This is a genomic window from Prosthecobacter sp. GW821-HT29F12 (assembly GCF_058803405.1).
In genome coordinates this window covers 7,395,495-7,452,314 of the sequence record NZ_CM179517.1, presented here as the reverse complement: position 1 = coordinate 7,452,314, position 56,820 = coordinate 7,395,495, and the positions used below count along the sequence as shown (strand labels likewise).

Below are 56,820 nucleotides of genomic sequence, written 5' to 3'. Positions count from 1 at the left end.
GTCGAGTTTGACCTTGTCTTTGTTGATGAGTTCAACCTTCTCGATCGTGGCGCTGGCGTCGATGTGATCGGCGGTGGGATTGAAGGAGATGCTGGCGGCCTTGAACTCGGGCTGATGCGCGACCTCGGCGAGCACGGACTCCAGCACGCGCAGCACCTGCGCCTCCTGGCGCGCGGAGGTGGATGCCTTGGCAATCTCCTCAATCGCGCGCGTCATGCTGACGGCCACGAGCGAGAACAATGCGAGGGCGAGAATGATTTCGAACAAGGCGAAACCATGCGCAGATGAGGATGTGCGAGTGTGTTTCATCCTTTGACCTGAACGGATTTGCGTTTTGCACAGGCAGTGAGCGGATCGAAGCCGATCTCGATCTGTCCTGCCGGGCCGCTGATGCGCACTTCGATGGGCTCGCAGATACCGCTGGGACTGAACTCCCAGGCTTCGCCGCGTTTCGGCTTGCGGAAGGCGACTTCGCCATAGCGACGCACCTGCAGCATGCCGCTGAACTCATCGCTCGTGCCAAACGCACCGGCGGAAAGCTCCATGCGTACTGTCTGCTGGCTGTTGAGCGCCTGCAGCATGTTTTGCCGGGCGGTGGTTTCGATCATGGCCGCCGCACGCCGCAGTTTGTCTTCGGCGCGCACGCCGGAGATGCTGACAGTGGCGATGCCAATGATCAGCAGTGTGATCGACATCGCGACGATGATCTCCAGCAGGGTGAAGCCCGCTGCGCGGGAATGACGAATGCCACGCTGAGCTTTCAGCGCGGCAGGCGTCGAATTCGTGATGTTTCTGAAATTCGTCATTCCGGTTTATTCGTTCGTCACTTTCACTGGTCCCAGCTGCCGATGTCGTCAGCGTTGTCGGCAACTCCATCCGGACCTGCCGAATAGACATCGAAGCCGGTCTTGTCTTTCACGCCGGGGCGGCGGTAGTGGTAGGCGTTGCCCCAGGGGTCGATGGGCAGCTTCTTGAGCTTGGGGCTCCAGCTTTGCGGAGCGGGGCGGCTGGTGGGTTTTTCAACCAGAGAGGAGAGTCCTTGCTCCGTGGTGGGCAGGAACATGTTGTCCACTTCATAGGCACGCAGAGCCGAGGTGATGCTGCTGATGTTGCCCTTTGCGGTGGTTTTTTTGCCGCCCTCAAGCACACCGCCAAAATTGACGATGGCCGCGCCCACAAGGAGCGCCACGATGGCGAGCACGAGGATCATCTCGACGAGGGTGAAGCCGGACGTCGGGAGGCGTGGTTGGGTTTGGGTGTGTTTCATGTGTGTGTGGATGGGGCCGGGCGGCTACTTGTTGATGCTTGAAATGGTCTGGAAGATGGTGGTCATCATGAGGTAGGCCATGAGGCCGACCATGCCGGCCATGAGGCAGACGATGAGGGGCTGGATGAGCGCAGCGAGCGTGTCGATCTTCTTGCTGAGCTCGCGGTCAAAGCGCTCGGCTGCGCGTTCGAGTGCAGCAGGCATGTCGCCTGTTTGCTCGCCGACGTTCACCATGTCGATGAGCAGCGGGGGGAACTGAGCGCTGCGGTCCAGCGCACGGGAAAGAGCGACGCCTTCGCCGACATTGCGCATGACGCTTTCGAAGCCCTGCTGCAGGTAAGGATTGTCGATGGCCTGATGGGTGAGCTGCATGGCCTGTACCATGGTGAGCCCGTTTCCAAGCAAGTTGGCCATCGTCTCCAGGAACTGCACGTAAAAGCGTGCGCGGAAGATGCCGCCGAAGAGTGGGAGACGAAGTTTGAAGTGCGCCCAGGGAATGGCGGACTCGGGACGAGAGACCCATGCCTTGCCGAGAATGTACGCGGCGATGCCGCCGAGGATGACCATCCACCAGGTGGCCTTGAAGGTGTCGCTGATCTTCAGGATGATCTGCGCGGCGAATGGCAGCGAGCCGCCGGTCGAATCGAGCATCTCTGTGAGTTTCGGAATGAGATAGACGACGAACAGCAGGGTGACGGCAACAGCAGCGACGATGAGAAATGCCGGATAGAGCAGCGCGGAGAGCACCTTGGACTTCAGCGCCTGCAGGGAGCGCATGTACTGCGCCTGACGCTTTAGAATGGTGCTCAGCGAACCGCTGGCTTCACCCGCCGAGACGAGCGCGCAGAAGAGCTTGCCGAAGCTGGGACTGGTAGCCGCAATGGCCTTCGAGAACGCCATGCCATCGCGCACCTTGCTGCGCAGCACTGTGGCGAGTGTTTTGATGCCGGAGAGTTCGCGACGGCGCTCCATGGTCGCGAGCGCCGGCTCAAGCTGGATACCAGCACCGACGAGGTCGGAGAGTTCTTCGATGAAGAGAACCACCTGCGGAAGCTTGAGCTTGATGGGACCACCCGGGATGGCTTCGGCGGCTGCTGCACTTTGTTTGGCCTTGGCGGCAGAGCCTGCGGATGTCTTGGCGTCACCTGCGGCTTCGAGCTTGATGGGCTGAATTTTCTTTTTCCCGAGCAATGCAAACGCTTCACTGCGATCCGACGCAGACAGCTCACCGGTGATGACACCGGAAGGACCGTTGGCGCTGTAAACGAAGGTGGGCATGGGTTAGGCGGCTAAACGAGTGGAAGGCATGGAGGTCGTCTGCGGCGCGTGATTGCGATCGCTGGCGGCGGTGACGCTGAGGACTTCCTCGATGGTGGTTTCCCCACTGAGTACTTTCTGGAAACCATAGCCGCGCATGGGGATGTAACCATCCTTGAGGGCCTGCTTGTGAAACTCGGCGGGATGCGCACGGCTGTTGATGAGGTGCTGCAGCGCATGGGTGACGAGGCAGACCTCATAAATGGACAGACGTCCTTGGAAGCCGCTGCCACGGCAGGCCTCACAACCCACGGCACGCATGATTTTGCCGGACAGATGGGACGGAAAGCCGATGGACTTGAGGTAGCTCTCCTCCACCTCGGTGGGTGTTTTGCACACGGGGCAGAGTTTGCGCACGAGTCGCTGAGCGAAGAAGGCACGTACGGCGCTGGAGACGAGGAAGGGCTCCACGCCCATGTCGATGAGACGTGTGATGCCGCCGATGGCGTCATTCGTGTGAAGGGTGCTGAAAACCAAATGACCGGTGAGAGCGGCGCGCACGGCGATCTCCGTAGTTTCGAGGTCGCGCATTTCCCCGATCATCACCACGTTCGGATCGCCACGCAGAATGCTGCGCAGTCCTGCACCAAAAGTGAGGCCGATCTCCGGCTTCACCGCGATCTGCACGATGCCGGGCATCTTGTATTCCACGGGGTCTTCAATGGTGACGATGCGGCGATGGGTCTGATTGAGATCAGTGAGGAAGGCGTACAGCGTGGTAGATTTACCACTGCCGGTAGGACCGGTGATGAGAATGATGCCGTTGGGCAGTTTCAGCAGTTCATCGACTACGGGACGGATGTTGTCGGTCAGACCGAGGCGATTCACCGTGACCTGCTGCTGCGCGAGAAGGCGCAGGCTGATGCTTTCGCCTTCGACCGAAGGGATGGTGGCCACGCGCACGTCGATGCCGAGGCCGTCGAGTTCGAGATTGATGCGGCCATCTTGTGGGAGACGCTTCTCGGCGATGTCGAGACGGGCCATGATCTTGAGGCGGGCGATCACGGAGGCCTGCAACGACTTGATGTTCTCCGGCACGGGCAGTTCTTCGAGACGTCCGTCAATGCGGTAGCGAATGCGGAGGCGATCCTGCTGAGGCTCCACGTGAATATCCGTGGCGCGTTGTTCAAGGCCACGGCGGATGATTTGATTCACGAAGCGAACCACCGAGGCCTCTTCGTCCTCAGGTTCATCGAGCACGGTGACTTCATCCTTCAAATCTTCCGCGCCCCAGTCAGCACGACCACGCAGGATCTTTTCAAACGTGTCCGCACCCAGACCATAGAGCTTTTGCAGGCCTTCAACAATGCGGGTGCGCTGCCCCACATGCCAGACGACCGGCATCGAAAGACTCGCGGCCACACGCTGATGAGCCACAAGACTGAGGGGATCAAACGTGGCAATATGCAGCGTTCGCTCTGTCTCCGAACCGTCATCGTTTTTCGTTTCTTCAGTGAAAACGGGCAGCAACCGATGACGCAGAGCGATCTCCGCCGGCAGCATGCGGCGCATTCCTTGCTCTGTGGGCTGATCTTCATCCTTCGGCTCCCACCACGGCAGGCTGAGAGTCTTGGCCAGGGCCGTCAGGAAATCACGCTCGCGCACGCCTTCGCAATCCAGTACGGCATCCACAAAGGAGGTCTGATTGAAGCACGCCTCTTCCACCGCCTGCCGCACAGCAGGAAGATCGGCACAACCCGAGTCTTTGAGGATCTGATCGATGAGTGGAAGCATGAGGACGGAGCGCCTAAATTCGGCCTTATAATACCGTATAATTATGGTTTTTCATAGAAATGGCAAGTTTTTAATACTTCTAAACCATTTAGGGAGCCGAAAATTTCAGGTCTCAATCCATCGGCATGGGCTTCCAATGGACGCTATTTCCCACTCAAGCCGTCTATTTGGCAGCGGTTATCTGAGCCACCATCGCGTCCAAAGACCCGTTTTTGATCGCGATCAGGCCCTTGGGGTCGATGAGATAAAGGGTGGGAAAGTTGCGCAGGTTGTAGAGGGTGGTGTTGGGGCCGCTGCTGGTGTTGTCCAGCACGTTGCGGAAGCTGACCTGGTAATCGGCGAGTGCTTTTTTGGCCTCGGTCTCGATGTCGGTGTTCACACCGATCACGACGGCATTCTTGTCTTTGAGCTGCGCGGCGGCCTGGTTCATCAGCGGCAGAGTACCGTGGCAGGCATGGCACCAGCCGCCCCAGAAGATGACGATGACGTATTTGCCACGGTAGTCGCTGAGCTTGAAGCTCACGCCATCGGCGTCTTTGCCCTCGATTTCCGGCGCTTCACACCCGACCTGAAGGCTGGTCATCTCAAAGAACATTTTGGCGACAGAATCTGAGAGCTTGAAGCCCTGGATGGTGACGTCCTCATAATCGGCGTAGAGCTGCTGAAAACACTCAAGCGCCTTGCTCTTTGAAGCGGCAGCGGAGTCACGATCGGCAGAGGCGTCGAAGTTTTTAAAGTGGATGGCCCCCAGAGCATAGAGCGCGGCAGCTTTTTCGTCCCGATGCGTGTTCTTTTCGATCACAGCCTTCAGCACCGGCTCGGCTGGCAGGCCGTGGTATTCAAGCTGCTTCACCGCTTCGGCGATGCCCGCGCGATCCGCAAAGGTGGTGCCGAGCATCTTCAGCGCTTCCTGCCCTTCGGGAAAACCCGCCGCGCCCGTCACGAGCCAGTTCACCCCTTTCACCACGTCCGGCTGATCCAGGTTTGCCTGCACCAGTTTCAGCATCTTGGTGGCATAAGGTCCGGCACTGGGGATGCTGGCGCGAAACTTGTTCTTCTCCTCCTCGGTGGTAGCGGCGATGAGCTTCTGCGTATTGGCACGCACCGAGTTTTCGTACTCATCAATGATCGAACGGATCTCCGTGGCAAGCGGTGCAGATGGAGTCTGGGCCAGGATGGATGCAACGGATAGAAGCAGAAGGACGATGGATCTCATGGTGAATCAGCAAAGATGATGGCGTGAGCGGAACCCAAGCAGCGAAAGACCTGCGACAAGGCACAGCAGCAGGCTGCCCGGCTCAGGAACAACGGCGAAGGACTCGTAGACATTGTCATACACCAGCACGGGCACACCGTAGTTGTCTGTATGCTCAGTGAGCGTAAAAGTCTTGGCAGCAAGGCCGGTGTCGGGAGCTTCCACGCGATAGACAACACCATTGGTCAGGCCGGTAAGCGCGATATTGAAACCGCCGGCGCTGTTGCTGAATCCGCTCGCCACGAGGATCCCGGTGGTGTCGTTGTAAACATTAATCGCTTCACCAGCCAGCCCTTCTCCGGGCGTGTAAAAGGCGTCGGCCAGAATGGTGTCCTGATAAACCGAACCAGTCAGAATGGCATCTGAAAAGTAAGTCGTGCCATCATAACGAAACTGCGAGGCCAGATGCTCGGTGATGACGTACGGCCCGATGGCGGTGACATTGCTGCCCGGAATCGAGATGTCTTGGAAACCGATGCCGATTTCCTTCATGCTGGTATTGAGCAGGAGATCGCGGTGTCCGGTCGGGTTCTGAATGCCGTTGCCATAACCGGCCGTTGCGCCATTGCCATCTCCCCAGTCGACCACGAATGCGGCATGCGAATGAAAGGGGGACTGCGCCGAGGCAAAAAGATTCTCGCCGGCATTCAACCAGTTGGCGCTGTAGCCGCCGTTGATAATGCGCTGGTCGAGACTGTTCGTGTCCAGCGTGTGCGACTGCTGATCGGCAGTCACCATCAGGTTGGAATAGCTGGTGGCCGAGACATTCAAAGCGCTGCTCCATGCCAGCGGTGGAGCCGCAGTGAGACTGGAAAACTGCGTGGCCAGATCTGAGGCGCTGGTGCCAAAGAAATTCAGTGCGTAGGCGATGCTGGGATCGTTGGACTTGGTGGGAGCCCACACACCTGGAGAGGAAAAATTAACCAGCTTGGCCAGCTCCCCTTGGGGATCACTGCGGAATCGATTGGTTAGTTCGAGCATGTACTGCTGCTCTGCCGTAGGATCTGCGCCCTCTGCCATTCCCGGCAGAAGAATGGCCGCACACAGCAGACCTGCGCACCAACTTCGCCCAAAGTGGTGTGTCGTTTTGCGCAAAACTGACGCGGATTGATTCACTTCTCTTAACTTATGGTAATTATATTAAACTGCCAAGCCTGTTTCGTGTCGATCCACAGAATCATCGCTTTGTGGCGCAAAGTTTTACTTGCGTCATTCACTTTGGCGCGCAAAGTGATTCACATGAGCACGACCGAAGCCGCCTTGGAGAACCTCCGCATCATTCGTTCCCTGATGGAAAAGGCGCACATCTACCGCGCCGTCTCTGCTCCCGCGGCACTCACTGGCGGTGTGCTGGCGCTCATCGCCTCCGGGTGGCCGGTGTGGCACGTCGTGAAAATGCAAGGCGATGCCGTGATGTGTGACCTGTGCTTCCTGGAGACCTGGCTCATCATTCTGGCCATCGCCTCCGCCTTGAATGTCTTCCTGCTCGCCAAAGAGGCCAAGCGCCGCAACCAGCCCTTCGTCTCCGCCGGCATGCGCATGGCGCTGCGCGCCTTCGTTCCGCCGTTGCTTGTTGGCGGCAGTGTGGGCATTGGTTTGATCGTGTTCCTGCACAATCTCACCCTCGCCGCCCTCATCTGGGCGCTTTGCTACGGTCTGGCCCTTCTCAGCACCGCCAGCTTTTCGCCACGTTCTTTGGTTCGTCTTGGGTGGGCCTTCGTGATCACGGGTCTGCTGACGTTCTTCGGCTGGGCCGCTTGCAGCGATGTGCGCCTGCTCTCCAGCGATCTTGGCCCCGCTTCTCTCGTCATGGGCCTCACCTTCGGACTGCTGCATGTCGTTTATGCCCTGGCCGTGTTCCTCAGCGCTCAACCTGCGGAGGTGCAGCCGTAATGATCGACTTCGATCAAATCGACAAGCTCATTCACGAAAAGGGCCGCCTTTCCATCATGACGCTGCTCTCCACACGCGGAGAATGGGCCTTTCAGGATCTCAAGGCAGAACTCAGCATGAGCGACGGCAACCTCATCTCCCACCTCCGCACCCTCGGCACGGCCGGGTACATCAAGGAAACGCGCGACGAATCCGGCACTCGCCCACGCACCAGCTACGAACTCACCCCAGCCGGACGCACGGCCTTCAAGGACTACGTCGAAGTGCTCGGCGAAATCGTCAAAGCCGCTCAGCAGACCTGACTCGCCGTTTTTTGCCCATTCACTTTGCCACACAAAGCTAACACCATCATGAACCTCATCCTCGCTCAACATCACGGCATGTGCTTCGGCGTCCGCGACGCCCTGCGCACCACGCACGCAGCCGCCCAGCGCGCGCCGCTCACCATCCTCGGTCAGCTCGTTCACAATCCATTGGTTGATCGCCATCTCGCCACCCTTGGTGCACAGCGGGGTGAGCTTGATGATTTAACCAGCGCCAGCACGCAGCAGGTCGCCATCACCGCTCATGGTGCTTCAGACCGGCATCGACAGGCCTGGCAAAGCGTCGGACACACCGTCATCGACACCACCTGCCCTCTTGTGAAGAAGGCGCATCAAGCTCTCGCCATGCTGGTGAACGAAGGATACCAGCCCATCGTCATCGGCCAGAGTCAACACGTTGAGGTGCGTGGACTCATCGGCGATTTCCCTTCCGCCGTTGTTCTTCTTGAAGAAGCGGACCTTCATCGTGTGCCAGCTCATTCACGACTCGGCATCGTTTCACAAACGACGCAGCCGGTCGAACTCGCCCTGCGTCTGGTGGATGCGATCAAGCGGCGGCATTGCAGCTCTGAAGTGCGATTCATCGACACGATCTGCCATCCCACCAAGCAGCGTCAGACAGCCATGGATGATCTGCTGAGCGACTGCGATCACATCGTCGTCATTGGAGGTCGCAACAGCAACAACACGCGCCAGCTCGTGCAGAAAGCCGCCGCACACGGCGTGCCAGCTATCCAGATCGAAGGCCCCGGAGAACTCGATCCAGCCTGGTTTGGCAAAGCCCTCAATGTGGGTGTCACCGCAGGCACCTCCACCCTCGATGAAACGGTGGATGCCGTCATGCAACGCCTCCGCCAGATCGCCGCCGAAATGCGCAGCAACCCTGTCCATGAATTCCTCCGCTCCATGCTCCACGCCGCTTAACCCACCCACCAACCCTCCTTATGAACACCCAACATTGGATCAGCCACTTCGAAGCCAACACCAGACTCAATCATGAGCTGCAATTGCCGGACACCGCATGCGATCTGCCCGAACAAGTGCGCAGCGCCCTTGCTCGTTCCCTCGCCATTTTCCAACTGGGCGAAAGCGGTGGAGGCACGCGTTTGCGCCGCTACACCCGCAGCATCGCAGCGCTGGAAAATCTGCAGGGCTATCAGCGCGCCGTTGACCTCTTCGTTGCCGAAGAGCAGAGCCACGCCGCGCTGCTGGCACGCACCGTCAAACATCTGCGCGGCGCCTTGCTGCAAAAGCAATGGACCAATTCGATCTTCCGCTGGATGCGCGATCTGGTGAACCTCGAGTTCAATATCCAGGTGCTCCTCACGGCGGAACTCATTGCCGAAGTTTATTTCGGCCTGCTCTCTCTGCGCTGCAGCGATCCCGTCGTGCAAACGGTCGCAAAAAAGCTCCTGCGCGATGAGATGGGTCATCTCTCCTTCCAGCGTGACTTCCTGTTCGAGCGCCTCAAGACACTCACCCCTGCCACTCAGCGTCTCTGGCGCTGGCAGTTCCAGGCCATCCATTTCGCGACCGCCTGCGTCGTCTCATGGGATCACCGCGACTGCCTGCGCAGTTTGAACGTCACTCCCGCCGACTTCCGCTCCCGCGCCCTGCGCTGCTGGCAGAGCTTCCAGTCACGACTGGAACGCCGATTGCATGAGCACGAAGTTCAAGCCCGCCACGAAGAAGGATCCACACCCGGATACAGCCGCTCCAGCAGGGCCACCATGCAGTCTCCGGTGAGCTGACGGGACTGGCGTGAAAGCGCCGCGGGCTGAGTGTCTTTTTGCACGCCACATTTCCACAGATGATCCAGTGCATCGGAGTGCAGATCGGTCACTTCATCCACGACCTCCTGCCAGTGCTGCGGCTGCGCACTTTCCTTCCATTCGCCACGACCACGGCCAAAATGGCAGATGGCCAGGTAGGTGAGAAAGGCCAGTTTGACCTGCTCACGAAAATGCTCGCGTGACCAGCGAAGGCGCTGGTCGCTGCCACGCACGAGATTGTAGCTGCGGATCAAAGCATAAGCACCAATGCCGGAGGCAAGACCGCCCAGCAGCGCGCCACCACCAAAGGTCATGCCGCCCAGTTTGAGATCGGCAATAAGTCCCCCCATGGCACCACCGGCGAAACTGCCCAGCACGCCCCAGATGTTTTCAGACACGGCCTGGGGCAGATGAAAATGCTCGCGAGCGATCTCGTTGAGCTCATGGCCAGCCTGACCTTTCAGACCATGGGCTTCGATCAAATTGTTGGTCGTCTGCTCGGTGCGGTCCGCCAGCTGCGTGGCCAGTTTTTGGCGCGCTTCGTTGTACTCGCGGTTCAGGTCATCGCGCTGCCATCCCACGCGTTCCAGCAGCGTTTCAGAGCGCACATCCACGCCGTCAAACAGCGCGGCGGTGAGCTGCTCTGAGATCAGACGCACCGAGGCTTGAAACACCTCCACATTGCGTTGTGCCCAGGCGCGTTTGATCTGCAAAAAGGTGGGAATCTTGGAGCCCTGCATCAGCGGTGCCAGCGAGTCCATGAGGATGTCCTCCTGCACCCAGCAGCGGGCAAAGGCATCCAGCGTCAGCACTTCGCGCACGATCTCAAACTGCCTCAAATGTGTCCGCCAGGATTCCAGCTCGGCGGCTTCCATGGATGAGCTTCCCGGAAGTCCGGTCTGATTCAGCAGCACGACCACGGGTTTTTCCACCCAGCTGAGAATTTCCATTTCAGGCCCGATGTAGGCGGCAGCCTCGGGCGGTTCGGCGGCATTGACGAGGTACAGCACCACGTCCGCTTCATCGCGCACGTTTTTCAGCGCCTGCTGGCTGCACCACAGGGGCCGGTCGGTGATGCGGTCCCAGGTCTGCGAGAGAAACCAGAGCACGGGGCTGCGCTCACGCTGGAGACGCTTCAACAGCCGCGCACTGTCGCCAAAGCCCGGGGTGTCCCACAGCCGCAGCATGAAGCCGCCCGTTTCGAGCAGCGTGTGCGATTCATTGAAAAGGGTGACATGCGGCGCATCCTTCACCTCTCCCACATCACGGCGCAGCAGCGTGCGGGCGAGGGTCGTCTTGCCAGCATTCGTGTGCGAAATGAGGCTCAGCGTGACGATGTCCGAGGCATCACGCACATTCAGTTCCGCCGACTGTCGGTCAGAGGAGCTGGCAGTTTTGGTTCTGGAAAAAAGAGCGGGCACTAGAGACGAAAACTTCATGAACATTACGATACCGGAGGCTTTGCGCGTGCGGATTCTTTGCGTACAGCCACAATCACTTCAGAGGCCAGGCCTTCGACCATCTGCGACCATAATTGCTCACGCCCGGCGATTTTTTCTGGTGACCAGCGTCCCGCAAGACTCGTGCCGTCCAGCAGCACGACGAGCTCCGGCTCGGCATGTTTGGTGAGCAGGCGCTGGCGCACATCGGAGACGAGGCGTCGCTGAACCTCGGCCTCAGGCGTGGTGGCCATGTTGAAGAGGATCACCAAATTGGCGCACACGGGCTGCCAGGCTGCGGCAAATTCGTCCTCCTCCCCGGCCGGGATGCGCACATACTCCGCGCGCGCCATGCCGCCAAAACGCTCCCTGATGCCACGGTCCCAGACCTCGCGGTGATGAGCGGTGGGTTCGATGGCATGCACGAGCACCTGGATGCGCTCACTGCCGCCTTCCACCGCACGCAGCAAGGTGCGCAGGTAGCCGCCCCAGTTCAAGGCACGGGCCGGTTGCGCGACAACCCGGCAGCAGCGCGCCGTACCTAGGCCAGCCAGCAGGAGGCGCGGCACCACGATCAGCACCAGCAGAGTGCCTGCGTACAAATGAATCCATGTCAGCGCAGGGGCCGGTTTCGCCACCTTGCCCAAAGTGCGATGCATGCCGGCGATCTGATCCAGCGGCACGGGAATTCGCAGCACCTTTGAGGCGGGTTTGAACAAGGTCTCAAAAAAGGCCGCAGCCTCGTCGCTCTCTGCCAGCAGGGTACTTTCCCAGACGGCACGATATTCGTGCGACCAGCCACGGGCATACAGGGCTACCGCGCCACCGATGGCCAGCAGTGCAGCCGCCACGTGCAGCCACATCCGCAGCCGCATCTGCAAGCGCCGCCAGGCCAGCGGCCAGGCGAGCTCTTCATACCGCGACCGCACGGTTTCAGCCACTCCGCTTTCGACCTCCTTGGTCGCTTTGCCCATGCGCGAGATGCCATGAGCGAGAAATTCCGCCACCCAGCCACCCCGGCCAGCCACTGCGGAGGTCGGCATCAGTTCGCACAACAAACCGAGGACAATCACCACCGCATTCCAGGCCAGCAGACCCACCAGCGGCAGTGCCAGCAGATTGAATTCGCCCGCCTGCCCCAGATCGGTAAACCAATAGCCAGTCACCAGCGCCAGGCCCCAGCCCGCCAGCGCCCAGGACCAGCGCCCTTGGGGCACACGCAGCAGGTCGAGCACATGAATCAGGTCGCCGCGCCAGCCCACGGCCTCGCGCTCCAGCCACTCGGCCCGTTTGTCCAGAAACGACTCGGAACGCTCCTCCAGCACATCTCCTGTGATCTCCTCGGAGGCCAGTCCGGCTCGCGTGTGGGCCGTGGCCTCACGGCGACGCTCCGCATTGACGAGAACGCCATCGGCATCGCCTTCTTCGAGTGCGCGCCATTTCAGGACGCGCTGCCAGTCAGTCCAATCCATGCAGGGGGTGTTTTTAGGACACTAAACGCAGCTTCGGCGGGATTCCAACCGCACAGTACAAATCATCCCTTCGATTCCACCTCCAGCCGGCCTGCCACCATTCGCAGATGCAAGGTTCCCAGAGCCGCCGCTTCACTGCTGGAGTGGGTGACGTGCAAAACAGTGAGCGAATGCTCCTGCTGTACGCGCTGCAGCAAGGTCACAGCCTCCGCACGCATGCTTTCATCGAGCGCGGACAGCGGTTCGTCGAGCAGCAGCAGTTTGGGCTGGGCCGCCAGAGCACGAGCGAGGGCGACGCGCTGCTTTTCGCCGCCGGAAAGCAGGTCTGGCAGGCGATCTAGCAGGTGAGCAATGCCAAACTGCTCCGCGAGGCGGTTCACGCGTTGGTTGAGTTCCTCAGGAGCCATGCCGCGCAGTTTCGGGGCGAAGCCGATCTGCTCGCGCACGCGCAGGCCCGGGAACAGCGCCAGATCCTGTGGCACGTAGCCGATGCCGCGTTCGCGGGGTTCCAGATCGGTCACGTCCACGCCATCCAGAAGCACGCGGCCGGAGGTCGGCTGGCGCAGGCCGCAGAGGATTTCCAGCAGGGTGGTTTTGCCGCAGCCGGTCGATCCCATCAGCACGGCGTAGGTGTTGGCCGGGATGGCCACTGTCACGCCCTCCAAGATCGTGCGGCCAGAGACCTTCCAGGTGAGTTGTTCGAGCTGGATCATACTTTTTCCCCCGTGGCACGCACCGCCACCAGCACCAGAACGGCCAGCAGCACCATGAACAAGCTGACCGCCACGGCGGCTTCGAGATTTCCCACACTGAGCTCCAGCCAGACCGTCGTCGGCAGCACCTCCGTCTTCATGCGCGTGGCACCGGCAAAGACGAGAATCGGCCCGAATTCCCCCAGACTACGCGCCCACGCGATGCAAAACGCCGCCACCATGCCACGCCGCGCCGCCGGCAGCGCCACATGCCACAGTGCCTGAAATCGGGTGCAGCCAAGCGTGAGCGCCACGTCTTCAGGCCGCGCTGAGAGGTGCTGGAATGTGCCGCGCATCGTACGGATCGCGAAGGCAGCGGCCACGACGAATTGTGCCAGCACCACGCCGCTGACTTGATAGGTGAAGGGAATCGCCATCTCGATCACCTTGCCGACCTTGGTTTGGAAAAAGATCAGCAGGCACAGACCGACAACCAAGGGAGGCAGGATGATGGGAATATCGAGCGCCGCATCCAGCCAGGATTTGCCGCGAAACTCCAGACGCGTCATCAAATACCCCACCGGCACCGCCAGCAGCAGCGCAAAGCCTGCCGCGAGCGAGCAGGTCACAAGACTCAAAAAAGTCGCATGCCGGATCTCAGGAGAGCGCAGCACCTGCAGCCATGAATCCGGCGTGCTGTACGTCGCCGTGGCTCCGAGCAGCAACGCCCAGAAGAGGAGATACCCCGCTGTGATCAACGCCAGAACCAGCCAGCAAAGATTGGAACGGTTCAGGCGCATGACAGGTCACCAGTCCACATCCTGCCCGATCTTCTCGTCGAGCCACTTGCGCAGCTTGTCGAGGCCTTCGCCGGTTTCGGCGGAAACGGGGTGGATTTTGATGCGTTTGAAGCGCTCTTTGAAGTGAACGAGGTTTTCGGCGCTCTCGGGCAGGTCGATCTTGTTGGCGATGATGCACCAGGGGCGTTTGGCCAGCTCTGGGGAGTAGAGGGAGACTTCTTTGCGCACGATTTCCAGATCGGAGACGGGATCGCGGCCTTCGGTGCCTGCAGTGTCGACGACGAAAAGAAGGACCCGGCAGCGCATGATGTGGCGCAGGAAATCATGGCCGAGGCCGATATTTTCGTGCGCGCCTTCGATCAATCCAGGGATGTCTGCGAGACTGCCACGGCGGTTTGGACCAAACTCGATCACGCCGACCATGGGTTTCAGCGTGGTGAAGGGATAGTTGGCAATCTTTGGCTTGGCGGCGCTCAGCTTGGAGAGCAGCGTGGATTTGCCTGCGTTCGGGGCGCCGACGAATCCGGCGTCTGCGATGGAGCGGAGTTCGAAGTGGAAGTCACCTTCCTCACCGGGGGTGCCGGGGGTGAATTCACGCGGAGCCTGGTGCGTGGAGGTCTTGAAATGCACGTTCCCCTTCCCGCCTTTGCCGCCTTTGCAGAGCACGTAGGTGGAATTGGTCTCGGTCAGGTCGGCCACGGGTTCGTAACGCGTGACGAGTTCATGGGTTTCGTTGTCGTATTCCTGAGTGACGCGGCTGACGAGGGTGCCCGGCGGCACTTTGTACACCACATCCTTGCCACTGCGGCCGGAGCACTGCGTGGCACCGCCCTTGGCGCCGTCCTCGGCGATGAGCTTGCTGTTGAAAACGTAATTGCGCAGGCTGTCCGTGCTGGGATCCACCAGCAGGATGAGGCTGCCCCCGTTCCCGCCGTCGCCGCCATCGGGACCGCCTTTGGGACGGAATTTTCCGCGATGAAAATGAGCGCTGCCATCGCCGCCTTTTCCGGCGCGCGCATGAACTTTGATTTGATCGACAAACATGTGACGGTCCAGTTAACCGGGGATGGGCACGGGAGCAAGGGTTAGCTTCATGTCCCTGCTACTGTGCGGCGGCTTCCCGCTCCCCGCCTGCCACCTTGGCTGGAACGGGGTAGAAAAGCTGCATGGCGCGGCGGATTTGAGGGCTTTTCAGGCTGGCCGCATAGATGGCGTCCGGGATTTGGCGGTTTTTGGCAAACAAATGGTAGGCGCTGAGTGCCTCAAAGCCGGCATTGAGCGATCCTTCCATCGGCAGGTAGCTGCGGCCATCGACATTGAGATTCTCGACCATGCCCCAAGGCGGGAAGTAGCTGGCCTTCTCCATGCGTTCGAGCAGGTCAAACGTCTCCTGTGCCTGCGGATTCAGGGTGGCAGACATCAGGATGTAGTGCGGATGGATGAGCTTTTGATCCGGCAGATCGACACCGCCCACGTAGTAGCCGTTCCCCGCCTCATTTTCGCCGGCAGAGAGACCGTAGATGCCGTTGCGTGCGGCATGGGACTGCGGCCAACGTTTCGGAATGTAGGCGCGCTGTGCGCCCAACATGGCGCGGCGTACACTGAGCCAGCGAACACCATCATGCGCATCGGGCACGTCACTGTCGAAATCCGGATGGAGCAAACTTTGCAGCTCGGTGATGAAACCCGTGCCCTGCCAGGCCTTGCCCGGAGTGCGCATGGGCGGCGGGCGGTGATCGGGATTGGCGATGCCTTCCATGAGCATCACCAGGGTGGTTTCTCCCCCCCAGTCCTGCCAGCCATGCGGCAGGAGGGTGATGCCGTCGTCTGCAAGGCCGTGCGAGAGGTGGCCGTCTGGCAGGTGCAGCAGATCGTAGTCGATCTCTTTGATCTGCAGGATCAGGTCTTCGGCCACGGCCGGGACGTCCAGCATGATCGCCGCCTGCAGCATGGACTGGGCATAGATCGCCGTGTCCACCGTGCTGTATTCAGTACCCGGATGGATGCAGTAGGCGTTCTCCCGCCCATGCCGGTGCACAAAGTGGGGCAGCAGGCCCCGGCCGGTCTTGAGTTTCTTCACTGCTTCATGCGTGCGTGTGAGCACCCAGCGTGCGTAATCTGCCGTGACAATGCCCAGCGACTCCTGCGCTGCAGCCGCCGAAGCCAGGACATACATGCCCGTGGCGGAGACGGACTCAAACGCCCCCTCTTCAATGTGAGCGCGGTCACGCACGAAACCGGTCCCGATGGAATAACTGCGGGCGATCTTCGCGTAGGAGGCGAGAAAAGCATAAGCATCCCAGGGAATCTGGGGCTGCTCGATGCCGAGGAACAAGCCGGACACTTTGACTTCTGAACCAGGTTCAGCCGTCCATATGATGGTTTTCCCATCGCGCACCGCTTCAGGTGCCACCGGATAAACAAACATGCGGTATTGCGGCTCGTTGAGCTCGATCACCTGCGTCCAGCGCTGTTCGTCGGCGGGAGATTTGATCTCGAGCTTGATCCTGCCGCGCCCGGATGCCCTGAGCATGACCGCCGTGACTCGCGGCTGGTATCTGGCGGTGACCGGCTCGGGATAGGCATGCGTAAAATCCATCACACGGCTCGCATTGCGCGCCTGCCCGGCGAGGCTGTGCCACATGCCCGCCCATGCATCAGGCTGCTGGCCGAGATGCACCACGACTTCATCGGTGAGCCATTCGATCTCATGCTCCGCCGGCCCATGGAAACCGAAGTCCGTGCCGATATGGGTGTAGGCCGTGAATGAATTCAGCCGCTTGGTGCCGGCAAGCACCTGCTGCCCTTCATCACGGTGAATGAAATACTCCTGCACCGGCTGCCACACGAGACGTGTGGCAGGCTGCGCCATCACCTGCGTGCCGAGCATCACAGCGACGGCTCCGACGGTTGAAAGGAGACGCATGAAGCATCTACGTTAGTGGCAAACACAAAGTTTTACCACCTTTGCAGCATTCAAATTAATTCCTGCCCAACCTTTTGGCCGGGTAGAATCAGCGCTCGTCAATCGGCAGGACCTTCTGGCCATATGGCTTGCCGACATACTGGCTGAGGGGGCGGAAGAGGCGGTTTTCGCTCCATTGTTCCAGCACGTGGGCGGTCCAGCCGCTCATACGGGCGATGGCGAAGATCGGGGTGAAGAGGTCGGTCGGAATGCCGAGGCTGTAGTACACCGTGGCGCTGTAGAAATCGACGTTCGCATTGAGGCCCTTCTGCTCGCGCATGATCTGGGCGATGCGCTCGGACATCTGGATCCACTTCGACTCACCGAGCTGGCTGGTGAGCTGGATAGCCATCTCACGCAGATGCGGAGCGCGGGGGTCGAGAACCTTGTAAACGCGATGGCCGATGCCCATGATCTTCTTCTTCTGGGCCAGTGCGTCGGCAACCCAGGCGTCCACCTTGTCAGGGGTGCCAATCTCTTCGAGCATGTGGATCACGCCTTCATTGGCACCACCGTGCAGGGGTCCTTTGAGAGCACCGATGGCAGCGCTGATGGCGGAGAACATGTCGCTCAGCGTCGAGGCCACGACGCGGGCGGTGAAGGTGGAGGCATTGAAACCGTGCTCGGCATGCAGGATGTAGGCGATGTCGAGGGTCTTTTCGGCTTCCTTGCTCGGCACTTCCCCGTTCATCAGGTAGAGGAAGTGGGCGGCTTCACTGAGGTCCTTGCGCACAGGCGGCAGTTCCAGCCCCTGGCGTGCACGGTGGTAATAGGCGGCAATCACGCCAATCTGCGAGGTGAGGCGGATGGCGTTGGCCATGTTTTCGCTGACTTCGAGGTCATAACGGCTCAAGTCATAGCAGCCGAGCATCGAAACGGCCGTGCGCATGATGTCGATGGGCTTGGCGGTTTTTGGAGCCGCCTTGAGGAAGTCGATGACACCCTGCGGGAGCTCACGCTCGGCACGCAGCGCCGTGGTCAGCTTGTTGAGTTCGGTGCGGTTCGGGAGCTTGTTGTAGTACAGCAGGTAGACGACCTCTTCGTAGCTGACCTTGACCAGTTCATTGATGTCGTACCCGCAGTAGAACAAGATGCCCTCCGCTCCATTCACCTCCCCAAGACGGGTTTCGGCAGCAACGATTCCTTCAAGACCTTTGGATACAACAGACATGGGATGGGCGTGGGGTTTAGGTTTTGGTAGCAGATAGCGTGCTCAAACTACGGCTCAACCAAAGACTCGTTAACAGAAAAAGAAATCTTCTGCTGGGGGATGCCCGGCATCCCCTGAGGACAGGAGGCGGTTTTGTTTGTGAAACGCCTTTCGCTGGCCTAGCTCCCTCGATGGCCGCCCCTTATCGCCTCCTTTTTGTCTGCCTGGGCAACATCTGCCGCTCACCTGCGGCAGAGGGCGTCATGCGTGCTTTGATTGAATCTAAAGGATATGCTGATCGCGTCTCGATCCGTTCCGCCGGTACGGCCGGCTGGCATGCGGGCAAACTGCCCGATCAAAGAATGCGCACCGCAGCACAAAATCGGGGATATGATCTCAGCAGCCGTGCCCGGCAGGTCACGGAAAACGATTTGAGCGAGTACGACCTCGTCCTCGTCATGGACCGGCAAAACCTGCGCGACGTGCAGTCTTTTGACCGCACATCCCAGTTCAGTTCCAAAATCCGCCTTTTCTGCGAATTCTGCACCGACCATCAGGAAAGCGAAGTGCCGGATCCCTACTACGGCGGTGAGCAGGGCTTTGAACTCGTGCTGGATCTGCTCGAAGACGGCTGCCGAGGCGTGCTGGCGCACATCAGTTCAGCCCTCGCGTAAAATCGCCTCCGCCACACGCATGCCATCCGCAGCGGCGGAGATGATGCCACCGGCATAGCCCGCGCCTTCACCTGCTGGGTAAAAATGCTTCACGCCGGTGCATTGCAGCGACTGTGCATCTCGCGGGATGCGGGCGGGTGAGGAACTGCGAGTTTCCACGCCCGTGAGCACCGCTTCGTCCAGAGCAAAGCCGGGCAGGTTTTTGTCGATGCGCGGAATCGCCTCCTGAATCGTCTCAATCGTGTATTCGGGCAGCACCTCGCACAAATTGGACCACACCACGCCCGGTTCATAGGAAGGCAGGACCTTGCCGGGGCCGGTCGAGGCGCGTCCTGCGAGGAAATCGCCGAGCAGCTGCGCAGGGGCATGATAGTTGCCCCCGCCAAGCACAAAGGCGCGGCGCTCCAGATTGCGCTGAAATTCGATGCCGCTCAGTACATCGCCTGCCGGCATGTCTTCGGGCCGCACGTCCACCATGAAGCCGCTGTTGGCATTCGATTCTTCGCGGGCGTAGCTGCTCATACCGTTGGTCACGACCATTCCCGGCTCCGAGGTGGCCGCCACGACGAGTCCGCCGGGACACATGCAGAAACTGTAGGCCGCACGGCCCGTGCCGCAGTGAGCCACGAACTTGTAGGGCGCCGAACCCAGCCGTTTATCCCCGGCCCATTTGCCGTAGAGACTGCGGTCGATCAATTTCTGCGGATGCTCAATGCGCACTCCGATGGAGAACGGCTTGGCCTCAAATGGCACGCCATGCCGATGCAGCATGTAGAAGGTGTCACGTGAGCTGTGGCCAATGGCGAAGATGAAGCGTGAGCCTTCGATCGTTTCACCATCCGCGAGCGTCAACGCGCGCATCACACCGTCTTCGATCACCACATCTGCCACGCGAGCGCCAAAACGCACCTCGCCGCCCAGGGCGATGATTTCCTCACGCACATGCCGCACGACCTTGATGAGCCGGTCCGTGCCGATGTGCGGCCTGCTCTTGATCAAGATGTCCTCAGGGGCTCCTGCGGCCACCATTTCACGCAGCAGCCAGGGGATGCGGTGCTCGCGGTCCCGAATCTGTGTGTAGAGCTTGCCGTCCGAAAAGGTGCCTGCGCCGCCTTCACCAAACTGCACGTTGGATTCAGGATTGAAATCCCAGCCGCGCCGCCAGAAGCCGGTCACATCACGTGCGCGATCCCCGGCAGCCTTGCCACGCTCCAGCAGCAGCGGCTTGAGTCCAGCACGCGCGAGCAGCAGGCCACAGAACAGGCCGCAGGGCCCGGTACCGACGATCACCGGCCGCGCAGAGGCCGAACGTGCCACATTGTGCGCAACTTCCTGATAGATCTCCTCGGGAGCCGGGCCGATGCGCGGATTTTTGCCGATGCGCTTGAGCATGCGAGCCTCGTCTTTCACTTCGACCAGGAGCGTGAAGCTGAACTCCACATGCCCGCGCCGGGCATCAATCGCCCGCTGCTTCACTTTGACGCTGACGATGTCCTCATCGCGTGCGCCCAGCTGTTTCACCACTGCACGACGCAGATCATCTTCTTGATGATCGACGGGAAGGAGAACCTGGGAGAGCTGAAGCATGGGTGGCGGGAATTGGCGGCAGTGCCAATAGCCCACGTCAAAGCCATATCAACCCTGCTTCGTGTTCTCAGCCGCATGCGCGTGGCATCATCACACATTGCCTGCATGGCCGCGTAAATGAATCGAGGGGCCAGGGCTGGAGCGTGGATATATCAGTAGGGTTTCACCCCATTGTTGGCCAAGGGCGGCTGGCACGAAGCTTGATGCGTCAAAACGCAATTCACTCAAACCCAACCAACAAAGATGACCACACTCGACAAACACATCGCAATCCTAGCAGGAGCGCGCCCCTCGAAATGGCGGGCGGCCTGGTGCAGTCTTGGCCTCATGGCCGGGGGCATGCTGTTGCTGGAAGCACCGGCGCATGCGCAAAGCCTGGGAGCGGCATCGAACTTTTCCGTTCTGGGGGGCTCCACTGTCACCAACACAGGGCCCACCCTCCTGATTGGTGATCTGGGTGTGAGTCCGGGATCGGCGATCACAGGCTTCCCTCCAGGGGGCGTGACAGGGACGATTTATGTGGGGTCGGACGCGCCGGCGGTCAATGCACATGCGGACACGTTTACGGCCTATACCATCATCTCAGGGTTGGCGGTGAATCAATCCCTGGGGCAGGAGATGGGTGGATTGACCCTGACGCCGGGTGTGTATAACTTCACCAGCTCGGCCCAGCTCACGGGTCAGCTGATTCTCGACCCTCTGGGTAATTCGAACGCGGCTTTTTATTTCCAGATCGGAAGCACGCTGACAACAGCGGATTTCTCCTCTATCGCGGTCGTGGGGAACCTGCAGCTCGCGAACATCTACTGGCAGGTGGGCAGTTCGGCCACGCTGGGGATCGGATCGGCATTCGCAGGCAACATCCTGGCCTTGGAAAGCATCACGCTCACCACAGGTGCCAGCCTCTCAGGTGGCAGGGCGCTGGCGATCAACGGCGGTGTGACCCTGGACTCCAACAGCATCAACAATGGTGGGCTGGCGGGCGCGCCCATTGGCCTCAACGGCACTTACTGGAAGGGCGGCAACAGCAATCTGTGGTCGGAAATGAACTGGTCTCCAGACACCACCGGCGCAGTGGACCAGAACATCCCGGCCATGGGGGCAAACGTGATTTTCTCCGTGACGGGTGTGGTACCGCTCCGTCAGGACACCTTGCTTGGCGTGGACCAGAACATCGACAGTCTGGTCATCAATGACAGCGTGGCGGTGAGCATTTCTGGTGCGAACACGCTGACGATTTCGGGCACAGGACTGCTGGCTGGCATCCGGGTCAACAATGGTGCGGGATTGGTCACGATCGGGAGCAGTCTGGTCCTCGCGGGCACTTCCCAGACGATCAGTGTTAACAACCTTGCAGGGATGGTGATCAGCGGAGTGGTCGGCGGCACCATCGGTCTGACCAAGGACGGACTGACACAGCTCACGCTGACTGGTGAGAATGTTTATACGGGCCCCACAAACATCAATGCGGGCACCCTCCAGGTGGGCAATGGCCTTACGGGGTCCATTTTGGCAGGTTCGCTGGTCACGGTGGCCCCAGGGGCCAACTTGCTCATTGATCTGGTGAACGGCGGAGTGTGGAGCAATGCCGTCGTCAACAACGGCCAGATCCAATGGATCGCGCCAGGCAACAACGCCCAGGCGGCGACGAGCGTGATCAGCGGAACGGGCAGCATGCTGATCACCAGTCCGGGCAACACGGTTCTGCTCGGGACGAACACCTTCAGCGGCGGGACGACGATCAACACGCCAGGCAATGTTCTGGTGGGCAGTCCCTTTGCCAGCACTTCGACCGCCTTTGGCACCGGCACGCTGTACATTAAGCAGGGCAACGTGGACACGCTGGGCGGCCAGCTTCTGCAAATCAATGTCGGCGGTTATGTGCAAAGCGGCGGCCAGATCAGCATGCATCTGCAGGGCACCACTCCTGGCACCTACACGCAGTACAATGTGACGGGCACCGCCACACTGACAGGCGGCACGGTGTTTGTGTATGATGACAGCGGCCTGTATGTGCCCAATGGCGCATCGGCTGGCAACCCGACCGGCGACAGGCAGACGATCATCCAGACCACGGGCGGATTGACCGGCCAGTTCGCCTCCAACGCGCCCTTTTCGAGGTTCTACAACGCTCAGTTCAACCAGAACTTCTTATACCATCAAGGTGACACGCTGCTGTACCCGACTGTGACCTACGATGCCAACAATGCTTACATCACCTGGATCAAAGATCCGTACAATTCGGTGCCGGGCCTGACACCCAACCAGGCCGCTGCGGCCGGAGGCCTTGATGGTTTCCAATTTCTGAATCCAGGGAATGCTGCGGTCACCTACCTCAATGGACAGCCTGTTTCCCGGCTGCCGGGCCTCTATGACCAGATCGCGCCGGATGAAATGACCGCGATTTTTCAGATGGGTTTTCACGCGGCTGAAATTCAGGCGGCGAGCATCCAGCAGCATCTGCAGCAGGTGCGTGACGGTGCCCGTCGCGACAGCAGTGACCTGACGCGAAACACCATCGCATCTTCGGCGGATGGCAAAACAACTGCATCCACTGTCACCGAGCCCTACGAGCGACGCTGGAATTTCTTTGTCGAAGGCCTGGGTGGAAACGCCAATGTGAGCACGACCAGCAATGCGAGCGGTTACAACTTCAACACCATCGGCACCATGATGGGCGCCGACTACCTGCTGAACGACCACTTTGCCTTTGGTGGCATGGGCGGCTACACCCGGTCGAATGCCAGCCTTGTCAATGGAGGCAGCATTCAAGCCGACAGCTTCCGTGGGGCGGTGTACGCCACCCTGTTTGGCGGCGGCTTTTATCTCGATGGGCAGACCGGCCTGACCTACAGCTCCTATGACACCGACCGCTCCTCCCTGCTGGGCCGTGCGACCGGCAGCACGAATGGCGTGGCGTTCAACTCCATGATCAACGGCGGCTACGACCATCATATCGGCGACGCGACCGTAGGGTTGTTCTCCTCACTCGGCTACACACGGGTGAACTTTGACAACTTTACCGAAAGTGGCTCCCTGACTCCCCTGAGCTATCCCAAACAGTACCAGGAATCACTGCGCTCCAACCTCGGTGTCAGGGTCAGCTACTCGACGCAGGTGGGCCGCATGAGACTTACCCCGCAGGCGCGCGCTTCCTGGCAGCACGAGTTTCTCGACAGCATGCAATCCATCGATTCCAGCTTTGTCGCGGGTCCCGGCCCGATGTTCAGCGTGAATGGTCCAGCCATTGGCCGCGACAGCCTGCGGCTCAGCACCGGTGTGCACCTGCAGATCACTCCCACCGTGGGTGCCTACCTCTTCTACGGTGGCCAGTTCGGGCGCACGAACTACACCTCACACAATGTGACCCTGGGCGTGAACATCAGTTTCTAACACGCCTCTTCGGAGGATGTGAGCGAGTCGCTGCTGAAGCGCGCTCAGCTTAATATCTGTGCGCTGGCACCAAGCAGAATAAACACCTGCTTGGTGTCCAGATGTACGGGAGGCAACAACTTCATGTAAATGAAGCCAATGACAGCTACCGCCTTGAGGAGCCGGACAACCCTTTGCACCTGTCAGATGCTTTGATGTCAGCTGTCGCACTCGCGGCATGCCACTGATCTCCACGCCTCATGACTCATGCCAACAGCATCACAGCCCTACTTCGTGTTCGCCACCTTCTCCGGAGGAGGTGAGTACCAGCCGAAGACCTTGTCGCCATTGAACAGCTTGTGGTGCTCCGGCGTCATGCCGCCGTAGTCGGCGATGACTCCGGCCTGCTCCACCGTGCCGACGCGCAGATTGGCATACACGTCGCCTTCGTCGTAGAGCACATGCAGCGGATCGCGGCTGTTTAACTGAACGCCTTTGACCGGTTTGACGACGGTGAATCTCCAGGTGGTGTTGATGTGCTGGATGGAACCCAGTTCACGGTAGGTCAGAGCCTTTGGCACATTCTTGAGGTCATACTGCGCCACATTGTTGGCACGCCACGGATCATAGGCCGGGCTGCCCGGATTGGAGTAGTCTCCGGTCCAGAATCGCTGATACGGGGTGGGATCAGGCTGCGCGGCACGAATCGCCGCAGGAGATTGAGTGACTGGGAAATTGTGGATCACCGGCAGCGGATCGATGCGGTCCACAATTTTGCCCACGAGCGCGAACACATCACTCACTCTGCCATAGGTGAAGAACTGGTGGGAATCCATGAGCTCTGAGGTCGTGACACGGGTCTTCTTGACCGTCAGACGATGCTCATTGGCGTTGGAAAACAAATTGAAGCTCAGCAGGTAGTCGATGTCCTTGTCGAGCGCCGGTGTCTTGATGGGCGCATCCTTGGGCAGCACCAGAGTCTGAGTACCGTTCTTGGTCTCCTCGGTGGTCAGATTGAACACCCGCATCTGCCCGCGACGCAGCAAGTTGGTGCTGAGACTGTCCGCCAGCGCCCGGCCCAGATCGGGGCGGCGGGTGCCGTCCACCGTCACATCCTCGGCAAAGATCGCCACCTTGGGACGCTCGGCGCTTTTCACACTCCAGTCCCCTTCGGCGTGTATTTTGGCGGAGATGACCGTGCTCAGAAGAGCAGCCAAGGCGAAGGTAATTCGGTGCTTATACATGGCCTGTTGGAGTTCAGGCGATGTTAAAGGTTCAAAAATCGCTTGGGAAGCGAAATTTCGCCCCCTCAGGAGCGTGGGCCGGGGCGGTTCAAAAAGGCCTCATGCTCCGATTTTTCCAGCAGGCCATCGCCATTTTTATCCAGTAGTTGGAACAGCTGGGGCGGTCCGCTGAACTCCTCTTTGCTGACCTTGCCGTCCTTGTCCTTGTCGTCGCGCCCCGTGATGACCTCCCAGGGAATGCCGCGCCGCCCGCCGCTCTGAGGCATGCCTTTGCGTGGATCGCGTTCCATCATCGCCGTATCCGCAGTGCTTTCGGTGGTCAGGGCCTCGGTCTTTGCCGAGCTGCTTTTCAGCCGCTCGGCGAAGAACTGGCTGACCATGTCGTCGATGTTTTTGCTGGCAAAACCCGGTCCACCGTGTCCGGCACCGTGGATCGTGTGAAAATGCACGCTGACTTCCGACTGCTTGAGCGCATCAAACAAGAGCTGGCTCTGATTGATCGGCACGGTGGGATCCTTGTCGCCATGCACAATAAGAAAAGGGGGATCTTCCTTGGTGACGTAGGTGATCGGATTCACTCGCGCGGCCTTGTCTTTGCTTTGCATCACCGCACCGCCGATCAGTTTCGCTTCGGGTGAAGCATCGGTGGCATGACTCTCATATCCCGGTGTGGTGACGAACACGGTGAGGTCCGTCGGCCCATAGTAATCGCACACGGCTTGCACGCGGCTGGATTGATCCAGGTTGGCACCCACGTCGAACTCCTTCGCATTACCGCTGGTGCCGATCAGCGCCACCAGGTGCCCGCCTGCTGAACTGCCCCACACGCCGAAGCGCTGCGGGTCGAGCGAGTACTCCTTGGCATGCGCCCGCAGCCAGCGGATCGCGGCTTTGCAATCTTCAATCTGCGCCGGGAACACCGCGTGACCGCTCAGGCGGTAATTGATGCTGGCCACCGCATAACCCTGCGCGACGTAGCCAGCACGCAGCGGCGGGCAGCCATCCTTGCTGCCATTTTGCCAGCCGCCGCCGTGCACCCAGATGATGAGCGGCAGGGAGCCTTCGGCTTTCTCCGGCAGGTAGAGATCGAGCTTGTGACGCTCGTGCCCGCCTTCGACGTAAACGAGATCACGATGCGCCTTTACTCCCTCGATCTGCCCCTGTGCAGAAAGGACAAGACTCAGCGCAGCAAAGAAGGAGAAGGTGATGCATCTCATAGGCCTGATGAATGCACGGCCCCACTGAAAGTTGCGCCTCAGGCTCAAGGTTTTTTTACCAACGCCATCACTTCCACCGCGCCGATGGCCTGATGAAACACCATCTGGGTGCCCAGCTGATGGATGACGGTGGCCTCACTTTTCTTTTTCCGTGGCGGCAGTGCATCTTCGAGCACGGTCTGGATTTCCGACACATGACCCACCGCATTGCCAAACTGATCCATCAAGGCCGAGCCGCTTGATCCAGGCGCCCAGTCCGTCGTTGTCTCAAGCCACACAGGCTTGGGAGCCTCAGTACCTTCGGGCAGCTTGTCCGCCTCCTTTTTGGTCATGAACGAACGCTTCACAAAACGGCTCACGATGCCCTCGCTGAAATAGCCGCGCTTGCCGCTCGGGTCGCTGAAACACCACACGGAATCCCCCGGACTCACGTCCAAACTCAGCGGCAGCGGGGTGAGCGGCTGGGCGGACTTCACCCGAAGGATGGCGCAGTCGGTGCCAATATTGCAAGCAAGCACTTCTGTGACGGGCAGGATCACATCCTCCTCCGTGGCAGCGACCAGCCAGCCCTCTTTCATGTTGGGCGGCGGCGCGATCACATGCGCACAGGTGGCCACCGCGCCATCGGCCGTGATGGCATAGCCGCCCGACAGATCGAGGTGCCATTTGTCACACTTGGAACACAGGTACAACTGCCCCACACGAAGGTGTGACATGCGCGCACGCTGCCAGCGTTCGCGTGGACTGAGCGGCTTGGAATCAGCGGCTGGCAGGGTGATGTCGCACTGCGTGCGCTGCGCCTGTTCCAGAGCCTTCGTCATCGACAGCAGCTCGGAAGCTCCCTGCAGCTTTTTTGCCTGCTCCAACAGCACCGCATTGGGGCGCGCTCCACGCCCTTCAGCATAAACCGGCACACCCGGTGCCTGCGCACAGGCGATGCGGGCAGACACCAGCAGGAGCAGCAGGGCGCAGGCTTGTTTCATGAAGATCAGCCGATTTTCTCAGCACCGAAGTGACCGCGCAAAGCCTCAGGAATGAGGATCGTTCCATCCGCCTGCTGATACGTTTCCACGAGCGCCACAAACAAACGCGCCAGCGCCGTGCCGGAACCATTCAATGTGTGGGGGATGCGGTTTTTGCCGTTCTCATCCTTGTAGCGCAGGTTCATGCGACGGGCCTGGTAGTCACCAAAATTCGAGCAGCTCGACACTTCGAGATACGTCCCCTGCCCCGGCGCCCAGACTTCGATGTCATAGGTCTTGGCCGAGCCAAATCCAATGTCGCCCGTGCAGAGCTCGATCACGCGATAGTGCAGGCCGAGCAGTTGGAGCACCTTCTCCGCATTCGCGGTGAGGCTTTCCAGTTCGGCCATGCTTGTCTCCGGAGTGACGATCTTCACCAGCTCGACCTTGTCGAACTGATGCATGCGGATCAGCCCACGCGTGCCGAGACCCGCGCTGCCTGCCTCACGGCGGAAGCAGGGCGTGTAGGCCGCGTAATTCACCGGCAGTTTTTCCAAAGGCAGGATCTCATCGCGATGCAGATTCGTCACCGGCACCTCGGCGGTAGGAATGAGATAGAGATCGTCTGCAGCGCTGTGATAGACCTGATCGCCAAATTTAGGAAGCTGGCCGGTGCCGACGAGGCACTCCGACTTCACCAGCAGCGGCGGGCTGATTTCTTCGTAGCCATGCTGCGTGGTGTGCAGGTCCAGCAGGAAGCTGATCAAGGCGCGCTCCAGCCTGGCGCCAGCACCGCGATACACCACGAAGGCGCTGCCGGAGATCTTGGCCCCGGCTTCGAAATCGAGCATGCCGAGAGCCGCACCGAGCACGGTGTGGTCCTTCGGCTGGAAGTCATACGTGGGCTTCTCACCCCAGACCTTCACTTCAGGATTCTCCTCCGCCGTGCTGCCGACGGGGCAGGCTTCATGCGGCAGGTTCGGAATGCTGAGGAGCAAGTCGCGCTGGCGTGCGTCCGCCACATCGGCCTCACGGCCGATTTCTTCGATGCGACTGCCGATGCCACGCACCTCCGCCTCAATGGCACTGGTGTCCTGGCCGTTCTTTTTCGCGATGCCGATCTCTTTGCTGATGCGGTTGCGGTCACTCTGCAGCTTCTGCCGTTCCGTCTCTGCGGCGCGGCGCTGAGTGTCAATGGACTGCACCTCATCCACCAATGATGCGAAGTCGCCGCTGCGGTTGGCGAGGCGCTGTTTGACCTGATCTGGGTTGTCACGAATGAGGCGGATGTCGAGCATAAGGGCAGGGAGGTTAGCGGGAGTGGGCGTCTTGTCGAGTGCAGGAAGGGGTATTGACAGCGGGAATCGCAGTCCGACCTTCCGGCTGTGATCTACCTCGACGCCAACGCCACCACGCCGGTCGATCCAGCAGTGCTGGAAGCGATGCTGCCGTTCCTGCGCGAGCACTACGCCAACCCTTCCGCCAGCTATGCCGCCGGGCGCAGAGTGCGCCGCGCCATCGAGCAGGCGCGAGCCCAGGTGGCAGCCCTGCTCAATGCCAGCCCGGTGGAAATCACCTTCACCAGTGGCGGCACCGAATCCATCAATGCGGTGCATGCCTCCGTGCGCGCCCTGTGGCCGGAGAAGCCGGAACTCATCATCACCGGCACCGAGCACGCCGCAGTGATGGAGTCTGCCCGGCGCTGGCAGGCTCAGGGGGGCAAAGTCACCACAGCTCCCGTGCATCCTGACGGCCGAGTTGATCTGGATGCCTTGCGCGCGCTCGTTCGGCCAGGAGCCACCGCGCTTATCTCCATCATGTGGGCCAACAACGAGACCGGCGTGCTCGCCCCCATGCATGAAATCGTCGCATTGGCACACGCCGCTGGTGCGCTGGTGCATACGGATGCCGTGCAGGCGGCGGGAAAAATCCACCTCGATGTGCGGACGGCGCCGGTCGATTTTCTCAGCCTCAGCGGCCACAAAATGCATGCGCCGAAGGGCATTGGTGCGCTCTACATCAGCCAGCGTGTCCGCTTTGCACCGCTGCTCGTGGGCGGTGGTCAGGAAAGCGAACGGCGCGGCGGCACGGAGAATGTGCCCGGCATCATCGCCCTCGGCAAAGCCGCTGAACTCGCCGGCCAGCATCTCGCAGATGGCAACAAGGCCCGCCTCAAATGCATGCGCGACCGCTTCGAGCACCTCATCCACGCTGCACTGCCGGAGATGCGGATTCACGGCTGTCCGACGCACCGCCTGCACACCACCAGCTCCTTCTGCCTGCCTGAAATGGATGCCGCCGGGATGCTCATCCTGCTGGATCAGGCAGGCATCGCCTGCTCCGCCGGGTCCGCCTGCCATACCGGCGCGCTGCATGCCTCGCATGTGCTTGAGGCGATGGGTGTCAGCGCCCGTGATGCCGCGTGCACGCTGCGTTTTTCCTTCAGCCGCTTCAATACCAAGGCGGATGCCGAAACTGCAGCGCATGCTGTGATCGAGTCCGCCCACAAAATGCGCGAGGCGCAGGGGTGTGAGCTCGCCGTCATTTCTCACTAACCCGCCACCCAACCATCGTCATGAAATTCACCTGCATGCTTTTATTGCTGCTGCCTCTTGTACTACTCCCCGGCTGCGCGGCGGGAGGACTGAGCAGGGCCTTTGCCGGCCAATCGCTCACATTGAATTATGATGACTTCGGCCCCGAGCGCATGGCCGCGCCGTTTCTGGGGCCACGCGGCTCCCACACAGTCATCGTCGCGCATTATGGATTCAACGACCTCACTCCTTCAGGGCCTGAGGATGTTCGCTATGTGAATGTGCTGCAAAGCCTGAACTTTCTGCGGCAGGAAGTGCACAAGCTGCCGCTCACTGCGGCCAATGATCCCCTGCGCCAGCGCCTGCGCACTACTTATGCCCGGATCTACCCACTGCAGCTCCGGAAATACAACCTCGCGTTGAGCGGTTCCTTCATCCAACCGATCGGCGGAATGAATCGCAGGCTCATGCTCCCGGCACTTCCCCCTCCGGAGATTTGACGGCGATGAGTGTTTGAGAATCCGGCATCCAGCGACTAAGCATCCCGCCTCATGGCCCACCGTTTCACCTGCATCGAGCGCGTCCAGTTCTCTGACACCGACATGGCCGGCATCGTCCATTTCTCCAATTTCTTCCGCTACATGGAGCGCGTGGAGCATGCCTTCTTCCGCAGCCTCGGCTTCTCCATCGTCGACAAGCCGGTGGAAGGCGAAGAACGCGTTGGCTGGCCGCGCGTTCACGCCTCCTGCGACTACATGGCCCCGCTGCGTGTCGAGGAGGAGTTTCAATGCGAACTCCTCGTGGAAGAAGTCCGCAGCAAGGTCATCCGCCACTTCATCCGCTTTTGGAAACTGGACGGCACCCTCGCTGCCGAAGGCCGCATCACCGCCGCCTGCGTGCGCAAAGACCGCGAAACCGGCCAGATGAAGGCCGTCGTGATCCCCCAGCGCTTTCGCGACAAGATCGAAGCCGCGCCGCCTGAATTGCTGAAACGGCCGGACAGAAAGTAAACTCTTCATGAGCTTCTTGGCCTGCTCTAGTTTGCATAGGCTGACGGCTTATACTCGGCACTGCAAGCCTGGCTTTGGTCACGGCTTTTTTCGTTACCTCTATTCCAGAGGGAGAGAATTCTAGACTGTGCGCTGTCGCATTGCCCGCTCAAAGTCCCCTGACCATAAAAAGTGAACAAAGCCGTTGTGAGAGGCGTTCTCCAAAGGCAATTCATTGCTCACTCCCCAACTCTTGTGAACTCCCAACCCCGATCCAAAATCATGCAGCCCTGGCTCCTTTACGCTCTTCTCACCGTGCTCTCCTGGGGCGTCTATGGTGTCATTCTTCACGCGGCGCGCTCCAAGATGCCCATGGGTGCTGAAACCCCCAATGCCAGCCTGAAGGCATTTCTGTTTGTCTGCATCGCCTACGCTCTCATCGGCATCGTGACCGCGCTTGTGCTGAAGGCCCGGGGCACTAACTGGAGCTTCACCGGTGAAACCGGCAGCGGCATTCCCCTCAGCCTCATCGCGGGGATGGCAGGTGCTCTGGGTGCCCTCACATTGGTCCTCGCCCTCGGCGCTGCCGCCACTCCCATCATCAAGGGCGGCGGTGGCTTCGGTGTGGCCGCTGCGGCGGCTGTCATGCCCATTGTCTTCGGCGGCGCACCAGTGATCAACACCCTCACCGCCATGCTGCTCCATCGTCCGGAAAAGGCCATTCCACCGCAGTTCATCATCGGCTGCGTGCTGGCTGTCGTAGGCGCTGTCATGGTGGCCAAATACGCACCGTCCAACACCGGCGCTGCAGCACATCCTCCTGCCTCAGCCTCCAAGCCACACTGAGATGGCACGCCTGCTTCTTTTCGACATCGACGGCACGCTGATCGACAGCAATGGCGCGGGCGGCGCGGCGATTCTCGACGCCGCCGAAGAACACTTCGGCATTCAGCGCGAACATTTCCCGCCGCTTCAGCTCGCCGGGTCCACCGACCCAGCGATTGCCATGGATGTGTTCGGCCACTTGAGCCGCCAGCACACGCCTGAGGAAGTCATCGCGTTTCTTGACCGCTATCTCTCCCACCTTCAGCGCCGCCTCCAAGCGCCGGACTTCAGCGGCTACACCCTGCCCGGTGTGACGCAACTGCTGGAAGCCCTGCGCAGCGAAAGCGAAGCGCACCTGGGTCTGCTCACTGGCAACGTTCGTCGCGGCGCGGTGATCAAGCTCTCGCGCCACGGCATCTACGAGCATTTCCTCGAAGGCGGCTTCGGCAGTGATCATCATGACCGCAACCAGCTCGGCCCCGTGGCGCTGCAGCGCATGCAGGATGCCACCGGCACGACCTACCACATCGACGATGTGATCGTCATCGGTGACACACCGAAGGACATCCGCTGTGCCGAAGCCTTTGGCGCCAAGTGCCTGGCCGTCGCTACGGGTCAGTATTCCTACGCTGAATTGAGCGCCCTGAATCCCTGGCGCTGCGTCGAATCGTTTGCCGATGTGCCCGCCATCGTCGAGCTGCTGCTGCGTGACTGATCTCTCATGAGCAACACCTCCGACGCCACGCGCGCCATGCGGCTCTCTCTCGCCGTGGGGTTTCTCATGCTTGTGCTCAAAATGGGGGCGTATGTGCTCACCGGCTCTGCGGCAATCCTGGGCGATGCAGCGGAGTCCGTCGTGCATGTCGCGGCAGTGATGTTCGCGACCTTCAGCCTCGGTGTGCTGCACAAGCCGGCCGATGCCGACCACCCCTACGGCCACAGCAAGATCGCGTTTTTTTCCGCCGGGATCGAAGGCGGGCTGATCATCCTTGCCGCCTTGTTCATCATTTACGAATCGGTGCGCCGCCTCCTGCTGCACCTGCCACCCGCCAATCTGGACCAGGGCCTGGCGCTGACCGCACTGACGATCGGCATCAATGCAGTACTCGGCACATACCTTATCCGCACAGGGAAAAAACAAGGCTCCCTGATTCTTGAATCCAATGGCAAACACGTCTTCACCGATGTGTGGACCAGCCTGGGTGCCATCGTAGGCCTCGGCCTCGTCGCCTTGACCGGCTGGCACAGCTGGGATTCGATCTGCGGCCTCCTCATGGCCGCCAACATCATCTGGACTGGCTACGGCCTCATGCGGCAGAGCGTTGGCGGCCTCATGGACAGCGCCGATCCGAAACTGAACGCCATCCTCGACGCCGCGCTGCGCCGCGAAACTGAAAAACACGGCCTGAAGTTTCACGCCCTGCGCCATCGTGATGCCGGGGAAATGCACTACGTCGAAGTTCATTTGCTCTTTGCCGATGACATCATGCTGCGCGACGCCCACCGCATCGCCACCCAAATTGAAACCGCCGTGCAGGACAGCGTGGCCAATCCGGTGCTGATCACCACGCATCTCGAATGTCAGGGTGACCATGATGAACTGCATCAGCATGGCGAGGCCAGCGATCCTCACAGCATCCGTGCATGATCCCGCTTGATGCCAGCGCCTTGAACGATCCTGCCCTGCCGTGGCACGTCACGGTGCTGGATGAAGTGGGCTCCACCAGCGACTGGCTCAAACAAAACGCCGCCACTCTCCCGGTCGGCGCCGTGGTCTTCACCGAATCACAAACCGCAGGCCGGGGTCGGCGTGACAACCGCTGGATCGCCCCACGTGGCAGGGATTTGATGTTCTCGTTGCTGCTGAAGCCTTTGGCTCCCATGGAATCGTGGCCCCGCGTCACCACCCTGGCCGCGCTTGCCATCTGCAAAGCCATCGAGGCCGAACTGCCGTTGCAACCGCGCATCAAATGGCCCAACGATGTTTATTTGAGCGACCGCAAAGTCAGCGGCCTGCTGGCGGAGACTGTCTCCACGCGTGATGAAATGCGCATCGTCCTGGGCATCGGCTTGAACGTGAACGCGCGCGACTTTCCGCCTGAGATCCACGCCACGTCATTGCTGCGGGAGCTCGCCAGCCCCGTGGTGAGCGAACTCGACCGCAATACTCTAGCCCACCGCCTCCTGAGCTCTTTGCACACCGAGTTTGCCCGCATCGAAGATGATTTCCCCGCGGCCATTGCCGAGGTTCGTCAGCGCAGCTGGCTTTCCGGCAGGCAGATCCGCTGCCGCGCTGAAGGCCGTGAGGTGCATGGCCGTGTCGTTGATTTGAATGAGGAGGGCCACCTCATGCTTGCGCTTCCAGATGGCAGCACACTGACGCTCACCAGCGCGGAAGAAATCCGCGATGTGAGAATGTGACGAATTTCAGCTGAATTGGCTCGGTATCGGCTACCTAAGTAGAGCAACCTGTCACACACTCTCAGCTTGAGCTTTTTCCTGAATGAGGTTTAGGATGCATCTGGCCGTCCACGACTATCTCTGCATGAGCGAAGAAACTGAATCCCCCATCACTCCTGAAGAAAAGCCTGCGGAGGAATCCCCCTTCCCCACACTGGAGGAAATGGCGGCGCTGCTGCCGCAATATGAGTTTCACGGCATTCTCGGCGTCGGCGGCATGGGGGCGGTTTATCTCGCCAGACAGGCGGCGCTGGACCGCTGGGTGGCCATCAAGCTTCTGCCGGAATCCGCCTCTCAGAATGAGGAGGATGCACGCCGTTTCATCACGGAGGCACGCTCCATGGCCCGGCTCTCGCATGTGCACATCGCGGCTGTGTATGATTTCGGCCAGACCACACAGGGGCACCTCTATCTGGTGATGGAGTATGTGAATGGCATGGACCTGCACCGCCTTATTCATCGCGATGAAGTCACGCCAGAGCGCATCCGCAGCCTTTTGCCACAGCTGTGTGACGCTCTTGCCTACGCCCACAGTCACCACATCATTCACCGCGACATCAAACCCGCCAACATCCTCGTCACCGATGACTGGCAGGCAAAGATCGTCGATTTCGGCCTCGCACACGACAAGGACACTGATGCAGCCGGCGAGGCCGAGTACGGCACCCCTGACTACGTGGCTCCCGAACGCCTGCAGAGTGGTGCCACCGTGGATCACCGCGCTGACATCTACGCACTGGGTGTGGTCATCCATGAAATGTTCACCAAGCTGACACCTGGTGCGGCTGGAGTTATGGCAGGCCAGGGCGTGCCAGCGGCTTACGCCAGCGTCGTGAGCCGCTGCATGATGGCGGACCCCGCCCGCCGTTTTCAGAACTGCGGTGAAATCAAAACCTTCCTCCAGGCTGCAGCCACGGCAGCCTCCGCTCCGGCAGCGTCTGTGCATCGTGCACCGCCGCCGCAACTTCAGGCGCGGGTACGTCCGCAAGGGTCTGTCCACACGCTACCAAAACAAAAATCCTATGGATGGCTCTGGGCTGCCGCCTGCATGGCTCTGCTTAGCGCTGGCGGCTGGTTCATCCAGCAGCAGAACAAGCCTGACACCTCTGCCCAGCCAAAACCAGATGCGAAGGTCACAACAACGAGCGAGACGGACGCAAAGAAAGACGCGGCAGCTCCCGCCCCCACGCCGAATGCGGCCACAGCTCCTGCGCCCGCCATCATCAGCAATGCGCCTGCCGGGCCGTTCAAACCCGAGACCGGAGACTTTGCCCTCCTCAGGCGTCTCAAAGGTCACAAAGAAATCGTCTTTTCCTGTGGCATCCTGCCCGACCAGCGGCGTGCCATTTCCGGTGGCCAGGATGACACGCTGATGCTCTGGGATGTGGCCACGGGTGCTGAACTGAGACGCTTCCCCTCCCCCGTCGGCGATATTAATGGCATCGAACTGGCAGCTGATGGCAGGCGCGTCCTGGTCTATTCATTGCGCTCACATCAAGTCGCCATCTTCGACCTCGAAAAGAGTAGAACCATCGCCAGCATCAAAGCCCCTGCCAACAGGCTGACTTATGCCACGTGGGCCGCCGATCAAAAAGGCGTCTACCTGCTCTGCAATGACGCCAGCGGCGGCGTCTATCACTGGGACCCGTCGAAAGGTGCCGTGCTGCAGCAGTTCTCCGAATGGCCGCGCGCGGCTTATCACCTCTTTCAGCTGCCCACGACGAAGCCTGACGAGGCATCTCAGCTTCTCGTGGTTGGCAGCACCATGAAGCCGAATCCAAACCAAGGCCCAGGCTCCACTCAAAGCATCATCATGGACAAGCCCTTTGCGGCGCTGTTCTCCGCGCCAGACCATCGCCACATCCGCGATCTGCCGGGCTACACCAATATTCGCAACCGCCTTGCCCTCTCCCCGGACGGCAGCACGATCGTCGGTGGTCTCGGCCCTCTCTACCTGCTTGATGTTCCAGCGCTCACCCCGCGTTTCCTCATCAATCCCCCTGCCAGCCTCAGCTGCTCCGGCGCGGCTTGGGCGGGAGCCGGCCGACTCCTTGTCTGCGCCTACTCTAATGGCAGTCTTCTCATCCGCGAAGCCGACACCGGAGCTGAACTGGCCAGCCTCGACATCGGCATGCGCGCCAACACGATCCGCCTCTCCCAGGATGAGGGCTGGATGGTAGTCACCGGGTTCCCGATCGACATGAAAAATCCGCAGCCGGATGACTTCGATGCGCTCGTCATCCGCCTCCCGGATTTGAACAGACTCGGCACAAACAAAAGCTTCCTCTCCCTGGCCACGCGTCAGATTGCCCGTCTGGAAAAATTCGACCCGGAACTCGTAGCGTTGCGTGCTCAGTCAGCTCCGCCCGACTCGATCGTCAACGATGCGCAGTTCCACGCCCAGATCCGCGACCTCACCAGCAAATACGGTGCCGCCTTGCTTCGCTCCGCCGCCGCTGCTTCCCCCAAAGACCAGTTAGCCATGCGCGCTGAGGCGAATGCCATCGCCGCCGGACAGCCCGTGCCCGATCCCTCCACCGACGCCGCGACTTCGGGTGATCACAAACGTTTTCGTGGCATCTACCGCCAGCAGATCGATCAGCTTGAGAAGCGCCGCATGGAATCAGCTGACGCCATGCGCCAGAATCTCGAAAACGGTGTTAAAAACCTCGCCTCCAAGCGCCAGCAGGAGGGAGACCGTCTTGGCTCCGCCCGCTGTGATGCATTGCTCGCCAGCCTGCCCCCACCAAAGCCTCTCAACAATGTAACTTCTTCCGGCACTCCGACTCTAGCCGCGGTGGCAGCCCCATCTCCGGTCACCGCTCCCCCGGCGCCCCCCGCTGCTCCAATGCCGATCAATACGGCGGCTCCCAAAGTCCCTTTCGCGACCGGTGTCAAAATCGAAGTCATGATCGGTCGTCCCGCCAAAACCGAGGGCGGTGACTTTGACGACGAAATGCAGGTGATCAATCCGCGTGTCAAATTCACCAATACTTCGACCGCTCAGGCCTACGATGGCTACACGGTGAGTTTCATCCTTCTCGGCGAAAGCACGGTGGACATGAAAGTCGCCAAAGTCCTGCAGCGGGAGGATTTTCCGGTGTCCATCCCCATCCGCCAGGTGTTTGAAAACAAGCTGCCGAGTGTCACCACTCAGTTTGACACCACTGGTGCTGTGTTTGGTTTCAAGTATCAAGGCTGGATCGTCCAGGTCATGGATCCGAATGGTGCGATCGTCCTGACCAAATCCACCTCGTCGGCATTTGAGAAACTGGCGGAAAAGGTCAAACTGATGAAGGCCGACGAGTGCTACGACAAGAAGCTCACGAGTGTCTCAGACCCCGATAGACGTTTTTAGACCGGACGGCAATCAACGGTGTTCGTGATTGAACTGCCCGTCACCTCATACTATGAGGCAGGCCACCCATGTTTCGCGCCCTCCTCACGTCCCGTCTCCAGGCAGCCTTCACCGCCGCCGGCATTGATCTGCCTGAAGGTTTCACCCCCGGCGTCGTCATCGCATCCGACACACGCTTTGGCGACTACCAGAGCAATGCGGCGATGATCCTGGCCAAGCAGCTCAAGACAAATCCACGTGCTCTGGCGGAACAAATCAAGGCGGCGCTCCAGGTTGAGGACCTGTGCGAAAAAATCACCGTGGACGGCCCGGGCTTTCTGAACCTCACCCTCAGCCCTGCCGCGCTGGCCCAGAGGCTCTCCGTCATTGTCAAAGACGACCACGTCGGCGTCCCCCAAGTGGAAAAAGCCAAGACCATCGTGGTCGATTTCTCCGCGCCCAACATCGCCAAGCCGATGCACGTGGGCCACATCCGCAGCACCTTCATCGGCGATTCCCTGGCCCGCGTGGCCCGCTTCATTGGTCACAAGGTCATCACCGACAATCACGTCGGCGACTGGGGCACACAGTTCGGCATGATCATCCACGGCTGGAAGACGCAGCTTGATCAATCCAGGCTCAAGGCGGACCCGATTCATGAACTCGTCAGCGTTTACAAAGCAGTGAACGCCGCCGCGAAAGCGGATGAAGCCGTGCTCGAAACCTGCAAAGCTGAACTCGTGAAGCTGCAGCAGGGCGATGCCGAAAACCTCGGCATCTGGAAGGAGTGCGTGCGCCTCACACTCGAACAGCTCGAAAAAGTTTACGGCGCGCTCGACATCAAGTTCGACTATTACCTCGGCGAGAGCTTCTACAATGACGCCCTGGCCCCGCTGGTGGCAGAGATGCTCAATCAAGGCATCGCCACGATCAGTGAAGGTGCCACCGTGGTCTTCAGCGACGGCAGCGTGAAGCCCGAGAACGACCCCTTCCTGATCCGCGACAAAGACGAGTGGAAGCCCGCCCCCTGCATCATCCGCAAGGGTGACGGCGGCTTCCTCTACGCCACCACCGATCTCGCCACCATCGACTACCGCGTGAAGGAATGGCAGGCAGACGAAATCTGGTACGTCGTCGGAGCTCCGCAGCAGCTGCACTTCCGCCAGGTCTTCGCTGCCGCCCAACGTCGTGGCATCACCACGAAAATGATTCACATCGCCTTCGGCAGCATCCTCGGACCCGACGGCAAGATGTTCAAAACCCGCAGCGGCGAAACCGTCGGCCTCCTCGAAGTCATCGACGAAGCCATCGAGCGCGCGCGCGCCGCTGCCGATGAAAAAGAGCAGGGCCTGAGCGACGCCGAAAAAGACGAGATCGCCCGCATCATCGGCGGCGGTGCCGTTAAATACGCCGAACTGAGCCAGAACCGCCTCACCGATTACAAGTTCAGCTGGGACAAAATGCTTTCCCTGCAAGGCAACACCGCGCCCTACCTCATCAACGCCTACGTCCGCACGCGCAGCATCTTCCGCAAGCTCGATGGTGAAGTCACACTCACCGATGATCTCGCCATTACCGAGCCCGCCGAACGCGCCCTCGCGATGAAGCTCGCTCAGTTCGCTGAAAACGCCCACGACATCCTCGACGATCACCGCCCGAACCTGCTCGCAAATTACCTCTATGAGCTGGCGTCTGCCTACCATGCCTTCTTCGAAGCATGCAATGTGCTGCGTGCCGAAGGCACTGTCCGCAACACGCGCCTGACACTTTGCGAAGCCACTGGCCGTGTGTTGAAGACTGGTCTCGGCCTGCTGGGCATCCAGACGACGGAGCGGATGTGATCAGGCAGATCGCGCATCATCAACCGTGTACGTGAGAAAAAAATCCAGCCCGGGGTCCGCTCTCAGGAGGAGGTGGGTGGCTGGCCCAAACTGACGGAATAAGGAATCGCTGGCACGCCCCTCATTCGTCATTCATCATTCGGCCTTCGTCACTTTTTCCTCCCATGCCCGTCCCTCTTCTCGACGTCAACGCCCAGAACCTGCCCCTCGAATCCGAACTCCAGGCCGCCTTCACGCAGGTGCTGCATCATGGCAGGTTCATCATGGGGCCGGAGTTGGAGATCTTTGAAAAAGAAATCGCAGAGATGGTGGGCGTGAAGCATGCTCTGTCCGTCTCTTCCGGCACCGATGCCCTGCTGCTGGCCCTCATGGCGCTGGACATCAAGGCGGGTGATGAAGTTCTCTGCCCTGCGTTCACCTTCTTTGCCACCGCAGGAGCCGTCTCACGCCTCGGCGCTGTGCCGGTGTTCACAGACGTCTGCCCCATCTGCTTCAACATGGATGTGAACGATGCGCGGAAAAAGATCACCGAAAAGACCCGGGCGATCATCCCCGTCCATCTCTTCGGCCAGTGTGCGGACATGATTCCCATCCTCGCTTTGGCCAAGGAACACGGCCTCAAAGTGATCGAGGACGCGGCGCAGTCCATCGGCGCCAAATACCGCGGCGAAAGCAGCGGCACGCTCGGCGACTTTGGCACCTACAGTTTCTTCCCGAGCAAGAACCTCGGCGGCTTTGGCGATGGCGGCATGCTGGTGACGAATGACGACGCACTGGCCGAGTACGCCCGTGTGCTGCGTGTGCACGGCGGCAAGCCCAAGTACTACCATCACTATGTGGGTGGCAATTTCCGCATGGACACGCTGCAATGCGCCCTGCTGAGCGTGAAGGTGAAGCGCTATGCACAGTACACCGCAGACCGCCAGCGCAACGCCGCTCATTACATCGCGGCACTGTCGAAACTTCCCGGCGTGGTGCAGGCGGATCCTGCCCACTGCAAATGTGTCAGCACCCAGGACACCTGGCTGACCGCGCAGAATGCCAAAATCGTGCTGCCCGTCAGCTACGAGCACAACGAGCACATCTGGAACCAGTTCACCATCCGCGTGCTTGGCCACCAGCGCGATGCTTTGCGCGATCATCTGGTGTCCAAAAAGATCGGCTGTGACATCTACTATCCCGTCACGCTCGATCAGCAGACCTGTTTTGCCGGTCTTCCAGCAGCCTCGCTCTCAGGCTGCGAGGTTTCCCATCGAGTGGCAGGTGAGGTCCTCAGCATTCCGATCTATGGCGAACTCACCGAAGCGCAGCGCAATCAAGTGATCGCGGCGATTGCGGAGTGGCTTGCATAAAAAAAGCCGGACAAATCTTGTCCGGCTTCTAATTTCACACCAACCGACGGACAAAAGTGTCTGTCGTGTTGTTTTAGAGCTTTGGAGCCGCCGGTGCTGGAGCGGCAGGAGGCGTTGTTGCAGGAGCAGGCACTGCCGCTGGCGTGGTTGCAGCTGGTGCAGGAGCTGGCGAAGCTGGAGGCGCAGGTGCTGCTGCGGGAGCAGGAATAGCAGCTGGGGCGGGGGCAGCAGGCGCAGGAGCTGGCGAAGTTGGAGCCTTAGGTGCTGCTGCTGGCGCGGGGACAGGAGCAGCAGCTGGCGTGGTTGCAGCAGGTGCAGGCATCGTTGCAGCGGCTGGCGCAGGCACTGAAACCGGAGCGGTGGTGGCACCGATGCCGCTGTTGACTGCATTCAGTTTGATGTTCGGCATTCCAGAGACGGCGGCAGCAGGCTTGGGTTCCACTTTCGGTGCCGGTGGTGCATCCACTTCCTTGGTGGGCAGCGAGGCAGCGATCCAGCCGAGACGGTTTTGGCTGATGGTCTGGAAACCAGGCATGTCCGGGAACTTCACGGCAAGCTCTTCGTAGGCCTTCTTAGCTTCATCAGTCTTGCCCTGCGCCCAGAGGAGGTCCCCCAGACGGACTTGCGCCAGAGGAGCAGCCTCGCTGGAGGCGAATTCGTTGGTGATGCGCTCAAAAATAGCCTGAGCTTCCTTGGTTTCGCCCATGGCATCGAGCTTGGAGCCAAGGCCGAGCAGTGCAAAAACGGCCAGCGGGCTGCTGGCATCCTTGGTGGTGAATTCCCTGAGGGCTTCCACTGCGGAGGATTTCTTGTTCTGGTCCCAGAGCAGATCCGCTTTTAGCAGCAGCGCATTGGCAGCGGCATTGGAGCCGGGATAACGCGAGATGACGAGATCGCAGTCCTCCACCGTTTTGGCTCCCGTAAAGGCTTCCGCCGCCTCATTGGCCTTGAGGGTGTTTTGATGCTTGATCACGCCGAAGGCGATGATCGCGACCACCGCGATGATGAAAAGCCAGACGAGCTTGCGGGCATTGTCCTCCAGAAACTTTTCCATGCCAGTGGCCGGGAGTTCTTGGGAGATGGAATCGAGTTGGGACATAAAGGGGGGGTTTTGAAAGCGGTGAACAGCTGGTTCAGAAGAGTGACGAAGGGAACCGAAGCCAGTCACCCGTCAAGGTGTCCTGGCATTCGGGATTCATTCGCCCTTGGGAGGCTTACGCCCCCACTTTGGCACGGGCTTCGTCAGCCAGCGCGGTGGAGAGGTAGCGCTCGCCGGTGGAACAGGCGACGGTGACGATCAGCTTGCCGGCGTTTTCAGGGCGCTTGGCGACTTCGATGGCAGCGACCACATTGGCACCGGTGCTGATGCCGACGAGGATGCCTTCTTCCTTGGCCAGGCGGCGAGCCATGGCGAAGGCTTCGTCATTGCTGACCTTGATACACTCCGTGATCTGCGCATTTCCAGCGCTGTCTTTGAGGTGAAGGTTGCCCGGGATGAATCCCGCGCCGGTGCCTTGAATCTTGTGCGGACCGGGCTGCACGGGCTGGCCGGCGAGAGTCTGATTGATGACCGGGGAGGCTTCAGGCTCCACAGCAATGGCCAGGAAGCTTGGCTTGCGGGGCTTGAGGACTTCAGTCACGCCAGTGATCGTACCACCCGTACCAACGGCGGCGACGAGGATGTCGATCTTGCCATCAGTGTCGGCCCACAGCTCTTCAGCGGTGGTTTTCGAGTGAATGGCAGGGTTGGCGGGATTTTCAAACTGCTGAGGCATCCAGGCGTTCGGCGTGGTGGCGACGATTTCGGTGGCCTTGGCAATGGCGCCCTTCATGCCCTGCGCACCCGGCGTGAGCACGAGTTCGGCACCCAGAAGAGCGAGCAGCGTGCGGCGCTCCAAGGACATCGTTTCCGGCATCGTCAGGATCAGGCTGTAGCCCTTGGCGGCAGCGACAAAAGCCAGCGCGATGCCGGTGTTGCCACTGGTAGGCTCGACGATGACGGTGTCAGGCTTCAGAATCCCGCGCTTCTCTGCGTCCTCGATCATGGCGGCACCGATACGATCCTTCACGCTGCCGAGCGGATTGAAGAATTCACACTTCAAAGCGATCGTGGCGTTGAGGCCGGCGGTGACTTTGTTGAGCTTCACCAGCGGTGTTTTGCCGACGGTTTCGACGATGTTGTTGTAGATGCCCATGATGTTTGGAGGTTAGCAGTTGAAGACGAGGCTGGCCGTTTAAGGCAACGGTGCGGGATTAGTGCTGATTGCAGAACTCTTCGAAGCGGTCCATGCCGGCGTTGATCACGTCCAGGCCGGTGGCGTAGCTGAAACGCACGGTGTGCTCGGCACCGAAGGCGACGCCGGGAACGATGGCGACCTTCTGCTTGCTGAGCAGTTTTTCACAGAAGTTCACGCTCTTGATCTGCGTCGGCTCGATGTCCACCAGGAAGTAGAAGGCCCCCATGGGCTCGACCACGCGCACGTTCTTGATATTGTTCAAGCGGCCCAGCATGTATTGGCGGCGCACGTCGAACTCATCACGCATGTCGCTGACGATCTGCTGATCCATCTGCAGGGCGGCCAGCGCACCATACTGGGCAAAGCTGGTCGGATTGCTGGTGGTATGGCTCTGAATGGTGTCGATGGCTTCGGCGATCTTCTTCGGAGCGGCGGTGTAGCCCAGACGCCAGCCGGTCATCGCATAGGCCTTGGAGAAGCCGTTGATGGTGATGGTGTGGTCGTAGATGTCCTTGCTCAGGGAGGCGATGCTGATGTGCTCATTGCCACCGTAGACCAATTTCTCATAGATTTCGTCAGACAGGATGACGATGCCTTCACCCACGGCGATCTCGGCCAGGGCAGTGAGCTCTTCGCGGCTATAGATGGAGCCGGTCGGATTGCCTGGGGTGTTCAGGATGATCATCTTCGTCATCGGGGACATGGCGTCCTCGAACTCATCCGGAGTGAGCTTCCAGCCGTTTTCGCGCTTGGTTTCGACGATCACGGGAATGCCGCCGACGAGGCGCACCATTTCAGGGTAGCTCGTCCAGTAAGGGGCAGGAATGATCACTTCGTCACCTGGATTCACACAGGCAAGGATGGCGTTATAGCAGGAGTGCTTGGCTCCGCAGTTCACGCTGATCTGGGAGGGCTCATACTGCACGTTGTTGTCCACCATCAGCTTTGCAGCAATGGCTTCACGCAGTTCGAGGATGCCGGCGCTTTCGGTGTAGCGGGTTTTGCCGGAATTCAGGGCTTCGATGGCGGCGGCGATGATCGGTGCAGGCGTGTCGAAGTCGGGCTCACCGGCTCCGAAGCTGAGCACGTCCACTCCCTGCTTCTTCAATGCCTTCGCCTGGGCGGTGATGGAAAGAGTCATTGAAGGAGCTACTTCGGCGATGTTCTTGGCGATAAAATCCATGGTCAGGTGTGGTTGGGCGGGTGAAAAAGGCGGGGGGCCATCTATAAAGGCGGGGGCGGGAAGTTTGTCAATCATTCCTCCCACCGCAGACAAAGGGCGGCTTGTGTCCAGCGCCACACCGCCTTAGTCGTAAAGCCCATGAGTCAACCACGCCCGCCTTCCTCTTCCCGCCAGCCCACCGTCCCCATCCGAGGCATGGCGCTGGATGTCTTGGGCGAATGGTCCGGCGGAGAACGTTTTGCCGCAGATTTGATGGACCACATCCAGCGTGACTGCGGCCTCAGCCTGCCCGATGCCGCTTTTTTGCGTGACATTGTCCTCACCACACTGCGCAATCTCTCCCTGCTGGACCACTGGATTGCCGTGATCACCGAGGACAAGCACCTCGACCACCGCAGCCGCTGGGGCCTGCGCATCGGTCTGTGTCAGGTATTGATTCTCAAGGTGTCAGAATACGCCGCCGTGAATGAAACTGTGGCCGCCACCGGCCGCGCGCGCAGCCTGATCAATGCCGTGCTGCGTCGTGCCTGCCGCGAATCCGAAGAACTGCTGGCCATGACAGCCACTTTGCCGCTAGAAACGCGCACTTCGCACCCGAAATGGCTCATCGAACACTGGCTCGCCCTCTTCGGGGAAGCCAAAACGACCGCCCTCTGCGAGTGGAATCAAGTTCCCGCCCCGATCTGCGCCCGCATCAACCGCCTTTACCCGCAGATGACCGAGACGACGGATGATTTCATCATCTGCGATCACCTGCCGCGTGAAGATTTGAGCGTGGGCAGGGTGTACATGCAGGATCCCAGCACCGCCATCGCCCCACGCCTGCTCGCTCCACAGCAGGGCCAGCGCGTGCTGGACGCCTGTGCAGCCCCCGGTGGCAAGACCGCCCTGCTGGCCCAGCTCATGGAAAATACCGGCGAGATCATCGCCTGCGACGTTGCTCCGGGCCGCCTGCGCCGCTTGGAGGGCAATCTGCACCGCCTCCATGTGGCCAATACCCAAATTGAACAGCATGATTGGGCAGACCCGCAGATCCCCGATTTTGCCAAGGCCGGATTTGACCGCATTCTGCTCGACGTCCCCTGCTCCAACACCGGCGTCATGCGCCGGCGGGTCGATGTGCGCTGGCGTCTGCAGCCCGCCGACATCACCGCTCAGGTGGAAACCCAAACGCAACTGCTCAAAAACTGTCTCCGTGTCCTCAAACCGGGCGGCATCCTTGTTTATAGCACCTGCAGCATCGAGCCCGCCGAAAACGAACAACTCGTCGCCAGCGTCCTCGAAGCCACCCCTGGTTACGAACCCGTCAAACTCCGCCACAGCTTCCCGCCGGAAGATCAGATGGACGGTGCCTTCGCTGCGGCAATTCGGCGCGTTTAAAGTTCGGGCGTGACATTCGCTTCCCCATTCTTCAAAAATCTTCCCTCCACTCATGAAACTCAAATCCATCTTCCTCGCCCTTGCGCTCACGGCGCCGATCTTCGCCGCTGACGCACCGAACGCCGCCGGTCTGCAGCTCTACAGTCTGCGCAGCCAGTTTACCCTCCGTGGTGTACCATGGACGCTCGACCGCGTGAAGGAGTTTGGCATCAAGGAGGTCGAACTGGCAGGAACCTACAATCTCAATGCGGAGCAGTTCAAAGCTGAGCTGGAACAGCGCGGCCTGAAGGCCATCAGCAGCCACTTCCCCTACGCACGTTACAAGAATGATCTCGACAATGTTGTGAAGGAGGCCAAGACCCTCGGCCTCAAGTATGCAGGATGTGCCTGGATCGACCACAAGGACAGCTTTGACGAAGCCGAGTGCCGCGATGCCATCGCCGTTTTCAACAAAGCGGGTGAAGCGCTGGCCAAAGAAGGCATCACGATGTTTTACCACGCCCACGGCTTCGAATTCGAGCCCTATGGTGATGGCACGTTGCTCGATCTCTTCCTGAAGGAAACGAAGCCCGAATTTGTCTCCATGCAGATGGATATCCTGTGGATTGTCTTCCCAGGCCAAGATCCTGTGAAACTGCTGGAAAAATACAGCGGCCGCTGGAAGCTCATGCATCTCAAGGACTTGAAAAAAGGTGTCGCCACCGGCTTCCTCACGGGCAAGACCGACGTGGCCAACGATGTCACTCTCGGCACCGGCCAGATGGACTGGAAAGCCATCTTTGCCGCCGCCCGCAAGAATGGCGTGCAGCATTATTTCATCGAAGACGAATCCCCTTCTTCGCTGGAGCAGATTCCCAACAGTCTGACCTTCCTGCGCGCCAACGGCTTCGAGTGATCCCATGTCACGCCGCCTCCACGCCATCATCCTGCATGGCGTTTTCATCCTGTCGGGCATTTCGGCGCTGATTTACCAGCTCGTATGGCAGCGTGCGTTGCTGACGATCTATGGCAGCAATGTCGAATCCGTGGCGATGGTGGTGGCGGCCTTCCTCGCTGGGCTCGGCATCGGCAGCATCGCAGGCGGCTGGATTTCCAAATCGACGCGCGCACCGCTCGTGCTGCTGTTTGGTCTCGCGGAACTCGGCGTGGGAGCCTACGGTCTCATCTCATTGAAGCTGTTCGACGCCGTCGGTGCGCTGACTTCCATACAGTCTCACGGACTCACCACGGGTGCCTTGGTTTTCCTGCTGGTGTTTCTGCCCACTTTGCTCATGGGGGCCACGCTGCCGCTGCTGGTGGCACATCAGGTGCGCGACACCGCCCACGTGGGCCAAAGTGTGAGCCGCCTCTATTTTGTGAACACGCTCGGTGCTGCGCTCGGTGCTTTCATTGCCGCACACTGGCTGCTCGGCAGCTTCGGCATGAGCGGCACCACACGCATCGCCGCCTGCTTGAATGCCGCCGCTGCTCTCATTGTGCTGCTCATCTTGAGAAAACCCGCCGCAGAGTCTGCCGACAATGCAAAGGAACCTGCGGCCAATGCGGGATGCGAGATTCCTTTTCGCACCGCTTTGCTATGGTCTGCACTTTCCGGCTTTCTGGCGCTCTCCTGGGAGATCATCTGGTCCCGGGTTTTCAACTTTGCCAGCGCCTCCAAAGCCCCTGTGTTCGGCTACATGCTCGGCAGCTATCTACTCGGACTCGCGCTCGGTTCGCTTCTCAGTCCTTGGACTCTAAAACAAACCGGTGACCTGCGGCTCAAGTTTGGGCGCTGGGTTCTCCTTTCAAGTGTGGGTGCTTTCATGATTGCGCCGCTTACGGCCATCATGGCGACGCAGGCCTATTGGGAATATGGATTCTACCTCGTGATCGCAGCAGGCACGTTGCTGGGAGTCACTTTCCCCCTGCTCTGCCAGGCGGCGATTCCGCCCAACCAAGACACGGGGAGCCGCCTGTCCTGGCTTTATCTGGCCAACATCATCGGCTCCGGAACTGGCAGCCTGCTCACCGGGTTTCTGTTCATGGAATGGATGAGCATTCAGGCGCTCAGCGTGGCATTGCTGCTCGTTTCGTGGCTCTGGGCTGAATCGATTGGTCGTTTTAAGCTGCCCCTTCGGCAACGTTTGCAGCCGCTTTGCGTCATTGCCGTCGCCGTGGGCACCTTCCAAGGCTTCTACGAGCGCCTGCAGTACAAGCATGACTTCAAATACGGCATGCACTTCGCCCAGACCATCGAATCACGCCACGGCGTCATCACGGTGGACACCAGTGGTGCAGTTTATGGCAACGGTGCCTACGATGGCATGATCGGCACGAAGCTGGAGCCGAAGTCTTGGCTCGTGCGTCCCTACTTTCTCTCTGCTGTGCGGGATCGCATCGAAAACGTGCTCGTTATCGGTGTGGCCAGCGGATCGTGGACGCAAATTTTGGTCAATCATCCCCAGGTGAAGAAGGTTACCGCCATTGAACTCAGCCATGGCTACCTCGATCTCATCCGTGCGCGTCCCGAAGTCGCCAGTCTGCTCACGAACCCCAAGCTCGAACTCGTCATCGACGACGGGCGGCGCTGGCTGCGGCAGCACCCCGATGCGCGTTTTGACGCCATCGTGATGAACACCACGCATCACTGGCGTGAGTTCGCCTCAGCCCTGCTCTCACGCGAGTTTTTGACCGAGGTCAAAGCGCACCTCGGCCCCGACGGCATCGCATTCTGGAACTGCACCGAGTCACCTCGTGCTGCAAGTACCGGCATGGAGGTGTTTCCGCATACGATGATGGTCATGAACCACTGTCTCGCCAGCAATGCACCGCTGGAGCCAAATCGCGAACGGTGGCAGAAAGTTCTCGCGGCTTATCACATCGACGGAAAGCCCGTCATCGCCGCCGATCAAATCGAAGGCGTGCTCGACTTCCTCAAGGGTGAAGCCCTTCCCGTCCCCGGCAACATGTGGCATTGGTGTCGTCGTCCGGCCATGGAGACTGCCTGGGGTGGTGCCAAGATCATCACGGATGACAATTTAGGGCATGAGTATCCATGAGCCGAGATTTGCATTCTCTTGCTCTCAAGTTCATAAAAACGCATGCCAGACACTCTCATCTCCCCCGGCAGCATGATCGAACTCGTGCGTGAAACCGTTCTGCCTGATCTGCCTGCTGATTTCGGTGCCGAGGCGGATTTCTTTGAGGCGGGGCTCGATTCGATGGGGGTGATGCAGCTGGTGATGCATCTCGAAGAACGATTCGGCAAGAAGGTGGAACCGACGGAACTGAGCCGCGCCAATTTTCGCAGCGGGCAGGCCATGGCGGCGCTGGTGATGGGACAAGCGGCATGATCACTTCTGGAATCCCGCAGTACCCCATCTCCGGCACCGATGGCTTTGTCGTGGCGCTGGATCACCTCGCACGGTCTGCCGACGGCCGGGGGCTGGATGCCCTGAGCGAGATTCAGGTCAGCGGGCAGCCGGATGCCGAGCGCCTGCGCTGGCTGGCGGCGGAACTGCCGAAACGTCTGCCGCTACTGCATGCAACACTGTGCAAGGAGGGCCTCTTTGGCGTGCCTTATTGGGAGTGCTCGGGGGAAGCTGCGGCCATTCCGATTGAATTCCATCGTGTCAGGGGTGTAGAAGGAACCGAAGAGTCGGTGATTGAGTCGATCTCTGCATTGCGAAGCAAGCGGATGCAGGGCCATGCACGCACTTCCCTGGGCCCGCCGCACGTTCGCCTGGATGTGGTACGCACGAGTGATCAAACGTGGTCGATCCTGATGAACTGGTCGCATCTGCTGCTGGACGGCACCGGGGTGGAACTGCTTTTCAAGCACATGAATGAACTGTGGGAGGATTCGCAGGTTGTTTCGCCGCAGCAGCCAGTCGTGAAAAATGACAAGCCGTGGTGGAAGCTGTTTCAGGAAAGCGAAAGCTGCGGCAGGCACCTCATGAATCTGGGAGTGGAGCCGTTTGTTTCTGTGAGCAAGGGCAAGGTCGTCAGCGGACGCCGCTGCTGCCTGTGGGAAACGTTTTCCAAGGAGGAAACAGCGCGGATCAAGCTCACACTCAGCAAAATAGGCGGAGACATGATGCGCACGTTTTTCTATGCGGGGCTGGCCGCTCGCTGCCATCAGGCGGTGTTTCAATCACGGGGGCACTCAGACCTGTCGTATGCGGTGACCATGCCGGTGCAGCAGCGCCCTAAGGACAGCGCGGGGCGCACGGCGATTTTCCAAAATCATATGTCGATGTTCTTCTTCATTCTGAAGGATGCCGACCTCTGCGACCTAGGCGCTGCAAGCAAGGTGCTCATGAAGCAGCACATGGAACATCTCAAACTGAAGCGGCACCAGTCGTTCAACTCGCTGCAGATGCTCACGAGGCGCATGCCCGGCAAGACGATGCTGGATATGGTCCGATTTGCGCAACGGGGTGAAATTGCCACCTGTTACCACGCCTACACCGGCAGTTTTGGTGAAGGCATGACCACATTCTGCGGTGGGGAGATCGTCAATGCCATCCACCTGCCGACGGTGAACGCCCCACCAGGCAGTGGGTTGTTTGTGAGTGAATGCCAGGAGCAGCTCACGGTGACAGTAAGTTACCTGGAGAGCTGCCTGAGTGAATTTGAGACGGAGCTGATGCGGGAACGCTGGCGTTCTGATCTTCTCGGTGAATGATGGAGCCATGAATCCCGACGTTCTCATCATCGGCGGAGGCAGCGCAGGCGTGGCGGCGGCTTTGGCGGCGGCACGTTGTGGCGCGGAGACGCTTCTGGTGGAACGTCATGGCATTCTGGGCGGAGCAGGCACGGCCTCTTTAGTGCATTCATTCTGTGGCTTGTATGACCTGCCGCTGACGCCGGACGCAGCAGTTCGCATTGCCAATCCAGGGTTGCCGGTGGAGCTGGAGCGTGATCTGCTGGCACAAGGCATTGGTCACGGGCCGGTGAGAATGGGGAGGGTGGATGTGCTGATGCATCAGCCGCAAAAGCTAGCTTTGTATCTGGACAAGTTGTGTCGGATTCAGCAAAAACTGCAGGTTTTGTTACACACCGAGGTCGCCGGATGCGGGGTCGAAAATAAGCATATTACGGAAGTGACACTGCAGTGCCGGGGCACGACCTGGAAGGTGAAGCCGAGAACTCTGGTGGATGCCAGCGGGGATGCGGTGGTGGCGGCGTTTGCGAATCACTCCTGGGATCAGACGCCGGAGCATGAGCTGCAACGTCCGGCCTATATTGTGGGGCTGGGTGATGTGGATGCTGCCGTCCTCAGTGGCGATGGGCCTTTGAAAATCGCCGGATGTCTGGTGCGGGCGATTCAGGAGAAGAAGCTGACGGCAGAGGCGGCTGGGGCGCATTTCCGCGCCAGCTCGGCTTTGAATGAAGCGTTCCTGACGGTTGATCTGCCCGGAGATTCTTTTGATGCGACGGATGCGCGCAGCTTGACGGAGATCGAGATGCTGGGACGCAAAGTGACTTTTGCGATCATGGAGCATTTGAAGGCGAACCTGGAGGGTTTCAGCCAAGCGCGGATCACGACGCTGCCTGTACGCGCTGGTATTCGAGAAAGTCGGAGATGGATTGGTGAAGTCATTTTGACGGAGGAAGACATCCTGGAAAGCCGCAGCGATGCGCATGCGGTTGCGAATGCGACATGGCCCATGGAGCTGCGGGAAACAGCGCGGGGACCGCGACTGCTGTATCCGAAGGAGCCTAAAGCCTGTGGCATTCCGCTGGGGGCGCTGCGTGCGCGTGATTTGAAGAACGTGTTCATCGCGGGACGCTGCATTTCCTCGACGCATCGGGCGCAGGCGAGCACGCGGGTCATGGGCACAGCGCTGGCCACCGGGCAGGCGGCGGGCATTGCCGCGACTTTTCCTGAACAAGACACCGCCGATCTGGCACCGCAGGTGCGAAGCATTTTGAGCCAACTGGAACCCGCCAAGTGAACATCGTCGATCTTATTTTTGCACGCAGCACGCCCACGCATTCAGCCGTGGTCAGCCCGGAACTGCAGCTCACGTTTGGTGAACTGGAGGCGCGCATGAAGGAGTGTGCGGGGCGTTTGAATGAAGACGCCCACTGGCCCAAGAAAGCGAGGCCGCGCATCGGGCTGAATGCGCCGAGCGGGGCGGACTACATCGTGGTGGCGCTGGCGATTTTGCAGCAGAACGCGTGCTTTGTACCGATCCCGAACGAGCTGACAGTCAGCGAGCGTACACAGCTGGCCAAGGCGACGGCGCTGGATGCCATCGTGCATGCACAGAGTGCGGAGGAGTGGCGGGTGGAAGCGGTGGTGCATGATGTGCCGCCGGCTTTTGATGAAGCGACGCTCGTGGCTTTGAACCCGGCGTTTATTCGTTTCAGCAGCGGAACCACGGGGGCGTCCAAGGGCATCGTGATTTCGCATGAGACGCTGCTGGCGCGCATCACGGCGGCGAACGAGGGACTGCGCATCGGGGCGCAGGACCGGGTGCTCTGGGTACTCCCGATGGCGCATCACTTTGCGGTCTCCATCGTGCTTTATTTGTATCATGGAGCCACCACGATCCTTGCACCGGCGAGCGATCCCAAGGTGATGATTGAGATGATGCAGGCGCATGGAGCGACGGTGATGTATGGATCGCCCTATCATTACACGATGCTTTCCGGGCTGCCGAACGCGGCCCTTCTTGGCACGCTTCGGCTTGCGGTTTCGACGGCGTTTGCGCTGACGACTGAAGTGGCGGAGCTGTTTGCCGGCAAAACGGGGCTGCATCTCACGCAGGGCATGGGCATCATTGAAGCCGGGCTGCCCATCCTGAATTTGCAGCATGCGAAGGACAAGCCGACCTCCATCGGCCAGCCACTGCCTGCGTTTGAGGTGAAGCTGGATGACGGCGAGCTGATGCTGCGCGGGCCGGGGGTGTTTGATGCGTATCTGACGCCGTGGCAGTCGCGAGAAAGTGTTTTGCGAGACGGATGGTTTGCCACGGGAGACATTGCCGAAATGGATGAGGACGGCTGTCTTTATCTGCGTGGGCGTGTGCGCAGCGTGATCAATGTGGGTGGACTGAAGTGCTTTCCGGAAGAGGTGGAGGCGGTGCTGTGCAGCCATGCGGGAGTCAAGGCCGCCCGAGTGTCTGGCCGTGCCCATCCCGCGCTGGGAGCCATGCCTGCGGCAGAAATCATTCCTCAAAACGCCGACGCGCCGCCTGCGGCGATGGAGTTGAGAAAACTTTGCCAGGAACGACTCTCCGCCTACAAAGTCCCGCTGTTCTACACTTTCGTTTCCGAACTGCCGCTGACTGCCAGCGGCAAACTCCGACGCTATTGACTCATGAGCCAATCCCCACGCATTGCCATTCTCGGAGCCGGACCTGCCGGCAGCGCACTCGCAGCGATGCTGGCCCGACAAGGCATCCAAACGCTGGTCTATGATGATGAAAAACGTCCGGCGCTGCTGGTGGGCGAGTCGCTGATTCCCGCGATCGTGGCGATTCTGCAACGAATGGGCATTGAAGACCGGGTCGCAGCGATCTCGCAGTTCAAGCCGGGTGCGAGCTTTTTGCATCATCTGGGCACGCGCATGAATTTCAATTTCCGGTCCGTGGAGGGCCGCCTGCCGCCGTATGCGTACAATGTGCCGCGCCCAGGTTTTGACGATGTGTTGAAAAATTACGCCAAGGAGCTGGGCGTGAAGTTTGTGAAACATCGAGCCGGACTGGTGGCGCATCCGGGTGGCATGCCTGAGCTGGAGCTGGATGCGGCGGCGCTGGAGGCCGGTGGTTACAGCGGCGGAGCGAAGCCGGATCTGATCATTGACTGCAGCGGGCGGGCGCGAACCTCAGCGAAGCTGCTGGGCATCAAGGCGGCCACCGGGCAGCGCCGGGATACGGCGCACTTTGCGCACTTCACCGGGATCGAACATCCGTATGAGCCGGGGCAGATCGCGATCATGTACCACCCGTGGGGCTGGAGCTGGCGGATTCCGCTGCCGGACAAACTGAGCTTCGGCATTGTGATGAATCCCAAGGCGCTGCCGGAGTTTGGCGCCAATGGTGAGGAACGGTTGGATCGAGTGCTGGCGACTGATCCGGTGCTTTCACCGCTGACGGCCCACCGAGAGCGCGTGACGGATGTTTACACCTACACCAATTATCAGCTCATTTCAGACCGTGCGCAGGGGCCGGGCTGGGTGTCGGCAGGAGATGCGTTTGGGTTTGTGGATCCGATGCTTTCGCCCGGGGTGTTTCTGGCGCTCGACTCTGCGGAGTCTCTGAGCGCGATGTTTGCCAAGCATGGCGAGAAGCTGCTCGATTCACCGGAGCGGCTGGCCAAGGAACTCGGACGCTATGAGCAACGCCAGCGTGCCTGGCACGAGGCGTGGCATGAGTTGATCGAGTATTTCTACGATGGCCGCATCGTGGCTTTTTATGAACGCGGCACGCAGCTCAAGGCGGATCATCCCGGCCGATTCAGCAACATGATGGAGTACATTTCGAACCGAGTGATCGCGCTGATGGCGACGGGTGCAGGCACGCTCTCCATCTGGAACCGGATGTATTTGAAGGGCTGCTCCAAGTGGCTGCTGAACAATGACCGTGCGAAGGATCTGGCGCTGCCTTAAACTGCCCAACCTGATGCTTGCACGCCTGCGCGCCTCCAACCTAGCAGCTTACGTGCTGCCCCTGCTGCTGTTCACACTGCTGAACGGTTTGCCCGGGCTGTTTCGCATCGAAAATTCCGAACTGCCCTGGCATGTGCGTGCGCCGGAGCACTGGGCCTATCCGCTGCAAACGGTGCTCTGCGCGCTGGTGCTGGTGTGGTTTCGGCAGCACTACACGTTCAGACCGTGGCGGGGTCTGGGGCTGGCATTCATACTGGGGCTGGTTGGAATTGCCGTGTGGGGGGCGCCGTCGGTACTGCGTGAGAGCTTGATCCAGCAAGGGCATGAGCCGGCGGCGTGGTGGAAGTGGCTGGGACTTGCGGAGCGCCAGGAGGGGTTTGATCCGATGATCGCGCAGGGGTCACCGCTGTGGTTCAGTCTGGTGGTGGGCATGCGTTTTGCACGCATGGTGCTGGTGGTGCCGTTTGTGGAGGAGCTGTTCTGGCGTGGGTTTTTGATGCGCTATCTGCTGACGGAGGACGAGCGGTTTGAGCGCGTTCCTTTTGGCACACACCGGTGGAAGGTGTTTTGGATTGTGACGCTGGCGGTGATGCTGATTCACAACACGGAGGATTATCTGGGAGCGTTCGTGTGGGGCGCGCTGGTTTATTTTGTGGCAGTGCGCACGAAGAGCCTGGGGGCGTGTGTGTTCATGCACGCGGTGGGGAACCTGGCGCTGGGGCTGTATGTGATGAAGACGCAGCAGTGGGGTTTTTGGTGAGCGGTTGGGTGGAAAGCCGGTAAGGCGATAGGTTGATATTAGGAAGTGGTGGGAGACTTGAATGTCGTGGGAGGTCGTGCGGCGGAGCGAATTGCAGACGCTGCTGGTGAGCATGGGACGCGGCGGAGTCTTGGGTTTGCTTTCCGGAGGGTTGGTGCAGGACCCAGGGTCGCCTCGCTGAGGCTCGGCTGACCCTGGGCTGAACTACGCAGCCCCGTTGGGGCTGGTGTGCTGCGGAAGTGAAGTGTGTGAGCGCGCGTCCAGTGCCTCGCCTCGGCGACATTTTGTTTCGCGGTCGATGAGACGTTCGATTTTGCCGCAGAGATGCAGAGGGAGCAGAGAGAGTGTGAGCACGCCACTGCCAGGGCAGAGCGTTGCGTTGGGCTGCACTACTGAAAAGTGCGGAACCAACTGAAATCAGAACCCAAGTTTAACTGGTGCATGAGTGACGTTATTTTGTGGACGTTCGTCCGGAACCGCCTGAAGGCGGGACTACAAAACGTACGCTGGATTTGCGATGTCGTGGAGCGAAGTGGCAGAGATTGTGCGCCTGCTCAGAGGGGACTGATCAAGCGCGGTGGGCCCAAGCTTTTTTGACAGGCTTTTGAATGAGGTGCCCGGGGTGATCAGGCAGACTTGCCGCCGGCAATCTGGGCGGCGAGTTCCTTCACCCGTGCCACCAACTGGGGCAGGCGATTGATGCCGGCCAGACGGCGCTTTTCTTCGCCCACGGGGATGGCTGGAAAGCCGAGATAGGTCTGCCCGCCGGGCAGGTCACGGGTGACACCGCAGCGTGCGGCCAAGGTGCTCTGCGAGCCCACATGCACATGCCCGGCGATGCCCACCTGGGCGGCGATCACCACATAATCCCCAATGACCGCACTGCCGGCAATGGCGGTGCAGGCAACGACGATGCAGTGTTTGCCGATGACGACGTTGTGGCCGATCTGCACGAGGTTGTCGATCTTGGTGCCCTCCCCGATCCAGGTGCGGCCAAAGCGTGCGCGATCGATCGTGCTGCCAGCGCCGATCTCCACGTCGCTGTCGATTTGGACGATGCCTGCCTGACGCACTTTGCGATGGCGTCCGTTACCAAATTCATAACCGAACCCATCGGCACCGATGACGGCACCGGAGTGAAGAAACACATTTTCTCCGAGGACGCATTCGGCATGCACGGTGGAATTTGCATGGAGGCGGGATCCTTTGCCGATGATGACATTGCGGCCGACAAAACAACCGGGGCCGACCTCCACCTCATCTGCGAGCTCCACCCCCGATTCGATGACGGCATTGGGCCCAATGCACACATGCGCGGGATCAAATTTGACACCTTCTGCGACCACAGCGGACGGATGGACTCCGGGTGCAAAGGGGGCGGGCTGGAAGCCATAGGTTTCCACGATCTTCTCGAAGCAGCGTGAAGGGTCAGAGACTTCGATGCAGGAGGCGTTGGGTGGAAACTCCTTCCAGCCGAGGGGCACGAGGATGGCGCTGGCCTTCGTGTTCACCAGCCGCTCGTTGTAGCGCGGGTCGTGAAAGAAACTCAGATCGCCGGGAATGGCTTCTTTCAAGGATGCAAAACCTGTGATCTGCCCGTCGGGATCACCGCACAATACAGTCCCCCCAACAAGAGTTGCGAGATTGGAGAGGGCGATTTTCATGAAACGTATCTTCTCATTTTTTAGAGCTGCATTCCACGCCCATTTTTGACCGGCGTTAGATTTGCCGATCGAATCACTAGCCCTGCAAAGTTTCCACGCGCATCCAGCTCGGCTCACCACGCACACACTTGAGCTGACTGATGGCGGCGAGAGCCGACTTCATGTCTCCCAGACGTGCATCGTGAATCATGAGCACGAGTGATGTTTCTCCGCTGGTGTCTTCGAGATCCTCCGGCTGGATCATGGAAGAAATGCCAATCCCACGCTCGCCAAGTGCTGTGGCGACCTGAGCCAGCACCCCCGGAACGTCATCAACCGTCAGCCGCAGATAGTAATGTGAGACGGTATCATCCACGGGTTTGGATTTGCCGTAGAGGCCATGCGGCACAAAGCCGCTGTGGCGGGCTCCGTGCATCAAAACGGCGGCGGCTTCGCAGAGATCGCTGATGACGCTGCTGCTGGTCGGGTCCTGACCGGCACCGCGTCCATAGAAGAGGGTTTCGCCGACCACGTCGCCGTTCACG

At 60.1% G+C, this 56,820-nt stretch carries 49 protein-coding genes (2 of these 49 running past the window's edge); 25 read left to right on the top strand and 24 right to left on the bottom strand.

The window, feature by feature from the left end; all coding sequences use genetic code 11:
- The 7 genes from AC3RLQ_RS30620 to AC3RLQ_RS30590 all read right to left on the bottom strand — a co-directional run.
- Window positions 1-309, bottom strand: the 5' portion of a protein-coding gene (locus tag AC3RLQ_RS30620) for a PulJ/GspJ family protein (protein ID WP_493032789.1). The gene continues 105 nt to the left of window position 1, outside the view; only the first 309 of its 414 coding nucleotides appear in the window; its start codon is at window positions 307-309; its stop codon lies beyond the left edge, outside the window.
- Window positions 306-806 carry a pilus assembly FimT family protein gene (locus AC3RLQ_RS30615; protein WP_493032787.1) on the bottom strand — a complete coding sequence of 167 codons (501 nt, stop codon included), beginning with the start codon at window positions 804-806 and terminating at the stop codon, window positions 306-308. Before AC3RLQ_RS30615 ends, AC3RLQ_RS30620 begins: the two co-directional genes overlap by 4 nt.
- 23 nt (window positions 807-829) lie before the next feature.
- Window positions 830-1,267: a type II secretion system major pseudopilin GspG gene (gene gspG / locus AC3RLQ_RS30610; RefSeq protein ID WP_422320353.1), complete on the bottom strand. Its 438-nt coding sequence runs from the start codon at window positions 1,265-1,267 to the stop codon at window positions 830-832.
- Window positions 1,268-1,291: 24 nt separating this feature from the next.
- Complete coding sequence (locus tag AC3RLQ_RS30605) at window positions 1,292-2,545, bottom strand: type II secretion system F family protein (RefSeq protein WP_493032784.1); 1,254 nt, start codon at window positions 2,543-2,545, stop codon at window positions 1,292-1,294.
- 3 nt (window positions 2,546-2,548) lie between these two features.
- Window positions 2,549-4,318: a GspE/PulE family protein gene (locus tag AC3RLQ_RS30600; RefSeq protein WP_493032782.1), complete on the bottom strand. Its 1,770-nt coding sequence runs from the start codon at window positions 4,316-4,318 to the stop codon at window positions 2,549-2,551.
- Between the two features lie 163 nt (window positions 4,319-4,481).
- Entirely contained in the window at window positions 4,482-5,534 is a 1,053-nt protein-coding gene (locus tag AC3RLQ_RS30595) for a peroxiredoxin family protein (protein ID WP_493032780.1), read from the bottom strand.
- A 6-nt stretch (window positions 5,535-5,540) separates the two neighbouring features.
- Complete coding sequence (locus tag AC3RLQ_RS30590; protein WP_493032778.1) at window positions 5,541-6,593, bottom strand: CAP domain-containing protein; 1,053 nt, start codon at window positions 6,591-6,593, stop codon at window positions 5,541-5,543.
- Between the two features lie 219 nt (window positions 6,594-6,812).
- Here AC3RLQ_RS30590 and AC3RLQ_RS30585 point away from each other — a divergent pair, with 219 nt between their 5' ends.
- The 4 genes from AC3RLQ_RS30585 to AC3RLQ_RS30570 are packed head-to-tail and all read left to right on the top strand — an operon-like array spanning window position 6,813 to window position 9,540.
- On the top strand, window positions 6,813-7,466 hold the full coding sequence (locus AC3RLQ_RS30585) for a hypothetical protein (RefSeq protein WP_493032776.1): 654 nt from the start codon (window positions 6,813-6,815) through the stop codon (window positions 7,464-7,466).
- A complete protein-coding gene (locus AC3RLQ_RS30580; RefSeq protein ID WP_397383619.1) occupies window positions 7,466-7,768 on the top strand; it encodes a transcriptional regulator in 303 nt (100 codons plus the stop codon). The genes AC3RLQ_RS30585 and AC3RLQ_RS30580 overlap by 1 nt, the downstream gene beginning before the upstream one ends.
- Window positions 7,769-7,816: 48 nt before the next feature.
- Entirely contained in the window at window positions 7,817-8,713 is an 897-nt protein-coding gene (ispH, locus tag AC3RLQ_RS30575) for a 4-hydroxy-3-methylbut-2-enyl diphosphate reductase (RefSeq protein ID WP_493032774.1), read from the top strand.
- Between the two features lie 20 nt (window positions 8,714-8,733).
- A complete protein-coding gene (locus tag AC3RLQ_RS30570) occupies window positions 8,734-9,540 on the top strand; it encodes a hypothetical protein (protein ID WP_493032772.1) in 807 nt (268 codons plus the stop codon).
- Here the strand turns inward: AC3RLQ_RS30570 and AC3RLQ_RS30565 are convergent.
- From AC3RLQ_RS30565 to AC3RLQ_RS30535, 7 genes are all read right to left on the bottom strand, one after another.
- Window positions 9,462-11,000 carry a GTPase domain-containing protein gene (locus tag AC3RLQ_RS30565; RefSeq protein WP_493032770.1) on the bottom strand — a complete coding sequence of 513 codons (1,539 nt, stop codon included), beginning with the start codon at window positions 10,998-11,000 and terminating at the stop codon, window positions 9,462-9,464. The genes AC3RLQ_RS30570 and AC3RLQ_RS30565 overlap by 79 nt on opposite strands.
- A 5-nt stretch (window positions 11,001-11,005) precedes the next feature.
- Window positions 11,006-12,472: a hypothetical protein gene (locus tag AC3RLQ_RS30560; RefSeq protein WP_493032768.1), complete on the bottom strand. Its 1,467-nt coding sequence runs from the start codon at window positions 12,470-12,472 to the stop codon at window positions 11,006-11,008.
- Between the two features lie 62 nt (window positions 12,473-12,534).
- Window positions 12,535-13,185, bottom strand: a complete 651-nt coding sequence (locus tag AC3RLQ_RS30555) for an ATP-binding cassette domain-containing protein (protein ID WP_493032766.1) — start codon at window positions 13,183-13,185, stop codon at window positions 12,535-12,537.
- On the bottom strand, window positions 13,182-13,964 hold the full coding sequence (locus tag AC3RLQ_RS30550) for an ABC transporter permease (protein ID WP_493032764.1): 783 nt from the start codon (window positions 13,962-13,964) through the stop codon (window positions 13,182-13,184). Before AC3RLQ_RS30550 ends, AC3RLQ_RS30555 begins: the two co-directional genes overlap by 4 nt.
- Window positions 13,965-13,970: 6 nt before the next feature.
- Complete coding sequence (obgE, locus tag AC3RLQ_RS30545; RefSeq protein ID WP_422320368.1) at window positions 13,971-15,008, bottom strand: GTPase ObgE; 1,038 nt, start codon at window positions 15,006-15,008, stop codon at window positions 13,971-13,973.
- A 58-nt stretch (window positions 15,009-15,066) separates the two neighbouring features.
- Window positions 15,067-16,890: a hypothetical protein gene (locus AC3RLQ_RS30540; protein WP_493032762.1), complete on the bottom strand. Its 1,824-nt coding sequence runs from the start codon at window positions 16,888-16,890 to the stop codon at window positions 15,067-15,069.
- A gap of 88 nt (window positions 16,891-16,978) precedes the next feature.
- Window positions 16,979-18,100, bottom strand: a complete 1,122-nt coding sequence (locus tag AC3RLQ_RS30535; protein ID WP_493032760.1) for a citrate synthase — start codon at window positions 18,098-18,100, stop codon at window positions 16,979-16,981.
- A 170-nt stretch (window positions 18,101-18,270) separates the two neighbouring features.
- On the opposite strand from AC3RLQ_RS30535, the gene AC3RLQ_RS30530 reads away from it, so the two are divergent.
- Window positions 18,271-18,753, top strand: a complete 483-nt coding sequence (locus AC3RLQ_RS30530) for a low molecular weight protein-tyrosine-phosphatase (protein ID WP_493032758.1) — start codon at window positions 18,271-18,273, stop codon at window positions 18,751-18,753.
- Here AC3RLQ_RS30530 and AC3RLQ_RS30525 read toward each other — a convergent pair.
- Entirely contained in the window at window positions 18,739-20,340 is a 1,602-nt protein-coding gene (locus AC3RLQ_RS30525; RefSeq protein WP_493032756.1) for an NAD(P)/FAD-dependent oxidoreductase, read from the bottom strand. The genes AC3RLQ_RS30530 and AC3RLQ_RS30525 overlap by 15 nt on opposite strands.
- A 243-nt stretch (window positions 20,341-20,583) precedes the next feature.
- On the opposite strand from AC3RLQ_RS30525, the gene AC3RLQ_RS30520 reads away from it, so the two are divergent.
- The gene (locus AC3RLQ_RS30520) at window positions 20,584-23,733 is read left to right on the top strand and encodes an autotransporter domain-containing protein (protein WP_493032754.1); all 3,150 of its coding nucleotides are present in this window, start codon (window positions 20,584-20,586) and stop codon (window positions 23,731-23,733) included.
- 266 nt (window positions 23,734-23,999) lie between these two features.
- On the opposite strand, the gene AC3RLQ_RS30515 is transcribed toward AC3RLQ_RS30520, so the two are convergent.
- The 4 genes from AC3RLQ_RS30515 to serS form a co-directional block, all read right to left on the bottom strand.
- Window positions 24,000-24,956, bottom strand: a complete 957-nt coding sequence (locus AC3RLQ_RS30515; protein ID WP_493032752.1) for a hypothetical protein — start codon at window positions 24,954-24,956, stop codon at window positions 24,000-24,002.
- Window positions 24,957-25,021: 65 nt separating this feature from the next.
- Window positions 25,022-26,173, bottom strand: coding sequence for an alpha/beta hydrolase fold domain-containing protein (locus tag AC3RLQ_RS30510; RefSeq protein WP_493032750.1), 1,152 nt, complete (start codon window positions 26,171-26,173; stop codon window positions 25,022-25,024).
- A 44-nt stretch (window positions 26,174-26,217) separates the two neighbouring features.
- Complete coding sequence (locus tag AC3RLQ_RS30505; protein WP_493032748.1) at window positions 26,218-27,156, bottom strand: S1 family peptidase; 939 nt, start codon at window positions 27,154-27,156, stop codon at window positions 26,218-26,220.
- Window positions 27,157-27,161: 5 nt separating this feature from the next.
- The gene (serS, locus tag AC3RLQ_RS30500; RefSeq protein ID WP_493032746.1) at window positions 27,162-28,433 is read right to left on the bottom strand and encodes a serine--tRNA ligase; all 1,272 of its coding nucleotides are present in this window, start codon (window positions 28,431-28,433) and stop codon (window positions 27,162-27,164) included.
- A gap of 87 nt (window positions 28,434-28,520) precedes the next feature.
- Here serS and AC3RLQ_RS30495 point away from each other — a divergent pair, with 87 nt between their 5' ends.
- The 10 genes from AC3RLQ_RS30495 to AC3RLQ_RS30450 all read left to right on the top strand — a co-directional run bounded on the left by AC3RLQ_RS30495 (window position 28,521) and on the right by AC3RLQ_RS30450 (window position 40,473).
- Window positions 28,521-29,690 carry a cysteine desulfurase family protein gene (locus tag AC3RLQ_RS30495; RefSeq protein WP_493032744.1) on the top strand — a complete coding sequence of 390 codons (1,170 nt, stop codon included), beginning with the start codon at window positions 28,521-28,523 and terminating at the stop codon, window positions 29,688-29,690.
- Window positions 29,691-29,710: 20 nt separating this feature from the next.
- Window positions 29,711-30,169, top strand: a complete 459-nt coding sequence (locus AC3RLQ_RS30490; protein ID WP_493032742.1) for a hypothetical protein — start codon at window positions 29,711-29,713, stop codon at window positions 30,167-30,169.
- Window positions 30,170-30,220: 51 nt separating this feature from the next.
- Window positions 30,221-30,679 (top strand): acyl-CoA thioesterase, encoded by a 459-nt coding sequence (locus AC3RLQ_RS30485; RefSeq protein ID WP_461526460.1) that lies wholly within the window; start codon window positions 30,221-30,223, stop codon window positions 30,677-30,679.
- Between the two features lie 261 nt (window positions 30,680-30,940).
- On the top strand, window positions 30,941-31,504 hold the full coding sequence (locus tag AC3RLQ_RS30480; protein WP_422320382.1) for a hypothetical protein: 564 nt from the start codon (window positions 30,941-30,943) through the stop codon (window positions 31,502-31,504).
- A gap of 1 nt (window position 31,505) precedes the next feature.
- Window positions 31,506-32,198, top strand: a complete 693-nt coding sequence (locus tag AC3RLQ_RS30475) for an HAD family hydrolase (protein WP_493032739.1) — start codon at window positions 31,506-31,508, stop codon at window positions 32,196-32,198.
- A 6-nt stretch (window positions 32,199-32,204) separates the two neighbouring features.
- Window positions 32,205-33,131: a cation diffusion facilitator family transporter gene (locus tag AC3RLQ_RS30470; RefSeq protein ID WP_493032737.1), complete on the top strand. Its 927-nt coding sequence runs from the start codon at window positions 32,205-32,207 to the stop codon at window positions 33,129-33,131.
- The gene (locus AC3RLQ_RS30465; protein ID WP_493032735.1) at window positions 33,128-33,904 is read left to right on the top strand and encodes a biotin--[acetyl-CoA-carboxylase] ligase; all 777 of its coding nucleotides are present in this window, start codon (window positions 33,128-33,130) and stop codon (window positions 33,902-33,904) included. Before AC3RLQ_RS30470 ends, AC3RLQ_RS30465 begins: the two co-directional genes overlap by 4 nt.
- 124 nt (window positions 33,905-34,028) lie before the next feature.
- Window positions 34,029-37,301, top strand: a complete 3,273-nt coding sequence (locus AC3RLQ_RS30460) for a WD40 repeat domain-containing serine/threonine protein kinase (protein ID WP_493032733.1) — start codon at window positions 34,029-34,031, stop codon at window positions 37,299-37,301.
- Between the two features lie 68 nt (window positions 37,302-37,369).
- On the top strand, window positions 37,370-39,121 hold the full coding sequence (gene argS / locus AC3RLQ_RS30455; RefSeq protein ID WP_493032731.1) for an arginine--tRNA ligase: 1,752 nt from the start codon (window positions 37,370-37,372) through the stop codon (window positions 39,119-39,121).
- 164 nt (window positions 39,122-39,285) lie between these two features.
- Window positions 39,286-40,473: a DegT/DnrJ/EryC1/StrS family aminotransferase gene (locus AC3RLQ_RS30450; RefSeq protein WP_493032729.1), complete on the top strand. Its 1,188-nt coding sequence runs from the start codon at window positions 39,286-39,288 to the stop codon at window positions 40,471-40,473.
- A 73-nt stretch (window positions 40,474-40,546) separates the two neighbouring features.
- On the opposite strand, the gene AC3RLQ_RS30445 is transcribed toward AC3RLQ_RS30450, so the two are convergent.
- The 3 genes from AC3RLQ_RS30445 to AC3RLQ_RS30435 form a co-directional block, all read right to left on the bottom strand.
- Window positions 40,547-41,572: a tetratricopeptide repeat protein gene (locus tag AC3RLQ_RS30445; RefSeq protein WP_493032727.1), complete on the bottom strand. Its 1,026-nt coding sequence runs from the start codon at window positions 41,570-41,572 to the stop codon at window positions 40,547-40,549.
- Window positions 41,573-41,687: 115 nt separating this feature from the next.
- A complete protein-coding gene (gene cysK / locus AC3RLQ_RS30440) occupies window positions 41,688-42,668 on the bottom strand; it encodes a cysteine synthase A (RefSeq protein ID WP_493032725.1) in 981 nt (326 codons plus the stop codon).
- Window positions 42,669-42,726: 58 nt separating this feature from the next.
- Complete coding sequence (locus AC3RLQ_RS30435) at window positions 42,727-43,893, bottom strand: pyridoxal phosphate-dependent aminotransferase (RefSeq protein WP_422320393.1); 1,167 nt, start codon at window positions 43,891-43,893, stop codon at window positions 42,727-42,729.
- Window positions 43,894-44,031: 138 nt separating this feature from the next.
- On the opposite strand from AC3RLQ_RS30435, the gene AC3RLQ_RS30430 reads away from it, so the two are divergent.
- From AC3RLQ_RS30430 to AC3RLQ_RS30390, 9 genes are read left to right on the top strand one after another with little or no spacing between them, the layout of a single operon-like run.
- Window positions 44,032-45,273, top strand: coding sequence for an RsmB/NOP family class I SAM-dependent RNA methyltransferase (locus tag AC3RLQ_RS30430; RefSeq protein WP_493032723.1), 1,242 nt, complete (start codon window positions 44,032-44,034; stop codon window positions 45,271-45,273).
- A 52-nt stretch (window positions 45,274-45,325) separates the two neighbouring features.
- The gene (locus tag AC3RLQ_RS30425) at window positions 45,326-46,168 is read left to right on the top strand and encodes a sugar phosphate isomerase/epimerase family protein (protein ID WP_493032721.1); all 843 of its coding nucleotides are present in this window, start codon (window positions 45,326-45,328) and stop codon (window positions 46,166-46,168) included.
- A gap of 4 nt (window positions 46,169-46,172) precedes the next feature.
- Window positions 46,173-48,311, top strand: coding sequence for a fused MFS/spermidine synthase (locus AC3RLQ_RS30420; protein ID WP_493032718.1), 2,139 nt, complete (start codon window positions 46,173-46,175; stop codon window positions 48,309-48,311).
- Window positions 48,312-48,353: 42 nt separating this feature from the next.
- Window positions 48,354-48,605, top strand: coding sequence for an acyl carrier protein (locus AC3RLQ_RS30415; protein ID WP_493032716.1), 252 nt, complete (start codon window positions 48,354-48,356; stop codon window positions 48,603-48,605).
- On the top strand, window positions 48,602-49,939 hold the full coding sequence (locus AC3RLQ_RS30410) for a hypothetical protein (RefSeq protein ID WP_493032714.1): 1,338 nt from the start codon (window positions 48,602-48,604) through the stop codon (window positions 49,937-49,939). Before AC3RLQ_RS30415 ends, AC3RLQ_RS30410 begins: the two co-directional genes overlap by 4 nt.
- A gap of 7 nt (window positions 49,940-49,946) precedes the next feature.
- Window positions 49,947-51,212, top strand: a complete 1,266-nt coding sequence (locus AC3RLQ_RS30405) for an FAD-dependent oxidoreductase (protein WP_493032712.1) — start codon at window positions 49,947-49,949, stop codon at window positions 51,210-51,212.
- Window positions 51,209-52,579 (top strand): class I adenylate-forming enzyme family protein, encoded by a 1,371-nt coding sequence (locus AC3RLQ_RS30400; protein ID WP_493032710.1) that lies wholly within the window; start codon window positions 51,209-51,211, stop codon window positions 52,577-52,579. Before AC3RLQ_RS30405 ends, AC3RLQ_RS30400 begins: the two co-directional genes overlap by 4 nt.
- A 3-nt stretch (window positions 52,580-52,582) precedes the next feature.
- Window positions 52,583-53,872, top strand: coding sequence for an NAD(P)/FAD-dependent oxidoreductase (locus AC3RLQ_RS30395; RefSeq protein WP_493032708.1), 1,290 nt, complete (start codon window positions 52,583-52,585; stop codon window positions 53,870-53,872).
- A gap of 13 nt (window positions 53,873-53,885) precedes the next feature.
- On the top strand, window positions 53,886-54,632 hold the full coding sequence (locus AC3RLQ_RS30390; RefSeq protein WP_493032706.1) for a CAAX prenyl protease-related protein: 747 nt from the start codon (window positions 53,886-53,888) through the stop codon (window positions 54,630-54,632).
- A 626-nt stretch (window positions 54,633-55,258) separates the two neighbouring features.
- Here AC3RLQ_RS30390 and lpxD read toward each other — a convergent pair.
- Together lpxD and AC3RLQ_RS30380 are read right to left on the bottom strand one after the other, a co-directional pair.
- Window positions 55,259-56,296 (bottom strand): UDP-3-O-(3-hydroxymyristoyl)glucosamine N-acyltransferase, encoded by a 1,038-nt coding sequence (gene lpxD / locus AC3RLQ_RS30385; protein WP_493032704.1) that lies wholly within the window; start codon window positions 56,294-56,296, stop codon window positions 55,259-55,261.
- Window positions 56,297-56,372: 76 nt separating this feature from the next.
- Window positions 56,373-56,820: the end of a homoserine dehydrogenase gene (locus AC3RLQ_RS30380; protein WP_493032702.1), read on the bottom strand. It continues 875 nt past the right edge of the window; only the last 448 of its 1,323 coding nucleotides appear in the window; its start codon lies beyond the right edge, outside the window; the stop codon is at window positions 56,373-56,375.

Excerpts from the sequence above, each read along its gene's own strand:
- AC3RLQ_RS30485 (WP_461526460.1), top strand. The coding sequence starts at position 30,221 with ATGGCCCACCGTTTCACCTGCATCGAGCGCGTCCAGTTCTCTGACACC.
- obgE (WP_422320368.1), bottom strand. The coding sequence starts at position 15,008 with ATGTTTGTCGATCAAATCAAAGTTCATGCGCGCGCCGGAAAAGGCGGC.
- AC3RLQ_RS30460 (WP_493032733.1), top strand. The coding sequence starts at position 34,029 with ATGAGCGAAGAAACTGAATCCCCCATCACTCCTGAAGAAAAGCCTGCG.
- AC3RLQ_RS30585 (WP_493032776.1), top strand. The coding sequence starts at position 6,813 with ATGAGCACGACCGAAGCCGCCTTGGAGAACCTCCGCATCATTCGTTCC.
- AC3RLQ_RS30595 (WP_493032780.1), bottom strand. The coding sequence starts at position 5,534 with ATGAGATCCATCGTCCTTCTGCTTCTATCCGTTGCATCCATCCTGGCC.
- AC3RLQ_RS30415 (WP_493032716.1), top strand. The coding sequence starts at position 48,354 with ATGCCAGACACTCTCATCTCCCCCGGCAGCATGATCGAACTCGTGCGT.
- AC3RLQ_RS30450 (WP_493032729.1), top strand. The coding sequence starts at position 39,286 with ATGCCCGTCCCTCTTCTCGACGTCAACGCCCAGAACCTGCCCCTCGAA.
- AC3RLQ_RS30435 (WP_422320393.1), bottom strand. The coding sequence starts at position 43,893 with ATGGATTTTATCGCCAAGAACATCGCCGAAGTAGCTCCTTCAATGACT.
- AC3RLQ_RS30410 (WP_493032714.1), top strand. The coding sequence starts at position 48,602 with ATGATCACTTCTGGAATCCCGCAGTACCCCATCTCCGGCACCGATGGC.
- AC3RLQ_RS30570 (WP_493032772.1), top strand. The coding sequence starts at position 8,734 with ATGAACACCCAACATTGGATCAGCCACTTCGAAGCCAACACCAGACTC.
- AC3RLQ_RS30390 (WP_493032706.1), top strand. The coding sequence starts at position 53,886 with ATGCTTGCACGCCTGCGCGCCTCCAACCTAGCAGCTTACGTGCTGCCC.
- argS (WP_493032731.1), top strand. The coding sequence starts at position 37,370 with ATGTTTCGCGCCCTCCTCACGTCCCGTCTCCAGGCAGCCTTCACCGCC.
- serS (WP_493032746.1), bottom strand. The coding sequence starts at position 28,433 with ATGCTCGACATCCGCCTCATTCGTGACAACCCAGATCAGGTCAAACAG.
- AC3RLQ_RS30395 (WP_493032708.1), top strand. The coding sequence starts at position 52,583 with ATGAGCCAATCCCCACGCATTGCCATTCTCGGAGCCGGACCTGCCGGC.
- AC3RLQ_RS30530 (WP_493032758.1), top strand. The coding sequence starts at position 18,271 with ATGGCCGCCCCTTATCGCCTCCTTTTTGTCTGCCTGGGCAACATCTGC.
- AC3RLQ_RS30605 (WP_493032784.1), bottom strand. The coding sequence starts at position 2,545 with ATGCCCACCTTCGTTTACAGCGCCAACGGTCCTTCCGGTGTCATCACC.
- AC3RLQ_RS30465 (WP_493032735.1), top strand. The coding sequence starts at position 33,128 with ATGATCCCGCTTGATGCCAGCGCCTTGAACGATCCTGCCCTGCCGTGG.
- AC3RLQ_RS30445 (WP_493032727.1), bottom strand. The coding sequence starts at position 41,572 with ATGTCCCAACTCGATTCCATCTCCCAAGAACTCCCGGCCACTGGCATG.
- AC3RLQ_RS30430 (WP_493032723.1), top strand. The coding sequence starts at position 44,032 with ATGAGTCAACCACGCCCGCCTTCCTCTTCCCGCCAGCCCACCGTCCCC.
- AC3RLQ_RS30615 (WP_493032787.1), bottom strand. The coding sequence starts at position 806 with ATGACGAATTTCAGAAACATCACGAATTCGACGCCTGCCGCGCTGAAA.
- AC3RLQ_RS30560 (WP_493032768.1), bottom strand. The coding sequence starts at position 12,472 with ATGGATTGGACTGACTGGCAGCGCGTCCTGAAATGGCGCGCACTCGAA.
- AC3RLQ_RS30425 (WP_493032721.1), top strand. The coding sequence starts at position 45,326 with ATGAAACTCAAATCCATCTTCCTCGCCCTTGCGCTCACGGCGCCGATC.
- AC3RLQ_RS30470 (WP_493032737.1), top strand. The coding sequence starts at position 32,205 with ATGAGCAACACCTCCGACGCCACGCGCGCCATGCGGCTCTCTCTCGCC.
- AC3RLQ_RS30535 (WP_493032760.1), bottom strand. The coding sequence starts at position 18,100 with ATGTCTGTTGTATCCAAAGGTCTTGAAGGAATCGTTGCTGCCGAAACC.
- AC3RLQ_RS30515 (WP_493032752.1), bottom strand. The coding sequence starts at position 24,956 with ATGTATAAGCACCGAATTACCTTCGCCTTGGCTGCTCTTCTGAGCACG.
- AC3RLQ_RS30475 (WP_493032739.1), top strand. The coding sequence starts at position 31,506 with ATGGCACGCCTGCTTCTTTTCGACATCGACGGCACGCTGATCGACAGC.
- AC3RLQ_RS30590 (WP_493032778.1), bottom strand. The coding sequence starts at position 6,593 with ATGGCAGAGGGCGCAGATCCTACGGCAGAGCAGCAGTACATGCTCGAA.
- AC3RLQ_RS30510 (WP_493032750.1), bottom strand. The coding sequence starts at position 26,173 with ATGAGATGCATCACCTTCTCCTTCTTTGCTGCGCTGAGTCTTGTCCTT.
- AC3RLQ_RS30565 (WP_493032770.1), bottom strand. The coding sequence starts at position 11,000 with ATGAAGTTTTCGTCTCTAGTGCCCGCTCTTTTTTCCAGAACCAAAACT.
- AC3RLQ_RS30490 (WP_493032742.1), top strand. The coding sequence starts at position 29,711 with ATGAAATTCACCTGCATGCTTTTATTGCTGCTGCCTCTTGTACTACTC.
- AC3RLQ_RS30480 (WP_422320382.1), top strand. The coding sequence starts at position 30,941 with ATGCAGCCCTGGCTCCTTTACGCTCTTCTCACCGTGCTCTCCTGGGGC.
- AC3RLQ_RS30405 (WP_493032712.1), top strand. The coding sequence starts at position 49,947 with ATGAATCCCGACGTTCTCATCATCGGCGGAGGCAGCGCAGGCGTGGCG.
- gspG (WP_422320353.1), bottom strand. The coding sequence starts at position 1,267 with ATGAAACACACCCAAACCCAACCACGCCTCCCGACGTCCGGCTTCACC.
- AC3RLQ_RS30550 (WP_493032764.1), bottom strand. The coding sequence starts at position 13,964 with ATGCGCCTGAACCGTTCCAATCTTTGCTGGCTGGTTCTGGCGTTGATC.
- lpxD (WP_493032704.1), bottom strand. The coding sequence starts at position 56,296 with ATGAAAATCGCCCTCTCCAATCTCGCAACTCTTGTTGGGGGGACTGTA.
- AC3RLQ_RS30420 (WP_493032718.1), top strand. The coding sequence starts at position 46,173 with ATGTCACGCCGCCTCCACGCCATCATCCTGCATGGCGTTTTCATCCTG.
- AC3RLQ_RS30540 (WP_493032762.1), bottom strand. The coding sequence starts at position 16,890 with ATGCGTCTCCTTTCAACCGTCGGAGCCGTCGCTGTGATGCTCGGCACG.
- AC3RLQ_RS30505 (WP_493032748.1), bottom strand. The coding sequence starts at position 27,156 with ATGAAACAAGCCTGCGCCCTGCTGCTCCTGCTGGTGTCTGCCCGCATC.
- AC3RLQ_RS30520 (WP_493032754.1), top strand. The coding sequence starts at position 20,584 with ATGACCACACTCGACAAACACATCGCAATCCTAGCAGGAGCGCGCCCC.
- AC3RLQ_RS30555 (WP_493032766.1), bottom strand. The coding sequence starts at position 13,185 with ATGATCCAGCTCGAACAACTCACCTGGAAGGTCTCTGGCCGCACGATC.
- AC3RLQ_RS30600 (WP_493032782.1), bottom strand. The coding sequence starts at position 4,318 with ATGCTTCCACTCATCGATCAGATCCTCAAAGACTCGGGTTGTGCCGAT.
- cysK (WP_493032725.1), bottom strand. The coding sequence starts at position 42,668 with ATGGGCATCTACAACAACATCGTCGAAACCGTCGGCAAAACACCGCTG.
- AC3RLQ_RS30525 (WP_493032756.1), bottom strand. The coding sequence starts at position 20,340 with ATGCTTCAGCTCTCCCAGGTTCTCCTTCCCGTCGATCATCAAGAAGAT.
- AC3RLQ_RS30580 (WP_397383619.1), top strand. The coding sequence starts at position 7,466 with ATGATCGACTTCGATCAAATCGACAAGCTCATTCACGAAAAGGGCCGC.
- ispH (WP_493032774.1), top strand. The coding sequence starts at position 7,817 with ATGAACCTCATCCTCGCTCAACATCACGGCATGTGCTTCGGCGTCCGC.